Annotated in this window: 49 protein-coding genes, 1 pseudogene, 3 riboswitches and 1 other annotated feature (1 of these 54 running past the window's edge); of the genes and pseudogenes, 24 read left to right on the forward strand and 26 right to left on the reverse strand. The window is 52.6% G+C overall.

The features are described 5' to 3' along the window. The 13 genes from I6E39_RS05140 to I6E39_RS05200 all read left to right on the forward strand — a co-directional run. Positions 1–716: hypothetical protein (locus I6E39_RS05140; protein WP_235380543.1), on the forward strand; the 716-nt coding region annotated here is incomplete at its 5' end. Positions 717–847: 131 nt separating this feature from the next. Continuing rightward, a complete protein-coding gene (locus I6E39_RS05145; protein WP_235380544.1) occupies positions 848–1,273 on the forward strand; it encodes a hypothetical protein in 426 nt (141 codons plus the stop codon). Between the two features lie 35 nt (positions 1,274–1,308). Beyond that, complete coding sequence (locus tag I6E39_RS05150) at positions 1,309–2,337, forward strand: hypothetical protein (protein WP_235380545.1); 1,029 nt, start codon at positions 1,309–1,311, stop codon at positions 2,335–2,337. Positions 2,338–2,351: 14 nt separating this feature from the next. Further along, positions 2,352–2,753 (forward strand): hypothetical protein, encoded by a 402-nt coding sequence (locus tag I6E39_RS05155; RefSeq protein WP_235380546.1) that lies wholly within the window; start codon positions 2,352–2,354, stop codon positions 2,751–2,753. 207 nt (positions 2,754–2,960) lie between these two features. Further along, positions 2,961–3,227 carry a ferredoxin gene (locus tag I6E39_RS05160; protein ID WP_235380547.1) on the forward strand — a complete coding sequence of 89 codons (267 nt, stop codon included), beginning with the start codon at positions 2,961–2,963 and terminating at the stop codon, positions 3,225–3,227. Then, positions 3,220–3,510, forward strand: coding sequence for a molecular chaperone (locus I6E39_RS05165; protein ID WP_235380548.1), 291 nt, complete (start codon positions 3,220–3,222; stop codon positions 3,508–3,510). The genes I6E39_RS05160 and I6E39_RS05165 overlap by 8 nt, the downstream gene beginning before the upstream one ends. Positions 3,511–3,670: 160 nt before the next feature. Then, entirely contained in the window at positions 3,671–4,282 is a 612-nt protein-coding gene (locus I6E39_RS05170; protein ID WP_235380549.1) for a recombinase family protein, read from the forward strand. Positions 4,283–4,821: 539 nt separating this feature from the next. Continuing rightward, positions 4,822–5,415 (forward strand): zinc ribbon domain-containing protein, encoded by a 594-nt coding sequence (locus I6E39_RS05175; protein ID WP_235380550.1) that lies wholly within the window; start codon positions 4,822–4,824, stop codon positions 5,413–5,415. A 14-nt stretch (positions 5,416–5,429) separates the two neighbouring features. Further along, positions 5,430–5,846, forward strand: coding sequence for a hypothetical protein (locus tag I6E39_RS05180; protein WP_235380551.1), 417 nt, complete (start codon positions 5,430–5,432; stop codon positions 5,844–5,846). Between the two features lie 79 nt (positions 5,847–5,925). Next, a complete protein-coding gene (locus I6E39_RS05185; RefSeq protein ID WP_235380552.1) occupies positions 5,926–6,861 on the forward strand; it encodes a zinc ribbon domain-containing protein in 936 nt (311 codons plus the stop codon). Beyond that, the gene (locus I6E39_RS05190; RefSeq protein ID WP_235380553.1) at positions 6,854–9,844 is read left to right on the forward strand and encodes a VWA domain-containing protein; all 2,991 of its coding nucleotides are present in this window, start codon (positions 6,854–6,856) and stop codon (positions 9,842–9,844) included. The genes I6E39_RS05185 and I6E39_RS05190 overlap by 8 nt, the downstream gene beginning before the upstream one ends. Position 9,845: 1 nt before the next feature. Beyond that, on the forward strand, positions 9,846–10,481 hold the full coding sequence (locus I6E39_RS05195; RefSeq protein WP_235380554.1) for a zinc ribbon domain-containing protein: 636 nt from the start codon (positions 9,846–9,848) through the stop codon (positions 10,479–10,481). Positions 10,482–10,500: 19 nt separating this feature from the next. Next, on the forward strand, positions 10,501–11,580 hold the full coding sequence (locus I6E39_RS05200; RefSeq protein WP_235380555.1) for a zinc ribbon domain-containing protein: 1,080 nt from the start codon (positions 10,501–10,503) through the stop codon (positions 11,578–11,580). Positions 11,581–11,617: 37 nt separating this feature from the next. Here the strand turns inward: I6E39_RS05200 and I6E39_RS05205 are convergent, their stop codons facing one another. The 7 genes from I6E39_RS05205 to I6E39_RS05235 form a co-directional block, all read right to left on the reverse strand. Continuing rightward, a complete protein-coding gene (locus tag I6E39_RS05205; RefSeq protein ID WP_235380556.1) occupies positions 11,618–12,925 on the reverse strand; it encodes a dynamin family protein in 1,308 nt (435 codons plus the stop codon). Between the two features lie 4 nt (positions 12,926–12,929). Continuing rightward, positions 12,930–14,264 (reverse strand): dynamin family protein, encoded by a 1,335-nt coding sequence (locus I6E39_RS05210; RefSeq protein WP_235380557.1) that lies wholly within the window; start codon positions 14,262–14,264, stop codon positions 12,930–12,932. 24 nt (positions 14,265–14,288) lie between these two features. After that, complete coding sequence (locus I6E39_RS05215; RefSeq protein ID WP_235380558.1) at positions 14,289–15,299, reverse strand: helix-turn-helix transcriptional regulator; 1,011 nt, start codon at positions 15,297–15,299, stop codon at positions 14,289–14,291. Positions 15,300–15,582: 283 nt separating this feature from the next. Beyond that, positions 15,583–16,959, reverse strand: coding sequence for a hypothetical protein (locus tag I6E39_RS05220; RefSeq protein WP_235380559.1), 1,377 nt, complete (start codon positions 16,957–16,959; stop codon positions 15,583–15,585). A gap of 179 nt (positions 16,960–17,138) precedes the next feature. Beyond that, complete coding sequence (locus I6E39_RS05225) at positions 17,139–17,573, reverse strand: hypothetical protein (RefSeq protein WP_235380560.1); 435 nt, start codon at positions 17,571–17,573, stop codon at positions 17,139–17,141. 343 nt (positions 17,574–17,916) lie between these two features. After that, positions 17,917–18,375 (reverse strand): hypothetical protein, encoded by a 459-nt coding sequence (locus tag I6E39_RS05230; protein ID WP_235380561.1) that lies wholly within the window; start codon positions 18,373–18,375, stop codon positions 17,917–17,919. 137 nt (positions 18,376–18,512) lie between these two features. Next, a complete protein-coding gene (locus tag I6E39_RS05235; RefSeq protein WP_235380562.1) occupies positions 18,513–19,136 on the reverse strand; it encodes a DNA-methyltransferase in 624 nt (207 codons plus the stop codon). Between the two features lie 519 nt (positions 19,137–19,655). Here I6E39_RS05235 and I6E39_RS05240 point away from each other — a divergent pair. The 5 genes and pseudogenes from I6E39_RS05240 to I6E39_RS05260 all read left to right on the forward strand — a co-directional run. Beyond that, a pseudogene (locus I6E39_RS05240) lies at positions 19,656–22,094 on the forward strand (DEAD/DEAH box helicase); the annotation flags it as partial. A gap of 18 nt (positions 22,095–22,112) precedes the next feature. Continuing rightward, positions 22,113–23,297, forward strand: a complete 1,185-nt coding sequence (locus tag I6E39_RS05245) for an ImmA/IrrE family metallo-endopeptidase (RefSeq protein WP_235380563.1) — start codon at positions 22,113–22,115, stop codon at positions 23,295–23,297. Continuing rightward, positions 23,291–23,761 (forward strand): DUF4411 family protein, encoded by a 471-nt coding sequence (locus I6E39_RS05250; protein ID WP_235380564.1) that lies wholly within the window; start codon positions 23,291–23,293, stop codon positions 23,759–23,761. Before I6E39_RS05245 ends, I6E39_RS05250 begins: the two co-directional genes overlap by 7 nt. 202 nt (positions 23,762–23,963) lie before the next feature. Continuing rightward, positions 23,964–25,166 carry a recombinase family protein gene (locus I6E39_RS05255; protein ID WP_235380565.1) on the forward strand — a complete coding sequence of 401 codons (1,203 nt, stop codon included), beginning with the start codon at positions 23,964–23,966 and terminating at the stop codon, positions 25,164–25,166. 13 nt (positions 25,167–25,179) lie between these two features. Beyond that, complete coding sequence (locus tag I6E39_RS05260; RefSeq protein WP_235371084.1) at positions 25,180–25,611, forward strand: hypothetical protein; 432 nt, start codon at positions 25,180–25,182, stop codon at positions 25,609–25,611. Positions 25,612–26,214: 603 nt separating this feature from the next. Here the strand turns inward: I6E39_RS05260 and rlmD are convergent. Both rlmD and I6E39_RS05270 read right to left on the reverse strand, forming a co-directional pair. Next, positions 26,215–27,843 (reverse strand): 23S rRNA (uracil(1939)-C(5))-methyltransferase RlmD, encoded by a 1,629-nt coding sequence (rlmD, locus tag I6E39_RS05265; protein ID WP_235380566.1) that lies wholly within the window; start codon positions 27,841–27,843, stop codon positions 26,215–26,217. Positions 27,844–28,211: 368 nt separating this feature from the next. Beyond that, positions 28,212–29,615 (reverse strand): alanine/glycine:cation symporter family protein, encoded by a 1,404-nt coding sequence (locus tag I6E39_RS05270; protein ID WP_235380567.1) that lies wholly within the window; start codon positions 29,613–29,615, stop codon positions 28,212–28,214. A gap of 111 nt (positions 29,616–29,726) precedes the next feature. After that, positions 29,727–29,820: riboswitch (glycine riboswitch) on the reverse strand. After that, positions 29,821–29,909: riboswitch (glycine riboswitch) on the reverse strand. A 236-nt stretch (positions 29,910–30,145) separates the two neighbouring features. Here I6E39_RS05270 and secA point away from each other — a divergent pair. Next, entirely contained in the window at positions 30,146–32,902 is a 2,757-nt protein-coding gene (gene secA, locus I6E39_RS05275) for a preprotein translocase subunit SecA (RefSeq protein ID WP_235380568.1), read from the forward strand. A 46-nt stretch (positions 32,903–32,948) separates the two neighbouring features. Here the strand turns inward: secA and I6E39_RS05280 are convergent, their stop codons facing one another. The 10 genes from I6E39_RS05280 to I6E39_RS05325 all read right to left on the reverse strand — a co-directional run bounded on the left by I6E39_RS05280 (position 32,949) and on the right by I6E39_RS05325 (position 44,540). After that, complete coding sequence (locus I6E39_RS05280; RefSeq protein ID WP_235380569.1) at positions 32,949–33,995, reverse strand: acyltransferase; 1,047 nt, start codon at positions 33,993–33,995, stop codon at positions 32,949–32,951. Further along, positions 33,995–34,366: a VOC family protein gene (locus I6E39_RS05285; RefSeq protein ID WP_235380570.1), complete on the reverse strand. Its 372-nt coding sequence runs from the start codon at positions 34,364–34,366 to the stop codon at positions 33,995–33,997. Before I6E39_RS05285 ends, I6E39_RS05280 begins: the two co-directional genes overlap by 1 nt. A gap of 233 nt (positions 34,367–34,599) precedes the next feature. Next, positions 34,600–37,227 carry a valine--tRNA ligase gene (locus I6E39_RS05290; protein WP_235380571.1) on the reverse strand — a complete coding sequence of 876 codons (2,628 nt, stop codon included), beginning with the start codon at positions 37,225–37,227 and terminating at the stop codon, positions 34,600–34,602. Positions 37,228–37,482: 255 nt separating this feature from the next. Next, positions 37,483–37,690, reverse strand: a binding site (T-box leader). Between the two features lie 33 nt (positions 37,691–37,723). After that, entirely contained in the window at positions 37,724–38,287 is a 564-nt protein-coding gene (locus I6E39_RS05295; protein WP_235380572.1) for a YcxB family protein, read from the reverse strand. A 64-nt stretch (positions 38,288–38,351) separates the two neighbouring features. Then, on the reverse strand, positions 38,352–39,128 hold the full coding sequence (locus tag I6E39_RS05300; protein ID WP_235380573.1) for a type III pantothenate kinase: 777 nt from the start codon (positions 39,126–39,128) through the stop codon (positions 38,352–38,354). Positions 39,129–39,170: 42 nt separating this feature from the next. Next, entirely contained in the window at positions 39,171–39,821 is a 651-nt protein-coding gene (locus I6E39_RS05305) for an ECF transporter S component (protein ID WP_235380574.1), read from the reverse strand. Positions 39,822–40,055: 234 nt separating this feature from the next. Further along, on the reverse strand, positions 40,056–41,015 hold the full coding sequence (locus tag I6E39_RS05310) for an agmatinase (RefSeq protein WP_235380575.1): 960 nt from the start codon (positions 41,013–41,015) through the stop codon (positions 40,056–40,058). Between the two features lie 262 nt (positions 41,016–41,277). Continuing rightward, the gene (locus tag I6E39_RS05315) at positions 41,278–42,423 is read right to left on the reverse strand and encodes an aminotransferase class V-fold PLP-dependent enzyme (protein ID WP_235380576.1); all 1,146 of its coding nucleotides are present in this window, start codon (positions 42,421–42,423) and stop codon (positions 41,278–41,280) included. A 21-nt stretch (positions 42,424–42,444) separates the two neighbouring features. Further along, positions 42,445–42,969, reverse strand: a complete 525-nt coding sequence (locus I6E39_RS05320; RefSeq protein ID WP_235380577.1) for a folate family ECF transporter S component — start codon at positions 42,967–42,969, stop codon at positions 42,445–42,447. Positions 42,970–43,127: 158 nt separating this feature from the next. Further along, positions 43,128–43,234: riboswitch (THF riboswitch) on the reverse strand. Between the two features lie 100 nt (positions 43,235–43,334). Next, on the reverse strand, positions 43,335–44,540 hold the full coding sequence (locus I6E39_RS05325; protein ID WP_338127117.1) for a chloride channel protein: 1,206 nt from the start codon (positions 44,538–44,540) through the stop codon (positions 43,335–43,337). A 245-nt stretch (positions 44,541–44,785) separates the two neighbouring features. Here I6E39_RS05325 and I6E39_RS05330 point away from each other — a divergent pair, with 245 nt between their 5' ends. Continuing rightward, on the forward strand, positions 44,786–45,694 hold the full coding sequence (locus tag I6E39_RS05330) for a hemolysin family protein (protein WP_235380579.1): 909 nt from the start codon (positions 44,786–44,788) through the stop codon (positions 45,692–45,694). A gap of 179 nt (positions 45,695–45,873) precedes the next feature. Here I6E39_RS05330 and I6E39_RS05335 read toward each other — a convergent pair whose 3' ends face one another. Continuing rightward, positions 45,874–47,721 carry an LTA synthase family protein gene (locus I6E39_RS05335; protein WP_235380580.1) on the reverse strand — a complete coding sequence of 616 codons (1,848 nt, stop codon included), beginning with the start codon at positions 47,719–47,721 and terminating at the stop codon, positions 45,874–45,876. A 462-nt stretch (positions 47,722–48,183) separates the two neighbouring features. Here I6E39_RS05335 and I6E39_RS05340 point away from each other — a divergent pair, with 462 nt between their 5' ends. The 3 genes from I6E39_RS05340 to I6E39_RS05350 all read left to right on the forward strand — a co-directional run bounded on the left by I6E39_RS05340 (position 48,184) and on the right by I6E39_RS05350 (position 50,626). After that, complete coding sequence (locus I6E39_RS05340) at positions 48,184–49,038, forward strand: ABC transporter substrate-binding protein (protein ID WP_235380581.1); 855 nt, start codon at positions 48,184–48,186, stop codon at positions 49,036–49,038. Between the two features lie 99 nt (positions 49,039–49,137). Then, positions 49,138–49,917, forward strand: coding sequence for an amino acid ABC transporter permease (locus I6E39_RS05345; protein WP_235380594.1), 780 nt, complete (start codon positions 49,138–49,140; stop codon positions 49,915–49,917). Continuing rightward, on the forward strand, positions 49,904–50,626 hold the full coding sequence (locus I6E39_RS05350; RefSeq protein ID WP_235380582.1) for an amino acid ABC transporter ATP-binding protein: 723 nt from the start codon (positions 49,904–49,906) through the stop codon (positions 50,624–50,626). Before I6E39_RS05345 ends, I6E39_RS05350 begins: the two co-directional genes overlap by 14 nt. Before the next feature lie 112 nt (positions 50,627–50,738). Here the strand turns inward: I6E39_RS05350 and rbr are convergent, their stop codons facing one another. Further along, positions 50,739–51,275 carry a rubrerythrin gene (rbr, locus tag I6E39_RS05355; protein WP_235380583.1) on the reverse strand — a complete coding sequence of 179 codons (537 nt, stop codon included), beginning with the start codon at positions 51,273–51,275 and terminating at the stop codon, positions 50,739–50,741. 348 nt (positions 51,276–51,623) lie between these two features. Here rbr and I6E39_RS05360 point away from each other — a divergent pair, with 348 nt between their 5' ends. Beyond that, positions 51,624–52,376: a copper homeostasis protein CutC gene (locus I6E39_RS05360; protein WP_235380584.1), complete on the forward strand. Its 753-nt coding sequence runs from the start codon at positions 51,624–51,626 to the stop codon at positions 52,374–52,376. A gap of 55 nt (positions 52,377–52,431) precedes the next feature. Here the strand turns inward: I6E39_RS05360 and cysS are convergent, their stop codons facing one another. The 5 genes from cysS to I6E39_RS05385 all read right to left on the reverse strand — a co-directional run. Then, positions 52,432–53,880, reverse strand: a complete 1,449-nt coding sequence (cysS, locus tag I6E39_RS05365) for a cysteine--tRNA ligase (protein WP_235380585.1) — start codon at positions 53,878–53,880, stop codon at positions 52,432–52,434. Between the two features lie 66 nt (positions 53,881–53,946). Further along, positions 53,947–54,591 (reverse strand): serine O-acetyltransferase, encoded by a 645-nt coding sequence (gene cysE, locus I6E39_RS05370; RefSeq protein WP_235380586.1) that lies wholly within the window; start codon positions 54,589–54,591, stop codon positions 53,947–53,949. 431 nt (positions 54,592–55,022) lie between these two features. Then, the gene (locus tag I6E39_RS05375) at positions 55,023–56,291 is read right to left on the reverse strand and encodes a bifunctional folylpolyglutamate synthase/dihydrofolate synthase (protein ID WP_235380587.1); all 1,269 of its coding nucleotides are present in this window, start codon (positions 56,289–56,291) and stop codon (positions 55,023–55,025) included. Positions 56,292–56,320: 29 nt separating this feature from the next. Further along, positions 56,321–57,190 carry a bifunctional 5,10-methylenetetrahydrofolate dehydrogenase/5,10-methenyltetrahydrofolate cyclohydrolase gene (locus tag I6E39_RS05380; RefSeq protein WP_235380588.1) on the reverse strand — a complete coding sequence of 290 codons (870 nt, stop codon included), beginning with the start codon at positions 57,188–57,190 and terminating at the stop codon, positions 56,321–56,323. 46 nt (positions 57,191–57,236) lie between these two features. Next, positions 57,237–57,671: the 3' portion of a HutD/Ves family protein gene (locus tag I6E39_RS05385; protein WP_235380589.1), read on the reverse strand. It continues 162 nt past the right edge of the window; 435 of the gene's 597 nt are visible here — the last part of the coding sequence; its start codon lies off the right edge, out of view; it ends in the stop codon at positions 57,237–57,239.

A 57,671-nucleotide genomic window follows, 5' to 3' on the forward strand; every position in this document is an offset into this window, starting at 1 on the left:
CTATCTCCAGTTCCAATGTTCTGCCTGAAAGCCTGTGGGTTTCGGCAGAATTTTTGCTTTTGTCAACAGGTCCTTTGAAGTACAAAAATTATTTTAAGGAGGTCTCCGTTATGGATGATAGTAATGATAAGTGTAAATTGGGTATATTGAGTTTTTCAGTTAATGCGCAAAATGCGATGACTGCTGAAAAGGCTAAGAGGGTTGCTGCGTTGGTTAAGGGCATGAATGAGTATAATTGTGAGTATGTGGGTGAAGCTTATATACAAATCATGGAGGGTAAGACCAAAATGTATGATGGTAAGGATGCACTTCGTGACCTGAATATGTATGCTTATTTCCGTAAAAAAGAAGAAGAAATAGAGCTGGCTAAACGTGCAGAAGTTGAGAGTAGGTTAATCAATGAGGTTGAGTTGGAGATGGGTGAAGCTGGTGCAGTTGCTGAAATGATTGAGGACAAAGACCTGAACGTTGAAACAATAGTTGCCGATATAGGAGACAAGAATTACTATGTCGAGCGCTACTTAGAGATACGAGAAGTTCTTTTCTTCAAAAAAGGTGTTGATATCCATAGAAGGCTGACCCTTGCCATGCAGGGGGATAAACAGGCGGTTTGGAAAACAGAATGGCTTTTCCGCGAATGTGAACTCTTAGATTTCTTCCGCGAGTTCTTTTCTGTTCCCGAGTATTGGGCTGAGGTGTGCAGAATATTAGATTGAGCAGTGGCTGAGTATTTTTCCTCAGCCTTTTATTTTTTTAGGGACATATGACGGATTTCGGACAGTGAAGGATGAACTTTGGACATCTTTTTCTAACTTAATTATATGAACAAAAGAAAGGTGATTTTTCAATGAGATTAGATGATTTAGTTTTTATTCAGTTTGCAGTAAAGTGCCTCTCGTTCTCAGAAACAATAGGTTTCAAAAAGGGGGCATCAGAGGCGAAAAGGATAGATGCAGCTTTCAGGTTGTTTTGCATTGAGCAAGGACGCTTGGATGTCATTCAAACAGCTGGCTATATGCGTGGGTTAGAGGGTTCAATTAAGGACTTGGTCCCAGAGTTGTGGGGTGTGATTGCCCCCATAGAGGCAGGGTATGTGCAATTGAGTAGTGTCGGCGAAGCCTACGCAAGGGTAATGGCAAAAGCGAAGGAGCCAGACCTTATTTTGAAAAGAAAAGAAATTCCCGATGCAATTAAGCGTCAACTTCAAGCCGAACGTCAGCAAAAGACTGAAAAGCAGCATGTCGGTATTCGTATAGATGAGACTTTGTTGTAAGGCTCAAATGTAGAAAGAATTAGGAGGATGAAGCTATGGAGAAAAAGCCAATATCAGAATTGTTTTATAGACCATGGGAAAAAGAGCAGGACGACTTTTTTCCTTGTCAGCATTGCCATTGTAGGCATGAAGTTGGCGCGGAATGGGAATGTCCTTTGGAAAAGGAGTTTAGATTTGATGATACTGTGCATCAAGAGGAATCACAGAGCGAATTAGTTTATGTGGACAACAACTTGTTGAACCCTGTATGGCTGCTTACCAAGGGTTTTGGGTTGCCACGTGGAAAAACTTATAGCAAGGGTGAGGTCGAATATAAGGATGGAACCTTGTCCTATAACCCTTTACCTGGTTTTTCATTTCCGCTGCTGTCCTTTGAAATGGCAGAGGGACCAAGATTTGTATCACAGTATTATTTGCGCGTAAGATGCGCTGATATTGTTTCGGCGTTTGACTTTGCAGAAGAGATTGGAGAAATTCCCGTGTTGGAGGATATATTCTTCGATTTTTATGAAGCTGTTCTCAGATGTGCTGGTTTGCGCCATACAAACTTGGTATTCGGCTGGATTATCAGAGACTTTTCAGATGTGGTCATTCCTGTTTTTGGGAAGATTTTTAGGCAGGGTGGGTTGAGCTACATTGACATGAAAAACTTTCCAATCTGTAAAGAAGAAATCGACGATTATTTGGGCGGATACCATTCGGGCGAGGATGGCGACTTCTACCAAACAGAGTCTACATGCTATTTAGATGGAGGATGGGGGTTTGACTTTATTGAAAATGGAGAATGCACAGATTATATTCCTATCTGCGACTTAATTGAGGGTGAAGTGCAGTGTGGTCTACTGATTGATAATTATTGGCTGCAAGATGGTATGGATTATTGCATGCATAAGGTGATTCATCTCTATACCGTCATATTGGATTGGATAACAGATTTGTGGAGCACAGCACATGCTCTTACAGTAGCGAATGCAATTGCGCGTGAAGTTCCTGTGCTGGACGAACTGGTGGTGTATCTAAAAGATGCTCTGGTTCAAGAAATAAGGTGCTGGGATGAGGATTAAAGGGGTGGTTAGGTATGACAAGAAAGCAACGACTGTTGAATACGTTGTTTGAGATAGAGCAACAGCTTGATAAGTTAGTGGAAGAATTGGAAGACCTTACTATTAGGAAGAAAATGCAAGCTAAGTCAGCTGAAACAGTTGCTCTATACAATTGGGTAAACGGCGAGTTTTTTGCGTTGAGTGATGATTTATCCGATTATGCTTACACTTCATATTGCAAGGGTATCAATACTTTGAGGAGAATAATCGAATATGTGGAATTGAAAGAACCTGTAAAAGTGGTGCATCAGCTTAATACAGAGCGAGAAGTTTTTGAAAGTTTTCTGGAAAAAGCTGAGTTTGAGAAAGTCAAAGAGTTCTATGTTCCCTGCCCTGTGTGTGGTACATGGGTAGGCAAAGAGGCTTACAAATGCTGACGGTTGCCTTTGTGGTCTTTATCCTCCCTCATTTTGCTGAATGGGTGATTATCAGAATAGCCGCTATCAATTACGGATTGCGTGAATTTATCAAGTCCTGACCCAACAATTTCATATCGACAACAAAGCGACAGGTATTTCCTTGAGAAGTCTCTGTCGCTTTTATTTTTACCAATATTCAAGGAGGAAAAATCAATGAGAATGTCTATGAACGAAAAGAAAGCTCTTTATGCCTTTGGTTGTCCGAACCGTGAAGCCACCGTGGAACGCTTGCGTTTCGTGGCTGCACTTGCTCCCGATCCTGCGGCAAAGAAGCTGTTCTTCACTCTGGCAGTCAAGCTGAATGACGAGAGCTGCGACAGATGGTATCGCTGTTTCTTCTACAACATGAGACTGGAAGTGGAACACTTCGCCCACCACAAGTATCGCTCGGACAATCTCCGTGTTCAGATTAGGGAGAGCGATTATGAGTAAGCTGACAAAATACGAAAAGGAAACAATCGTCCTGTTCAATGAGGGCGAGGACACAGCACACATCCAGACCTACAACGCCGGATTGAGAACCAGACTGGCGGCATTCTCCAAGAAGTATCCCGACCTCTGCCGACTGGATAAGACCTATGAGCAAGGCGGTGTGTCCTATGCTCTGGACAAGTCCCGACTGTCCATCCGTCTGCAACCACCGTACAGCGAGGAACGCAGACGAAAAGCAAGTGAAAACGCTAAGCAAAACGGTTTTGCCAGTCAGACGGAATAATGTAGCGTTTAGGGTTGATATGCGGTCAAAATATCGGGTCTGTATCCGATATTTTGACCGTAACTTTTTCCCAACGATAAAATATATAGGCACAGTTCAAAAAGAAAATATGTCGGAATTAGGGATGATTTTCCGTTCTGGACAGGAAAGCGAGGTAATTATGGCAAATGTGTATGGATATATTCGTGTCAGTAGCCGTGACCAGAACGAAGATCGCCAGATAATTGCGATTAAAGAAGTTGGTGTTACCGATAGAAATATATATCTGGATAAGCAGTCCGGCAAGGACTTTGAACGTCCACAATACAAGAAGCTGTTACGCAAAGTGAAAAAAGACGATCTGCTCTATATCAAAAGCATAGACCGTCTTGGGCGAAACTATGAGGAAATCTTACAACAATGGCGTGTCATCACAAAGGATAAGGGTGTTGACATTGTAGTGCTTGATATGCCGCTTTTAGACACTCGCAGAGGTAAAGATTTGATGGGAACTTTCCTCTCTGACATTGTTTTACAAGTCTTGTCCTTTGTTGCCGAGAATGAGCGCACCAACATCAGGCAGCGACAAGCCGAGGGTATAGCGGCAGCAAAGGCAAAAGGCGTGAAGTTCGGCAGACCGCCCCTGCCTTTGCCTAAAAACTTCTATGAAGTTCACAAAGCTTGGAGAGGAAAGAAAATCACACTGAAAGAAGCGGCAAATGCTTGTAATATGCCAATCGGAACATTTTACGGGAAAGCCAGAAAGTTTGAGAATGTGGATAAAACAAAATGATGCCATGATTTGCATAAGTGTACCTTTGCAAATCATGGCACATTTCGACGGACACAAATATTATACTTCTGATTCCTTTGATTTTCAAGGTGTTGAAGTGAATTTTTACGATAAAATTCGTAACTCTTTTGTAACTTTTGCCGGTTTGTAAAGGTACACTTTCTAAAACGCAATAAAAAGCAAAACCAAGGCTGTGGAGACGAATATGCCGGAAAGGAGGTCGTGGATAATGAACTGCTTAAAGCGAATCACGTCTATCCTAATCGTTGTTGTGATGCTGGGGGCGTTATCTGCCTGTGGTTCTTCGGAACCCTGTGAATCATGCGGAGATACGCCAACGAAAGGCTACAAGAACGACTATTCCGGTGAAAAGGAATACTATTGTTCAGACTGTTCGTCGGACTGTGCTTTCTGTTCGAACAAGGCGAAGCACCATTATACCTCGGGTTTGGGGATTATCATTTTTGCATGTGACGACTGCTACAAAGAGATTCAAGAACTGAACTCGTAATATTACATCTAAAGAGAGGGTAAAAAACATGGCTTTTTTTGACAAGTTAAGTAAGACAGTCACGGAAGCCAGCCAAAAAACCATAGCCAAAACTAAGGAACTGGCTGATACTTCAAGACTAAATTCAATGATTTCTGAAGAGGAAAAGGTTATCACCAATCAGTATTTTCAGATTGGAAAACTGTATGTCTCCATCCACAAAGACGATTTTGAGGATGATTTTGCCGGAATGATCGGTGCTATTGCTGAAGCAGAAGCAAAAATTAGAGACTACAAGAAGCAAATCCAAGACATTAAGGGCGTACAACGCTGTGAAAAGTGCGGTGCCGAAGTTCCCAATGGAGCGGCGTTTTGCAGTTCTTGTGGAGCTACCATGCCGAAGATTCAGGCCCCGGTTTCCACCGATTACATAAAATGCGAAAACTGTGGTACAGAAGTGAAAAAAGGTATGCGCTTCTGTACTTCCTGTGGAAAACCGATGGAAGCGGTTAAAGCCACTTCTGATATGCCTGTAACTGAGCAGACAGTAATTATTGAACGAGAGAAGGTATGCCCTAACTGCGGTGCAAAGGTCGAAGAAGGTTTGGCTTTCTGTACTGAGTGTGGAGCAAAGCTGCAATAAGGGAGGAAAAAGATATGCAGAAAACAAGACTTGGTATTTCGGTTGGATTGCTCGGAGCAGCAATCTATTTCATGGGGCTGTTTAGCGGCTATTTGGTAGCGGTTGTTCTTGCCGGATATGTTCTGCTGCTTGAGGAAAACAGCTGGCTGCGAAAGAGCGCAGTGAAAGCAGTGTCTGTGATGGCAGTTTTTTCGCTGCTGATTACTGTGTTGAACCTCATTCCCAACGCTATCAGCTTTGTTGATAATGTCGTTTCAATTTTTGGCGGTAGTTTCCATGTGGCATTTTTGTCCAATTTGATTTCTGCTGCTGTTGCGGCACTCAACATTATCGAGAAGCTGTTGATGATCGGGCTGGGTGTCAAGGCGCTGAATCAGGGAACGATTGCTGTTCCTGTCGTTGATAAGCTGATTAACAAATATATGGGATAAGGAAACGGCAAAGGGCGGTGGATGATGGTACTACTTATCCACTGCCCTTTCTTCATTATAGCGAAGGGAGAGAAGAAATATGGCTAAGTTTTGCGGAAAATGCGGTGCGAAGCTGGATGAAGCTACCGGGCTGTGTCCAAACTGCGATGCCGATAAACTGAATAAGCAAACCGAAACGCCGGAAGCAGTTGAGAAACCAAAACCGAAGCAGGACACGGCTTCAGAGCCGAAGAAGCCGTTAAGTAAAAAGGAAGCAAAAAAGCAGCATAAGGCAGATAAAAAAGCGGCGAAGAAAGCTAAGAAAAAAGAAAAATGGGCAAGCATGACTTTAGGTCAGAAGCTACGGAAGATTTTCTTAAAACTTGCTATGTGGGTTTTGCTGATTGCGGTTTTTGCAGGTGTAGCAATTGTAGGACTTTCACATCACAACATCATCGAAATTCCCGGTATTAATGAATTTTTAGATTTCATTGGTTTGCGCTCTGAAACGGTGGGTAGTGCAGAGGAATATAAAGTCAATGCTCCGGATGCAGAATCGTATTATGGGAATAACTCAGATATTATTATGGAAATAGATGTAAATGATTCTAACGATGTTCTTACGGAATCGGAAACTTGTACTGAATTGACAGGACGAGGATTTGAGGAATATCCGATCACAACAGAATATTCAATGGATGGAGCGTATTCTGATGCTACTAACATTTCGGATAATTCATCGAATAAGCATCCAATTTATCAAACATATTATGTGTCTAGTAATGGAGACTTATGGACTGTTTTTGTGATAAATGGCTCTGTACTGGCAAATCCAGTATCTTATAATCTCCAATCCGGTCGAAGCGTTCAGGCGATTGTATCTGAAACAGAAACTGTAATGAGTTATGACAGCGCAACGAACAGATTTTATGAAACGATTCCACATGAATCAGCTTTGGTTTTGATTACCGTTGACAAAATTGATGCGGAAACTCTTGATAAATTAACAGCAGGAGAAATTGAGCGGTATGGTTAAGGAGGACAAGTTCAAAATTATGAAAAGAATAGCAAAAATTCTCCTTCTTGTTACTATTATGCTTTTAGAACTCTCCACAAATGCTTTTGCAGAAGAATTAAGAAGCGAAGATTCTTCAGTAATTGTTTCCATGGGAGATTCTTATTCGTCTGGAGAAGGAATCGAGCCTTTTTATGGTCAAGACTTACCTATTTCTCTGAAAGTAAAAAACTATAGTTGGCTTGCCCACAGGTCTGAGAATGCTTGGTCAGGCATGCTTTCGCTTCCTTCTCTCAGCGGAACAATGTCAGAGAATGCCGACAATTGGTATTTTGTAGCCGCATCAGGTGCTACAACTGCGAATATAAATGGAATATTTGAAAAGACATATTATAAAAAGCAACCTTCTAGGACTCTTCCTGATTTGCAGGGCACGGTGCCTCTTCCTTCCCAAATCAGCATTTTCGAGAAGTTAAGAGAAGAAGGAAAAGCAGCTGACTATGTTACAATTACAATAGGCGGAAATGATGTAGATTTTACTGGAACTGTGATAGCCGCTGTATGTAGTAGTACATATTTAACGCCTGCTTATTTATCAGATAAGATTAATAATACATGGAAAGATTTCTACGAAGGAGGAATACGAGAAAGTATTTGTAGCACTTACGAAAAAATTCATGAAGCTGCGGGAAAAGATGCACGAATTATAGTTGCCGGATATCCCAAACTACTGGATCCCGGCGGAAGTATGTTCTTGTTTTCAGAGGATGCTGCGCAATGCTTAAACAGGGCGGTTAGCCAATTTAATGATGCGATTGAATCAATCGTGTATGACTATAGGCTTATTCATGGATATGATATTTGGTTCGTTTCTGTGGAAGAAGCATTTCAGGGGCACGGAGCCTACTCTGATGACCCTTATCTTAATGAGGTAATCATAGGAACACGCTCCGAGGACATTAATGATTCAGAGGTAATAAGTTCATACTCGATGCACCCTAATTATGAAGGTGCCTGTATATACGCAGAATGTGTACAAAGCAAAATTGACGAATTAGAGGGGGTATTGTCTGAATCATCTAATACTAAATACAATACTGACTTGTTACTGTCGGTTTATGATATAAACAATAGTGCATATAACGACTACACGATAGATATAACTGGCACCTATAATACCGGATGGTTTGGTTGGTCGTGGTTCGGTTGGTTTGAAAAAGATTATAGCGAACACATTGTAATCAACGATTCAAATTCTCAAGCCATCGCCTTGAATGCCAACGGAAATTATGTGATAACTATAACGGATAACAAGGACGATTCAAAAACATACTCTAAAAATATAGAAGTATCGAATGAATATCCAAATAAGCGCATTAACTTCTCTACAAATTTTGGCGTAATGCTGGAGACAAATATATATGGCGATTATGAAGAATCCGATATTCCGACTGATGCCGTCGAATTTGACGGTCATCACTATTATGTATATAACCTGGACACGGTGACCACTTGGGAAGAGGCAAAAGAATATTGTGAATCTCAGGGAGGTTATCTTGCAACGATTACCAGTCAGGAGGAGGACGAATTCGTTTATGCCTATTTGCGGAACAACTTCGAATATGAAAGCGCGTATTTCAGCTTTACTGATCGAGACGAAGAAGGAACTTGGGTGTGGGACAATGGCGAAGTGAGTTCCTATACAAACTGGCATTCCGGAGAACCAAACAGTGAAAATCCCAACGAGGATTTCGCTATGTATTATTACAAATATTCAGATGGATCTTGGAATGACGGCGATTTTGGCAATCGGACGGTGAGCGGTGGAAGAGCGTTCATTTGCGAATGGGGCGAATATGAAACTGCCTCAAACAGTCAGTCGCAGGAACCTATCAGAACCACTTCGGATGAACGGGATATTGTTTTAGTTCTCGATACATCCGGCAGTATGTCTGGAACCCCTATGGAGGAAACAAAGAAGGCAGCAACCAATTTTGTCAATACCATTCTTGAAGAGGATGCCAGCATCGGGATTGTTACTTACGAGGACAGTGCGGAATGGCTTTCCGATTTTTCTGTTGACAAAAACCACTTGACAGGAATCGTGGCGGGTATTTCCTCTGGAGGAGGGACAAACATTGAGTCTGGGTTGGCAGAGGCAAAATCCATGTTGGATAGTAGCAATGCCAAGAAAAAAATCATTGTACTTATGAGCGATGGCGAACCAAACGAAGGCAAGGAAGGTGAAGATCTGATTGCTTATGCTGACGAAATCAAGAGTAGCGATATCCTAATTTATACGTTGGGATTCTTTGAGAATATGGGCGGAAGCAAATCATCAGCGCAGTATTTGATGGAGCATCTGGCCAGCGATGGCTGCCATTATGAAGTTGCCAGTGCGGATGATTTGGTTTTCTTCTTCGAGGATATGGCGGATCAAATCAACGGACAAAAATACATTTATATCCGTATCGCCTGCCCTGTTGATGTTACGGTCACACACAACGGTGAGACATTGTGTTCTGCCGAAGATGATTTGAATGTCCGAACGGATTTCGGAACATTGACATTTGAGGATAACGAAGATGTGACCAATGCCAACGAAGATGACCGGATCAAAGTTCTCAGGCTTAAAGAAGGTGCCGAATATGACGTGAAGATAACTGGCACCGGACACGGCCTCATGGACTACACAATAGGTTTCATGGACGAAAATGGCGATTACAGCGATTTCAGAAGATTTGAGAATATCAAGATTACACGAAGAACGGAAATTGACACCGTTGCGGCAGTATCCAAAGAAAGCGTACTGAACATTGACGAAGATGGCGATGGCAAGTATGACTTGAAGTTGCGAGCTGAAGAAAACGGCTATGGCGAAGAAGTCGAGGAATCCATCTTGATTTATATCGTTGCTGTCAGCGGTGCGGTACTACTCCTTCTGATTGTTATTCTCATTGTACGAAAGAACCGGAAAAATAAAAAATCAAAGGAGAACAACTGATATGGCAAAGTTTTGTGGTAACTGCGGAACTCAGTTAGAGGACAACGCAAAGATATGTGGCAAGTGTGGAACACCTTTGGATGGTGCGTCTGCCAATATCCCGGGGCTGAAAGTTACAGACCCGGAGAAGCAGAAGAAGATGAAAAAAACGGTCAAGAGCGTGGTTGTTCTGGCTGTCCTTGTTGTTGTGGCTGTGATTACATTTAATGTTGTATCGCAGTATACGGGCTATAACGGCCTGCTTCGCAAGGTGATGACAGCGTATGAAAAGTACGACATTGACACTCTCATTTCTGTATCCAGCGATATGTATTTCTACGGCGAGGAAGATTGGGTTGAGTATTATTTCGAGTACAATGTCGGTGATGATTTGGATTCTTTTGAATCCTCTGTCGGGCATAGCTACAAGCTCTCCTACGAAGTCAATGAAATCTATACGCTGTCCGAACGCAAGTTGGACGAGATGTTGAGCGAAATCGAATATACATACGCTGACTTTGATGTAGACACAATCGAGAAAATTGTTGTTGCAGATTTGACCGTAACGGCCAAGCAGGGTAGCAAGTCTGTCAATCAAGACATGAACATTGTTATGTCCAAAGAAGATGGAAAGTGGAAATTGCTCTACATTCAATAATGCCAAGGAGGATTGAATCATGTACTGTGGAAATTGTGGAAAGGAAATAGCTGACAACGCCACTTTCTGCCCGGAATGTGGAGCGAAGATCGAAGCTGCACGGCAGGCAGTTAAGCCCAAATCATTCAGCCCCAAAACGAAAAAGTTGATGAAGCTGGGTGTCCTTGTTGTTGCAATTATCGCTGTGGCTTTTATCGGGTTAAAGGTGTTCTCTTATATCCAAAGCATTCCGTCTGAGGAAGAAATCCAGATGGCAGCAAATAATGTGGCGAACGGCGCACTTGTTGCAAGTGATGGGAAGTGGATATACTATAACGACAGCGGCTTGTGCAAAATGCGTCTGAAAGATGGTTCCAAGCAATCCGTTATTTCCAGTGACATTTATGCTGAGCATATGTTTTATATTGGCAACAATCTATACTACTATTCCTTCCCCGGATACTATGTGCTGGATGGAACAGTTGGTGAAGATTTAGGGTTTAGCGTTTTTACAGAAAACTGCATTCAGTTTGATGGGAAAAAGTTTTATGTAACAGGTTCTTCCAACTATGAGGATGGTGGAGTATATTCTACGAAAGTGGGAAATACAAATAAAGGCACAAAGCTCTCCGACATCCACCCCACCCGACTGCTCTTGCAGGGCGATTACCTGTATGTTGTCAGCGGATTTAGCTCCATTAACGATTTGCCAAATGATAATTACGGAACATGGAGAATGAAGCTGAATGGCAAAGACCTGATTTCGATTTTTGATTATTGTCCAAGCTATCTGGTTTTCTCCGGTGACAAGATGTATTACACAAATGAGGATCGAACAATCTGCTCGGCAAATCTGGACGGGTCAAACGAAACTGTTTTCGAGGGAACTGCTGTCAGCAACGGATTGAATGTGTCTGAGGATTACATTTTCTACATTTCATCCGACACACAGACAATCTATCGTATGGACAAAGATGGTAGCAATAAGACAGAGTTAAATGCCGACCGAAGCGGCAGACTGAATGTTGTTGGTGAATGGATTTTCTATGAAAACCAAGATTACGACTACGAAATCTACAAGATGAGTTTTGATGGCAGCTACAATCAACCAATCTATTGATTTATACTTATCCAAATAATGACTAAGCCAAAGGCGATCAACCGTAAAAAGTTGGTCGCTTTTGAATAGCCATTTCAATAGGCACGATTCCACAATGGATAAGAGCCTCGCCCTTTCTATCCCCATTGCTTCTGGCCTCAGACAACTTCATTTCAAGCAGTCCTCTTACAGAAGGTGTTAGCGGAGCCTTTGTTTCAAAGTGCATTTCGGGATTGTTGTTAAACTTACGCACTTTGCCTTTCGCCTCGTAGACCTCATCGTCATCATCGTCATCGTTTTCTGCGAGGATTGTTCTGATATTCAATGCGGTCAAAGCAGAGGCAGGATAGATATTAGCATTTTCGATTCCATTATCTTTCAAGTAGCTTCTAACCTTTTCCAAAGAAGCATCAACGCTATCTTCCCCTTTTTTAAACTCGTCCAGTTTGTTTACAACAAAGATGAATCGGTCTCTGGACTGCTTACCACCAACATGCATACTGTTAGCAACATAGCTCAATAAGTCATTGTCGTCATTTACAGCCAACTGAGTGGCATTCAAAATATACAGGACTACAGCTTTCGAAGACTCAGAAAGCATACGGCGGGTCGCTCTCTTATGCTCTGGGTCTCTAGAATTGTTAGGACCGGGAGTATCAACAAGGACAAGGGACACATCGTCCGACGATACGAACGGAATATTACCTTCGGCACGAATTTTTGAAACTTCCGGACTGCTATTCAACTTCTCCATAATTTCAAAAGTGAGGTTCGGATATGTCTGGATAAGTTGGCCGTTTGTATCGTAAGCCTTTGCTGTAAAGCAATCGCCATCGTTATCTTTAATCTCGGTAATGGTTGCAGTACAAGCTTCTTGTTTTGCGGGCATTAACTTCTGCCTCAGCAATGCGTTAATCAAGGTAGATTTTCCTGCACTCATCGTTGCAACAACATTGACTTCAAAATCACTACTCTTTGCCAGGTTAAATGCTCTCACAACGTCCGGTTTTTTCAATTCATCAAACGGACCTTCTTGTATTTCTTTAAAAATTTCGCTGATAGCATTCTCCTTGTCAGCAACTTCCTTGGCAGGTATATGTGTCGGTTCTTCAATATGAAACCCGCGTTTATTGGCTTCTTGGCGCATCGATTCCACATCTTCAAAATCAAGAATAGTTCCATGGAAAGTAATATGAAAGTCGCGAGTTCTATATTCTTCAAAAACAATGTCAGGAAGTTCCTCAATCCACTCTTGAAGACGTCTGTCACCAAAATTCAGTTTGCTTTTTTGATGGGGGACATTGCCATCAACCAAAATCGTAGTTTCCAGACGATAAGGGTTGTATTTAATCATCATTTCTTTCATAAGCCTAACCTCTTAATCTATAAAGTATTTTTTCGAGTTGTAAAATCCCAGAATGTAACAACACTTGATAGCTTTCGGAGTCAATATCACCTTTCAGCTCCTCATCCATGGTATCCGGATAATAAGTATCAAACTGGTACTCATCCTTTTTTAGCTTTCTTGCCATTCTGTCAAGTTCATCTTGGTCTTCTTCATCAAGGGTTTCTTCATAAATGCTCATCTTTGACAAGTATGCTGCAGCAGAAGAAATGGGTACAACTAAAGGAGACACAAATCCTATTTCAGTTAATTCGGATACTACAGCAGATAGAGTTTCTGATACAGAATCCTCTTTTTTTCTGAATTTATCCAATTTATTAACTACAAACACAATGTTACCTTTGTAGTTTTCAAAAACAAACCGCAGGTGGTTACAGTCATCATCAGACCCAATGTTTTCTCCATTCAGTAGATAAACGAGCGTATCGGCTTTGGTTTCTTTGATATATCGCTCAGCAATGTCCTTATGCGCTTTATTTTGAGAAGAATTAACTCCTGGAGTATCAATGAGCCATATTCTCTTTGCATTTCTTCCGAGTGTACGGAAATGTGTTCCTACAATGATTTCACTACTGGTGTTCAGCGTATTATCATCCATAAGTGTTTGATGATTAGCATCTAATTCCAACGCATAGTCCTGCTCGTAACAATACCCATCCTCATATGGCTTGTTCTTTATGTAATGAATTTTTGCAGTACAAGCGTCATTTTGAGTTCGGTTAATTTTTTTTCCTACAAGGGCATTTAGCAAAGTAGATTTCCCTGCACTCATGGTTGCGGTAACAATTATTTTAATCGGTTCTTCTGACAAGAAGGCCCTGTTCTTTTTCCAACAATCAGCAAGATATGTGATTTGGTCAAAACCTTCAAGGGAAATATCGGGATTGTACAACGCATCAAATACATGGCGAATATTTTTTTGAAATCGCTTGTGATAGATGCTTGACAATTCTGAATAAATCAACTCGCCTTTTTCTTTGTCGTTGATTGCATTCATAAAGATGCAATCAAGAACTACACAATAGCGGTATGAAAAAAACTTAAATGGCTTGAATTTTGTCGCCACTACAGATTTGGAGTGTTTGAGTAATTCAAAGCCTTCGTATCTATAGTCCTGTGAGTTTTCCAAAAGCGCCTTTTTATATAGTTGTAATGTTTCATTTGCCCACATGTTTTCTGGTGAAAACTTGCGGACAAAATATTCAAGAACATTGACATATTTACACTTATACGAGTTTGTCTCTTTTAAGACAGGATGCCCTTTTAGCATCTGTGCTACTTCAAGGTTTAGCACATCCATACCCATGCTCCTTCCTAACAAAGTTCACTTAAAATAATGACTATAGACACGTCCGACTTCTTCCTTTATTTCTTCAACAAGGCACTTCGGAGAAATGACTTTAATGTGATGTCCCTGGCTTAACAACCACATTAAAATTCCCTTGCCAAAGGTTTCTGCCTTTACGGTATAGACCCCTTCTTTTTCTTCTACTACTTTTGCCATAGGTAGCTTGTCCAACACAGCTTCAATCGAAGGACCATAGTATTTGAACTCCACTTGCTGAAGTTCTCCACCATACATAAACTGGACCCTATTCTTATACTCACCCTCTTTGAACCTATCCTTATAAGGAATCACAAACTTCTCGTTTGTGTCCTTAACACTCTGAATACGGTCGATACGGTAGATGGTAGGGAAGGGGTCATCCTCTTTATCAAAGTCCTTCCTTTTCTCAGGGTCAACTATGAATCCCATCAAATAGAAGTAATACTCTGAAAACAGGATACCCACAGGTTCTATCTTACGAACCACCGTCTCTTTCCCTTTTAATCTGGAGTAAGTTATTTCCAGGATATGTTTCTCCTTGATTGCCTGGGCTACTTCCCATAGGAAATTCGTATTCGCAGAAGGATGGGCAGGGTCAGTATAATGGAAAAGCTCATTTGAGATATAACCCTCTATCTGGTCCTTGTCCTTAGGGGAAACACTCAAATTAAGAATTCTCCCCAAAAGGGAAGTCATCTCATCCTTTGAAAACGCCCTGCTCTCAATCAAAATCTTACAGACAGCAAGCATCTCGCCTTCAGAAAGATGGCTGACCTCCTGTGTTATCAGCTTATAACCCCTCTCCTTGGCATCATACTCAATACTCTGCATGACACCATTTTGGGCTACCTGCTCTGAAAGAAAGCTGCGAATGGAATCAATGTCTCTCTGAATAGAGCGGACATTTACGCCATAGCGCTCTGCTGCATCCTGTTTGTTGACTACCTTACCCATCTGGAACTGTCGATATAGTTCTAAGATACGGGTGCTCTTTGAATCCAAAGGCATGACACCACCACCTCTTTAAGTCTATATTGACATTATAGCATCAACAATAGACACCATTTGTCCATCTCGCCTATTTCTCTTGAAAAATCTACATTTTTCTTGGTTGCATTATACCAGTAATCATGTATTTTCTCAACCACCTTTGTAACTATTACACGCAATTATATATCCACGTAGCATAGGTTTGCGTAAGCATTAAACTCCAACATAGTTCACATTACCAAGCAAACGAGGGGTGCCGGTAATTACCGGCACCCCTCGCTCCAAATTAGAGATGCATGAGTTAAATTTTCACTTGTTCAAGGCAAATACGAGCGACAAGAGAAAGGGTCTTGGCCTCCTCAGTTCTCAACTGATTCAAGTCTAACTCTCTCAAAGAACCATCCAGGCGAATACGCTCTAAACCATCAGCATCCTTGAAGATATCGAACAGCTTTGTTGCACGGCTTCTGCTCTTGCTCAAAACCCTGATATTTCTGATATGCCGGTATGCCACCTCATCAGGCAAACAATGATACTCTACCAACAACTCAACCAGAGGGTCAGGAGAAGAAACATTGTCATGGTAATACTCCTTGGATGCCTTACCATGCTCAGGCTCAATCCAGTCGTGAGTGCGCTGCGTATCATGGTAAATAGCTGCCGTTGCCAGCACCTTACGGTCAGACATAGGCAGGTCAAGCAGGTGAGCGAGAATCAGGCAAAGGAGCAACACACGTGCTTCATGTGCCTTACCGTGGATAGAAGAACGCTGTGCAAAGTCTAAATCTTCCATCATATCCTTGTACTTGTGGTACATAGGTGCAACGATGGGCAGGACTTCTTCCAGCAGGTCTAACCCAGGAATAATGGTTTCTTTGATAACCCTGATATTCTTGGGGTCTACAATGACTTCCTGCTCAGAACGAGCCTCAAACAGAACTTCAATAATGTCCTTCTTATCAACTTCAGCAGTTACAATATACCCTGGCCCCTTGCCCCTACGAACTGCAAAAAAGTTTGCAATATTTATATCTAAAGTCCACGAATAGGCATTGGCGTACGGGGTGGAGTTGGTGTTACCACCTCTGTAAATGGTGAGGGTATCGGGCAAATCCTTGAGTTGATTGGCTGTCTCTTCTTTTTCCTGCGGGGTCTTGCTGTTGAGGATGGCCTGCAGAGTGGTGGGGTCAATGTTGTTGAACCCATAGTCAGAGTTAGTATAGAAGTCAAAGAAGGTTTCATACAGACCAGGAATATCAGAACCCTTCTTTTCAACGAGTTTTTGGAAATACTCCAACCGCATACCATCAGCTAAGGTCAGAACAGAACTTATATACTTATGTTCTGCAACTTCGCCCTCCATCTGCTCGATTGCTCTTTTTGCACCCTCAAGTGTAGAACTACCAATACCAGCAAGGAAGAACTCCACATGAAAGGGTGCTGCTGCAAGAGTATCCTTGTTGAAATACAGGCAGTTTGTAGTAACGGAAGGAGTGTAGTAAATGCAGGCAGGGTCAATACCGTTAAACTTTTCCTCAAACTCACTCTGGGTGAGCTGGATGTTATAACCCCTACTACCATACTCCTCTTTATCTTCTTCAGTTTGAATAGCAGTCTGGCAAACGACGTCTTCAAAAGACACGGCGTTGACGTTAAGTAACAGTTCATCCAAAGTCACGGTATTCACCTCCTCCATTGGAGTGCCCACAGTATAGCATAAACCATATCAGATATCCAATAATTTTAAACCACCACCTACCTTCAACCATCTCAACCAAACCAAAATAATAGAGGGGTGCGCCACCTGCGCCCCCCTCTACCTAAGGAATGATAAATAAAATGGAAGGAAGCTGTTTATTAACACGTGGGAGTAAGCTCTATGAGCGTTGTTCCACGATAGTCATCATATTTAGCATTACACTGTTTAACATTTTCTGTTATAAGGTGCGCACCCAATAATACATACCTATGGGATGGCTCATCAACCTTTGAATCTAATAACTCCTGCATTTCGAGACCTGTATCCGTCTCCATTGCAGACCACAAGTTGGTTTCTGTCGAATAAGAGAACAGGAGAACTGCTGGCATTCTAAAATCTTCTTCTAAAAGTTCTTCTGTCAAATCAACCTTTTTTCCTGTTACTGGCCTAAAAACAAGGTCTTGCCCAACTCGCTCTAAATGGATGTTATCGACCATTTGAGCAATCTTTCCAGGAGCTACATCCTCATGCTTGTCCAAAGGAATACCCAGCGCAACAGCAGATACGATTTCTAACAATTCACATAATCTCATACATAACCTCTTTCCTTGTTCAAAGTCAGAGGAATGATGGATTATGTATCAATAGCAACTGACCTTGAACAACTATAAATATTATTTGGAGAATTCCCTCCTCAATATATATAGCCATTTTTTGTCTGTGCTACTGTAGAAATTTTCCTCACACTGTTCTGTTTTAGAATATAACAGTGTAAAATACGCCGTTATTCTAACGAATAAAAAATTCAAAAATCTTTTGTGGTCTGCAGGAGTTGAACCTGCAAGTCCCCATTCGTTTCAATATAGGGTTCAAGGGAATCGAACCCTTATTATGACCAACAACCCTGCCCAATTTTAGAGATTTGAAACTCAATCATTAAAAAATCATATTGCGTATGGAATAGGCCATTGATGCAACTTCTCTATCACTTGACAAGATGTCTCCTCTATACATGATAAGTTCTCTTGTTAATTGAGGATACTTCTTAATAAGGATGTCTCCCAATTTCAGGTCGTCAGAATATTCCTGATAAATCTTTATTTGATTTCTATTAGGCATATCCTTATATCTTTCACAAAAGGCATATTTGTAATGTGTTTCAAAAGAATTCCAATCAACCTGAGATGGTGTTGCAGACACTCTACCTGTTGCTGAAATCCTAACATTGTCAAATCGATGACTGTTTTCAAGTAAATATTCTTTTGTCAAATGATAAATCTTTTTACCACCATCAGCTAAAACTTCTTCAGCCCAATATGTATAAACTTTTCCCCGCTTGTGAGCAACAGGAACAAATCTCCCATTCCTGTCACACATCATCATTAGTCTGAGCATACAATCAACCTTTCTAAAATTTATTTGGAGCTTTTGGACGCTCCTAAACAGGAACCGCTGGCTCCCATTTAGCAACGCCCAAGGCATCGCTACACATTTTGATTCTATAAAGGAAATCACCCTTTAGATACTGCTAATTACGCTGATATAGCTCCAGACAGCCTGCCCTCAGCAATCTTGAAATAACCCTCGTCCAACTCAACACCGATAAAATCTCGTCCGTTGTCTCGTGCTACGAGTAGGTGAGAACCACTGCCTGCACAAGGGTCAAACACTAAGTCGCCAGGGTTACTATTGTCCAATATGAGTTCCGCTAACAACTTGTGATTTTTCTCGGTAGGGTGGATTTTGCTACGCCCGCAAGGATACTCAAACGCCGTGTTCTTGCACCGTGCGTTGAATGTACCACCGCGCTTCTTGAACCAGACCGCATTCTCGATACCAGAAAGGTAAATGTGTTGTCCGTTCATAGGACTGGGGTTCGTCTTTTTCCAAATTAACTGCCTAACAGTACCTTCTTTTGCAGCCTGCTTTTTTGCAAAGAACTCTCTGATGGTAGAGAACTGATTCATACCGCAAAAGATAATTATCGTGCCTTCGGTTACTCGATACACTTCGTTCAGAAAATCATTCAAGTCAAATGTCTGCTCGTCAGCAGTGGACTTGTCCAATTTCCGAATTCCATTACTCCGCCTGGTTACCTCGCCATAAGGCGGGTCTGTCAGAGTGAGCTTCACGCTGTTGGCTTCCATTTGCTTCATAAACTCCATACAATCGCCGTTATATACTTTGTTTTTAATCATGCTAAAACTAAGAGGAAATCAAGATTTTCGTGGCCACAACCTCTACCTCCTTTTAATTATTTTTTTGAACGTTCATAAGACCCTTTGTGGGTCACAAGGTTTCAGGGAGTCGAACCCTGCCTGCCCGAAGACTTATCGGGAGCTGCCACCAGAAACCTTATTGCATATGGTTATAGACACTCAGCCATTTCTACCTATATCGTAAGGGTTGACACACCCCAAAAATTGAGTAGTCAGTCCACCTTTGACATATCCTATCTTTCTGCTTCTCTTGAAATTGTCTCTCGGGGTATATTTCTCGAAAAAGGTGTGCATCCAGTTGCGGTACTGCCATTCAGAGATGTTCTTCTCTACCGTGGTAAGCCCCACTTCCATAAGTGCTGCCTTCAACTCTTCTTTAGGATAAATGCAACGGATAGCTTCGACTTTTTTAGTAGTGCTGTCAACATACTGCAAAACAATGGCAGCGTTTGATGATTTATCGCCTGTAATTCCATTCGCCCCATTTTTGACGCTCTGCCTGTTACCAAGACAAAGGCGGTGGTATGGCTCGTTCCCTCAGACGCAATTTTGGTGCAGACGGTAAAAGCACTCAAAGATCCCCAACATCCATACCGCCAGAAAATCGACGTGGATTTTGGCGGGCGCGTGGAGGTCTATACCAAGCAGGAGCTTTTGAACGGGCAGAATTTCAATCCGACTGCTGTTACGGAACAGCTTTCTGTTATGGTGCTGTCCTACGATTCTTTCCGTGGGCGCGGCAAGGAGGGCTTGAAAGCCTATCAGGAGAACAGCAATCTTGCGGAGTTCGCCAAGGTGCTTGGCAAGCCCGACAGCCCCATTGAAAAGGCGGACGAAACCGCCCTGTTCCAGATTATCAATCAGCTTAACCCGCTGGTGATTGTGGACGAGAGCCACCACGCCCGGTCTGATCTCAGCCTTGAAATGCTGGAGAACTTCAATCCCTGCTTTGTTCTGGATTTGACCGCTACCCCGAAAAAGGAGAGCAACATTATCTCCTATGTGGACGCGGTTCAGTTAAAGACGGAAAACATGGTCAAGCTGCCCGTGATTGTTTACAACCGGGACAGCCAAACCGATGTGCTGATTGACGCGATCGATCTGCGAAATAAGCTGGAAGAACTCGCCTGTGCGGAATATACAAAAACAGGCAAGTATATTCGCCCCATCGCTCTGTTCCAGGCGCAGCCGAAAGGCAAGGAGGACGCTACCACTTTTGAAAAGCTGCGGGACAAGCTGGTGGACGCTGGCATCCCGGCAGAGCAGATTGCCATTCGCACGGCTGATGTGAACGAACTGAAAAATGTGGATTTGATGTCTTCCGATTGCCCTGTTCGCTATATTATCACGGTCAATGCACTGAAAGAGGGCTGGGATTGCCCCTTTGCCTATATTCTTGCCTCCCTTGCCAACAAGACCAGCCAGGTGGATGTGGAGCAGATTTTGGGGCGCATCCTCCGTCTGCCCCATACACGCCAGCACACACAATCGGCTTTGAATATGTCCTATGTGCTGACTTCCTCCAACGATTTTAACACTACCGTGCAGCACATCATCAAGGGATTGAACAGTGCAGGATTCAGCGACAAGGATTATCGTCTGGCCGAACCTGTGAAGCCCCAGGTCTCGGAGCAGCCCCCGGTGCAGGTCGACATTACCGAACTGCAAGGAGTTTCCGATACGGAAGCCCCTTCGGAAACGGAACAGGACGATTTTGCAGAGCTGGATGGGAAATCCATCGGGGCAGAACTGCAACGCCGCTGGGAACAGGAAAAATCCTCCCAAATCACCCCGAAAGCTGACAGTATGCTGGATGATGCCAATAAAGCCGGTGAAGCCTACAACAACGCCGTAAAACAGGGACAAGATGATCCTCAGATTCAGAATCTTCCTTGGGAGGTGCGGGAACAAGTGGCTACTTTCCGTGTTCGTCCTCAATTCCAGAGTGACCTTGAAACTCTTGTGATCCCTCAATTTTTCCAGGTGATCCCCGATACCCTGTTTACGGAAGGTACGCTGGAACTGCTGGAAAAAGAACAGCTCGCCGAAGGCTTCACGCTGAAAGGTAAGGCATACGACATTGATTTTGCCGCAGCTGATGATGAGATTGCCGAGGTCGATGTGCGGGCAAACGAAGGTGGCTTGCCCAAGGTATTCAAAATGACCAGCGCAGAACAGCGGTATTTCAAGGAATACTTCAATAACCTTCCGCCTGAAAGCCGTGTGCGCCAATGCAAGGACATGATGTTCAATCAACTCAATAAGCTGAACATGGTGGACGCTGCCGAACTGAAATCCTACATAAACCGCATCGTGGACGATATGGACAAGGCACAGATCGCCGCCATGGAGAAGGCTCCGATGGGATATGCCAAGAAAATCAAGGAAAAGATTGAATCCCTGCTGGATGCACATTATCGGGAAACTTTTGCAAAATGGCTGGAAACCGAACGCATCGTATGCCAGCCGTCCTATCGGCTGCCGTCAGTTATTCATCCCATGACCAGCACAGACATATACGGCGGTTCTTTGTATGAAGCCGAGGATGGCGACATCAACAAGCTGGAACAGGATTTGATTATGGAGTTGACCGCCCTTCCGAATGTTCGCTGGTGGCACCGAAATCTCTCCCGGCATGGATTTGCCATCAACGGCTATATCAAGCACTACCCGGACATTATGATCATGACCCAAAGCGGCAAGATCATCTTTGCCGAAACCAAGGGTGAGCATCTGAAAAACGATGACAGCCGGGAGAAGATCGAACTGGGACGCGCGTGGCGGGCTGCCGCCGGGAACCAGTACCGTTATTACATGGTGTTCAGGGATGGAGAAAATCTTCTGCCGGGAGCTGTCAGCATGAGCCAGTTTGTGGAGACGATAAAGGCACTGTAAGAGGAGGTGGTTCCACCTATGTATATATATGCTCGCATAAATAAAGACACTTTGCGCTTTATACGAGAGAAGAAAGCCATATCTTTTGACTATGTAACACGGATTACAAAGTTCAAGGAAGAAAAAATTGTTCTGTGGGAAAATGATGAATCAGGGAAGTTTCCCACAATAAATCAGGCAAAAGCCATCGCAAAATGTTACCGTATTCCGTTTGCAGGACTGTATATGAATGCAAGTGACATTAATGTAAAGCACTTGCCTCAAATGCGAAATCTCCGTACTTTGCCCGACGCAGTTGTTGATAACAGCGCATTGAATCTTGCTATTTCCGATATTCTTTCTGCTCGCGATTTGCTTCTGGAATCCAGGCAAGCTTTGAAAGAGCGCACCGTGAAATTTGGTATGTCCATAAATTGTCCAGATGATAATGTTATCCAATGGGCACGAGAAATCAGAAATAGTCTTGGTATTGATTCAAATGTGCAATATAAATGCCAGAGCACAAGGCAGTTCTATTTATACATTCGCAATGTTGTCGAGAATGCCGGTGTATTTGTGCATTGCTTTACCGGCGTAGATACTGAGGTTGCCCGTGGATTTGCCATATACGACACCACAATGCCAATTATCGGGCTTAATAATGATGATCGATACCCGGCTAAAACATTTTCGATTATTCATGAACTTGTCCACCTGATTAAGCGAAGTTCGGTTATCTGTAATGACATGATTGACTCATTTTCCGCACAGGCGGAGGAAGTCTTTTGCAACGCGGTTGCTGGAGAAGTTCTTGTACCCCGGGTAAATCTGAACAAACAGCTTGGCAGCTATACGCAATCAGAAATAGATTTGGACGTTGTTTCATCACTAGCGGATAAGTTTTCAGTAAGTAAGGAAGTTATTTGTCGCCGTTTACTGGATTCTGGGAAAATTGGACAACCTAAGTATGCGATGCTGATAGCCGCAATAAGATCACAGTTTGAAAACGAGCGAAAGGCTGCACAGGAATATAGAAAGCTAACTGGTAAAGGTATTCCTAGGAATATTCCGCGTGAGGCTATTGACCAGAATAGCCCTGCATTATGCCGGGCATTCTTTCATGGTTATCGAGAGGGTTACTTTGACAAGCAGGATATATCTCGCTATCTCGGCGTAAAACAGAACCATATAGAAAAATTTATGTGGGAGGTATCGAAATGGTGAATCATGATTCTGAACCCAAATATATCATAGACACATCTTCGATCCTTTCACAAAAAGATGATGAACCACATCGGAGAAGCATCAATAAGACACTTTGGCATCACATGGACGAGCTAATTGAGCAAAAGCGCATAGTAACCTGCTCGGAAATAATTGAAGAAGTGAATGATGACGATTTAAAAAAATGGTACATAGGATTACATGGCGTGGTGCTGCCCATTGATGATGATATTCAGGATAACGTCAAAAAGGTCGTTACATCTAATCCACAACTTATCGATTTCAAGCAAGTCAAATCATCGGGAGATGCCTTCTTAATTGCCACAGCCATGAAGTATGGACTAACAGTAATCACCGAAGAGAGTAAAAAAGGTGAAAAGAAAATACCGTATGTCTGCAAAAGCTTGAATGTTCCGTGCATTGACATTTTGGGCTTATGCGAGCGTGAGGGATGGCAATTTTGAAGCAACTGAATATTGATTCCAGGGCGGCAGGGCATTCTGCCGCCCTCTATTTATGTTGGCAGCCCGATAGTTTTCGGTATGTCATAGAAATATTGGAAGATAAGGTGGTGATTCCGTGAAAAGTCAAAATTTACTGAAAAAGGAGGTGGTATGCCCATGCAGCGCAAAAGAATAATTGCGTTCTCGGTGCAGGAGGCAGGATATGGCCAAAACGCTTGATTCCAAAATGATTGAGGCCGAGCGGCAGACCAGCAGCCGAGCTGAGCGCAGAGAACAAAAACGTCGCCAGATGCAGGACGAGATTTCCTATAATCAGCGCGGAAATGGTGTCATTGTCATCCCTCCGCAAAAACGGCGAGAAATTGCAGCGGAACCACCCAAACTCCGCGTTGCGGCATATTGCCGCGTCAGCACGCAGGAGGAACAACAGATCGGCAGTTTCGATATGCAGATTCATCATTTTACCAAGAGAATCGAAGCCAATCCGCAATGGGAACTGGTTGAAATCTATCAAGATGAAGGGATAAGTGCAACTACCGTAGAAAAGCGTCTGGGCTTTCAGAAAATGATTGCCGACGCGGTGGACGGAAAAATTGACTTGATCCTCACGAAAAGCATCAGCCGTTTTGGTAGGAATATCGTGGATATTCTGGACAATCTGCGAACACTTTCTGCTCTGAATCCCCCTGTTTCCGTCGAGTTTGAAACGGAGGGAATTACCTATACCGGTGATGGACGGAATAACCTCCTGATCTCACTATTGGCTGCTCTGGCTGAAATGGAATCCCAACAAAAGAGCGAGGCAATTAAGGCTGGTATCCGCTGGCGCATGGCGGAGGGCATTTACAAGTTCTCTGTGCAGAACACGTTGGGCTTCTACCGTGACCACTTTGGGCGGTTGGTTATCGAACCTACCGAGGCAAGAATTGTTGAGTACATCTATGAAAGCTGCTTGGAGGGCGCAACGCCAGCGGAAATAGCTGCTGCCCTGACAGAGCAGGGGATCAAATCTCCCATGGGTAATGACCTCTGGTCTGCCGGTACTGTCCGCAGCATCCTCCGAAATGAGAAATACTGCGGTGATGCCTTGATGCAGAAAACCTATACCAAAGATTTCCGCACACACAAGTCGGTTAAAAACACGGACTTGAATATGTATTTCAAGGAAAACCATCACACAGCGATTATCAAAAAAGAGGATTGGATAACAGTACAGAAACTGCTGTCAGAGCGGCACAGCACGGCAAAACGAGCTGCATTGCGTCGCCTGAGCAATCACTTCGTCGCATACCGCGTGAAAGATGGTCTTTTCAAGGGCTATCTGATCATGGACTCCCGATGGTCTTTTATGGAACGTCAGGAGTTTATGAAAATCGTGGATGAGGCGCAAAACACAATGAAATGAAAGGATTTTTACTATGAACTTTGATTTTTCCGCTTTGAACTTTGAAACCATTGATTCCAACATCAACGCCTACCCTGATATGTTCCTGAACCAGAATGGCGTGACCTTCACCAAGAAGGTGCTTGAGGACTTGGGTTATCCCGCCTATGTCCTGTGCCTAATGGATGCAAAGGCGAAGGTGTTTGCGATCCGTATGTGCAAGAGCAACGAGCCGAAGGGATTTAAGTTCTCCAAGCCGAAGGGAGAACAGAAGGGTGTCGTAACAATTTCCAACAAGAACCTGCTTGACCCACTGCGGGCTGTTACGGGTGAGGACTATATTCCCGGAAAGCGGTATAGGGTGCGTGGCTTCTGGGTTGCTGACGCAAAAACCATGTGCTTTGACCTTAACGAGGGCGTTCAGGAGGACTTTCGCCCTGTTACGCCGAGCAATGACGCAGAATAACCCCTGATACTCAGGGAGAAAATGGAGAGGCAAAGAGCGGCGGCAAGCCACCTGAGCGAGAAAGCCACCTCTCCCTTTTCTCCCTCGCTGCGGCTATGGAAACCGTGGAAAACCGCAAGTGGTTTACACACCGTTCCAACAGCCTGCACTTACCCTCTTTTTCCTCTCCGGATTTCTCCCTATACAGAGAAAACGTGTTCATTTTTGTTCCGAGAACGTACAGTTACCGTGATAGGTAGAGCGCAGTATGTCAACACGGCATAGAAAAACAAATGGCACGCAGGAGGGATTATCCTCCAAAAAAAGCCCCGAAGCATGACAAAAAGAAGCCCAGCACGCGCCGTTTGACGTGATGCTGGGCTTCTCCTCATTACAGCGATTTTCAGCGGGTAAAACAATGCTCTGTTTGCAAGAAGCACTTTCGCATTTTGCCAAATGGTGTAAAAATGCTCTATGCCGTAAAATTCCACATCCAAAGGCGTACCGTATACGCTCTGCCGTGCTTTGCTTTCTGATGTGCCTTTTTTCATGCAGGGAGAAAGGATTTCACCGTTCTCACTATCTCCGGTTTTAATAAGGCATTTTTACTGCCTCACAGTGACTTTACTCAGCAATTAAGCCGAAATGCCGCAGAGCATCCTTAATTGCCTCGACCTTTTCAGGCGGGCATGGATGATACTCATGCTTCCTCTGCTCCACAGCGTTCGGCGCTTTGTGCATATCCAATCCGACCATGCGCTTGACCTCTGCAATATATGCAGTATGGACTTTGAAGCCGTACTTCTCCTGCACATATTCCTGAATACGCTTATAGGTCGGATGCTCCTTGACCTCGCCGGTTTCCACTTCCATTCTGACTTCAACTGTCAGTGGATTTGTTTCCCGTGACAAGAGGACCACCGTCTCCACATGTGAAGTCCGTGGGAAAAGGTCCACCGCCTGGGCCTTGACGGCCCGGTAACCCAGTTCGCCCAGCCGTTTCACATCCCGGGCCAAGGTGGCCGGGTCGCAGGAAACGTAGACGATGCGCTCCGGGGCCATGGAGGCCAGGATGGCAGGCACTTCGGGCCCCAATCCCTTCCGGGGCGGGTCCACGGTGATGACTTGGGGGCGCACTCCCTCCTCTGCCAGCTTCTGGGCCACAGCCCCGGCGTCGCCGCAGAAGAACTCCGCGTTTTCGATCCCATTGCGTCCGGCATTTCCTTTGGCATCCTCAATGGCCTGGGGGACGATCTCGGCGCCGATGACCTTTTTTGCCCGCCGGGCCAAAGCCAGGGAGATGGTGCCGATGCCGCAGTACAGGTCCAGTACCGTCTCCTCCCCCGTCAGCGCCGCAAAGTCCAGCGCCACGCCATACAGGCGCTCCGTCTGCGCCCGGTTGATCTGAAAGAAGGAGGGAACCGACAGCCGGAAGGTAAGGCCCCTCAGATCCTCCTCCAGCCAGTCCCTTCCCCATAGGGTCCGGTACTCCGGGCCAAGGATCACGTTGGTATCCCGGGTGTTGAAGTTCAGCACCACTCCTGCCAGACCGCCGTGGGCCCGCCGCAGGGCCTCCACCAGTTCCCCGCCGAAGGGCACCCCCTCGCCGTTGACCACCACACAGCACAGGGACTCCCCCCTGCTGTTGGTCCGGACATAGAGATGGCGGATCAGTCCGGAGCCCTCCTCCTCCCGGTAGGCCGGGACCGAGTGCGCCTCCATCCAGCCCTTGAAGGCCCGGCGCAGGTCGGTCACGCACTGGGGCTGGAGCAGGCAGTCCCCGGCATCCAGCACATCATGGCTCCGTGGCCGGTAGTAGCCAATGGCAAGGCCATGTTTCTCCTGGGCGACGGGGAACTGGACCTTGTTGCGGTAGCGCAGAGGCGTCTCCGCGCCCAGCACCGGAGGCAGGTCCAGACGGACGCCGCCCACCCGCTCCAGCGCGTCGGCCACCCGCTGTCCCTTGGCGCACAGTTCCTCGGCATAGGTCATGTGGCGGAACTGGCAGCCGCCGCACCGGCCCATGAGGGGACAGTCCCTTTCCCGGCGTTCTGGAGAGGCGGCCAGCAGTTCCACGCCCCGGCCCCAGGCCACATTTTTGTTCACCTTTTCCAGCCGGACCTGCCACCGCTCCCCCCGAATGGTGTGGGGGACGAAGACTACCCGGCCCTCCAGCCGGGCCACTCCCATCCCCTCGGCGGTGTAGCCGGTGATGTCCAGGGTGTGGACGGTATTTTTCTTCCAATCAGCCATGAGGTACATCCTCTCATTTTATCGTATCTTTATCATAATGCATACTGAACAAAGACGCAAGCCTTGAAAATCAAGGCTACAAGGGCAATCAGCTTTGTTCAAGTGCAAGGATTTTGCGTAAAATTGCGCAAAATCCTTGCTCGTTCCATTGGTGCGGTGTGCCGCGCCAATGGAAATACGCATTGTGACAATGTCCAAATTCTATCAAAAGGGCTGAAAACGGCCCTTTTGATAGAATTGTGCGGCAACTGCCGCACGAACAAACCGCAAAACGGTTTGTTCAGCGGACATTATCATATCACGCCCCGTCCCCGGGGACAAGACAAAAAGAGGCCCGGGTTTTCGCAAACCCGGGCCTGGAGCAGTTTTTACTTTTTCAGCTTGTCGCCCACGCCGTGGGTGGACTTGACCACCACGCCGGTCAGGGCAAACAGGGCGATGGCGTTGGGGATGACCATCAGGTTGTTGAACATGTCGGTCAGCTCCCACACCAGATCGTTGGACATCAGAGTACCCAGGAAGATGAACACCAGGGCGATGACGGAGTAGACCGCCACGGACTTCTTGCCGAACAGGTAGATGGCGTTGATCTTGCCGAACAGGTTCCAGCTCAGCACGGTGGAGAAGGCAAAGAAGAACAGGCAGACGGCCACGAACATGGCGCCCAGGCTCTCGCCAAAGACGGTGCCGAAGGCGGTCTGAGCCAGGTTGGCCTTTCCGATGCCCTCGGGAATGGCGCCGGAAGCCAGGATTCCGTCAGGGGTGTACAGGGTGGAGATGATGACCAGAGCGTTCAGAGTCAGCACCACGAAGGTGTCCATGAACACGCCGATCATGGCTACCACACCCTGGTCGTGGGGATCAGTGACGTTGGCCTGGGCGTGGGCGTGGGGAGTGGAGCCCATGCCGGCCTCGTTGGAGAACAGGCCCCGCTTGGCGCCCTGGCTGATAGCGGTCTTGATGGCGTAGCCGAAGCCGCCGCCGATGATGGCCTGGGGCTGGAAGGCGTACTTAAAGATCATGGCAAAAGTGGAAGGCAGGTACTGGATACGGGCGATCAGCACCACCAGGCCGCCCAACAGGAAGATGGCCGCCATGATGGGGACCACCTTCTCGGTGACGGCGGCCAGACGCTGGACACCGCCCAGGAAGATGAAACCGCAGATGACTACCAGAACCACGCCCACGATCCAGGAGGGGACGCCGAAGGCGGTCTGGAAGGTGGAGCCGATGGAGTTGGACTGGACCATGCAGCCCATGAAGCCCAGGGCCAGGATGATGGCCACGGCGAAGAAGCCGGCTAGGAACTTGCCGAAGGCGCCCTTGAAGGCGGTGGTGATGTAGTAGACAGGGCCGCCGTGGATGGTGCCGTCCTTGTCGATGACCCGGGTCTTCAGAGCCAGGGTGGCCTCGGCGTAGATGGTGGCCATGCCGAAGAAGGCGATGACCCACATCCAGAAGATGGCGCCGGGACCGCCGGTGAGGATGGCGCCGGAAGCGCCGACGATGTTGCCGGTACCTACCTGGGCGGCGATGGCGGTGGCCAGAGCCTGGAAGGAGCTCATGCCCCGCTCCTGCTTACCGCCCCGCAGGGACAGGTTGCCGAAGACCTTCTTCATGCCCTCACCGAAGCAACGGATCTGGACAAAACGGGTCTGAATGGAGTACCACACGCCCACGGCGATGAGCAGGAACACCAGAATGTAGCTGGACAAATAGTTGTTGATATTGGCTACGATAGGGAAAAGTGCGTTTTCCAGGGATGTTAACATAACAAACTTCCTCTCCTGACAAAAATCGGACCGGGGAGCAAGCTCCACGGTCCGGTTCAAGCGGAAGAAACGCCTCCCCACGAGCGCGCCAAACGCCCGGTGGAAGCCGATTTTCTTACCTCTGTCCTTTTGCCTGAGAGATTGGCGGGCCATCTTTGTCCCGCGTTGCACCTTCGGCACTCGTCATTGAGCTTCTCCAGAGTCACATCCGCGCACAGTCCTCGCCCCGGCGGGGGCGCCTGAGAGTGTTACTCCTTCGGCAAGCGGTAACCGCTGTTTTCCTGCACGTTTCGTCTGTCTTATTTTGTTGTGAGACATACAATACCACAATCCCCCTTCCTTGTCAACCCCCGGCGCACATTTATGCGCCATTGGCGGATTCCCGTCCTTTTTCCCTCTGCTCTTTGGTGATTTTTGCCGGGAAAGTTTACAATTAGGTCTTTTTTCCGCTCCTGGAGTATGCTATACTAAATTGATTTAATATGTGGTATTCTGTTCAGATACCCCACAACAAGAGGTGTTTTTCTGATATGAGTCTGTTTACCAAGCTGTTTGGCACTTCCTCCCAGCGGGAGCTGAAGTCCATCTATCCCATCGCGGACAAGGTGGACGCCCTGGAGGAGGAATACAAAGCCCTCACCGACGCCCAGCTTCAGGCCAAGACCCCGGAGTTCAAGGAGCGTCTGGCCAAGGGCGAGACCCTGGACGACATCCTTCCCGAGGCCTTTGCCGCCTGCCGTGAGGCCGCCTGGCGCGTGCTGGGCATGCGCCCCTACCGGGTCCAGGTGGTGGGCGGCATCGTCCTGCACCAAGGCCGCATTGCCGAGATGAAGACCGGCGAGGGCAAGACCTTGGTGGCCACCCTGCCCGCTTATCTGAACGCCCTGGCCGGCAAAGGCGTCCACATCGTCACCGTCAACGACTATCTGGCCAAGCGCGACTCCGAGTGGATGGGCAAGGTGTACCGCTTCATGGGTCTGACCGTGGGTCTGGTCATCCACGGGGTGGTGGGCGAGGCCAAGAAGGCCGCCTACCGGGCCGACATCACCTACGGCACCAACAACGAGTTCGGCTTTGACTATCTGCGGGACAACATGGCCCTCTACTCCCAGGAGCTGGTCCAGCGGGGCCACGCCTTCGCCATCGTGGACGAGGTGGACTCCATCCTCATCGACGAGGCCCGCACCCCCCTGATTATCTCCGGCCAGGGCGAAAAATCCACCCAGCTGTACACCGTGGTGGACCAGTTCGTCTCCCGCCTGAAGTGCCAGCGCATCGCCAAGGTGGACGCCAAGGAGGAGGAGGACGTCAACATCGACGCCGACTACATTGTCGATGAGAAAGCCCGCACCGCCACCCTTACCGCCCCCGGCATCAAGAAGGCTGAGCAGTTCTTCAACATCGAAAATCTGGCCGATCCCGAGAACACCACCCTGTCCCACCACATCAACCAGGCCATCAAGGCCCGGGGCGTGATGAAGCGGGACATCGACTATGTGGTGAAGGACGGCCAGGTCATCATCGTGGACGAGTTCACCGGCCGCCTCATGTTCGGCCGCCGGTACAACGAGGGCCTCCACCAGGCCATTGAGGCCAAGGAGCATGTGGAGGTGGCTAACGAGTCCAAGACCCTGGCCACCATCACCTTCCAGAACTACTTCCGCCTGTACGACAAGCTGTCCGGCATGACGGGTACCGCCATGACCGAGGAGGAGGAGTTCGGCACCATCTACGAGCTGGACATCGTGGAGATCCCCACCAACAAGCCTCTGGCCCGTATCGACGACCCCGACGTGGTGTACAAGAACGTCCCCGGCAAGCTGCGTGCCATCGTCAAGCAGATCGAGGAGTGCCACGCCAAGGGCCAGCCCGTCCTGGTGGGCACCGTGTCCATCGAGAAGTCGGAGGAGCTGTCCGAGATCCTCAAGCGCAAGGGCATCAAGCACAACGTGCTGAACGCCAAGAACCACGAGAAGGAAGCCGAGATCGTGGCCCAGGCCGGCAAGTTCGGCGCCGTCACCGTGGCCACCAACATGGCCGGCCGTGGTACAGACATCATGCTGGGCGGCAATGCGGAGTTTCTGGCCAAAGCCGACCTGCGGAAGGCCGGCCTGTCCGACGAACTCATCGCCGAGGCCACCGGCTTCGCGGAGACCAATAACCAGGAGATCCTGGACGCCCGGAAGATGTACACTGAGGCGGAGGCCAAGTACAAGGAGGCCATCAAGGACGAGGCGGACAAGGTCCGCTCCGTGGGCGGTCTGTTCATCCTGGGCACCGAGCGCCACGAGTCCCGCCGTATCGACAACCAGCTGCGCGGCCGCGCCGGCCGTCAGGGCGACCCCGGCGAGACCCGGTTCTTCCTGTCCCTGGAGGACGACATCATGCGTCTGTTCGGTTCTGAACGGGTGATGAATATGATGGAAAAGCTGGGTGTGGACGAGGACACTCCCATCGACGCCAAAATGCTCTCCGGCGCCATTGAGAACGCCCAGAAGCAGGTAGAATCCCGGAACTTCCAGACCCGAAAGAACGTCCTCCAGTACGACGACGTGATGAACACCCAGCGCGAGGTCATCTACAAGCAGCGCAACCAGGTGCTCAGCGGCGAGGACCTGCAAAGCTCTATCCAGACCATGCTTCACTCCATGATCGAAAACGCCATCCAGGGCCACATGGGCGAGCAGAAGCACATGACCGCCGAAGACTTCCGGGAGGCCACTGCCCACTTCCGCACCATGTTCCTGGCCCCCGGCGAGCTGAACCTGTCCGACGAGGAGCTTCAGCAGTACGACGCCGACGGTCTGGTAAAGCTGGTCAGCGACAAGGCTGCCGCCGTCTACGCCAAAAAGGAGCAGGAGATCGGCGCCCCCCTCATGCGGGAGCTGGAGCGGGTCATCATGCTCCGGGTGGTGGACGAGTACTGGATGGACCAGATCGACGCCATGAACGAGTTGAAGCAGGGTATCGGCCTGCGGGCTTACGCCCAGACAGACCCTGTGGTAGCCTATAAGCAGGAAGGCTACGAGATGTTCGAGAACATGGTGGCCGCCATTCAGGAGGAGACCCTCCGCCGCCTGTTCCTGGTCCGTCTGCGGCAGAACGAGGAGGTCAAGCGGGAGCGGGTGGCTAAGATCACCTCTGAGTCCGCCGGCGGAGACGGCACCGTCCGCAAGCAGCCTGTCAAGAAAGTCATCAAGATCGGCCGCAACGACCCCTGTCCCTGCGGCTCCGGTCTCAAATGGAAGAAGTGTACCTGCAAGGAGTATCACCCCGACCAGCAGTAAACTGAAATCAAAAAAGGCTTCCCGCCGGAGCGGGAAGCCTTTTTTATTACGTCAAATAACTCCCCACTCCAGGGATCAGGGAGAGCAGCCAGGCGAAGGGGACGGACAGCAGGAAAAATACCGCCGCAAAGAACGGCACCGACACCACCGGGGAGAAGGCCAGCAGGGACACCCCCAGCCGCTGGAACACCAACACCCAAAGCTGGTGGAACAGATAGATGCCGAGGGCATACGCCCCCAGCTGGGACACCGAGCGGCGGCGGGAGCGTTCCTCACTGATCCCCAGCACATAGCGGAACAGTGTGCAGAAAGCCGCGGCGGTAAGGACCACATTGGGGGCGGTATACAGGTACCACAGGTCCCGTCCTCCCCCAAAGAAGGACTTGCCCATCAGAGTCAGTACCATGCCCAAAATGCCCAGGATATACAAAAGAAACTCCGGCACCCGTCCGATGGTGTAGTGCCGCAGGTACCAGCCTCCCACATAGCAGCCCGCCCAGCCCAGCACCAGATGGACCCGCAGCCGGTCCAGAAGGGTCACCACCACCCCGTTGGGATGGAAAGCGGACCACATAGGCAGGACGGAGGCAAAGAGGAAGCAGAGGACCAAAAAGTACCGGACCTCTCCCCTGCTGGCCGAAGAGACAAAGCGGTGGAGCACCGGATGGACCAGGTACAGTCCGATGAGGGGGTACAGGACCCACAGGTGGAAGTAGGTATTGCCCTTTGCGGCGGACACCAGAGCCGCCCACACGCCGCCCAAGCTCAAAACGCCGCCTCCCAGCAGCTGGGAGGCCACAGCGTAAAGCGCCCCCCAGAACACCAGTAGCCCAAAAGCGGGCAGGACCAGCCCCGCCATGGCCGAGGAGAAGCTGGGCTTGCCCTCCTCCAGCGCGAACATGCCCCACAGCATGAACAGCGCGGGGATAGACCAGGATGTCAGTCCCTCGTATACTGAGAGCACCTGCCACGCCCCGGAGCCTGGGCTCACGCTCTGCTGTCCGCTCTGAGCCAGCAGGAGCATGATGGCGCACAGGACCGTGAAAGCGCGAAAAAAGCCGGGCCAGCCGATATTGCGATCACCCTTGGCCATTACCTTTTCTCCGGCACGATCTCGATCCAGTAGCCGTCGGGATCGGTGATGAAGTAGATGCCCATGGCAGGGTTCTCAAAGCAAACGCAGCCCATGGCCTTGTGCTTTTCATAGAGCTCCTGGTAGCGGTCGGTGACGAAGGCCAGGTGGAACTCGCACTCCCCCAGATTATAGGGCTCGGTCCGGTCCCGGAGCCAGGTCAGCTCCAGCTGGAAATCGCTGCCCTCCCGGTCCCCCAGGTAGACCAGCTTGAAGGAGCCGTCAGCGGCCTCCTTCTCCCGCACCGGCGTCAGGTCCAGCGCCTCCCGGTAAAAGGCCAGGCTCTTGTCCAGGTCCAAAATATTGAAGTTGAAATGATTGAATTTGATCATACGGGATTTCTCCTTTTCGTGGGTAAAACTTCTCCCCCATTATATCCAAGCTCCTGCCGAATTGCAACCGGAAGCGCCGTCTCTTCCACACCGCCGGCATTGGTCTGTGTTTTCCGCCGCCAGCGAAACTGCCAAAGAAAGCCCAAGCCCCGGCAGCCTGGAGCCAAGTCAAAGCCGGCGGCACACAGGTGCCGCCGGCTCTCGTAGCTTTGTATTGGTTCGGACCCTTCCGGTCACATGCCCTTCAGCTGCTCCTCCAGCTTGGCCACCAGCTCAGTGAGCTTGACGGCACGCTCCCGCTCCGCGGCCACCACATGCTCGGGGGCCTTGTTGACGAAACCGGGGTTGTTCAGCTTGGTATTCAGCTTGTCCAGCTCGGCGGAGTTCTTTTTCAGCTCCTTCTCCACACGGGCCTTCTCCTTCTCCAGATCCACCAGCTCGGCCAGGGGCATGAACACCTGGGCCGCATGGGTGACCACAGAGACCATACCGGCGGCGGCGGGCGCCTGGTCGGCGGAAACGATGGTCACGTCGCTGGCGTAGGCCAGCTTCTTCAGGAAGGGGACGCCCAGCTCAAAGACCTTGGCCTCTCCGGTCGCCACGGTGAGGTGGGCCTTCTTGGAGGGGGGCACATTCATCTCGGAGCGGCGGGTACGGACGGCCCGGATGGCGTCCATGATGAGCTCCATGGCCTGCTCCTCCTCGGCAAAGTTCAGCGCCTCGTCCGCCTTGGGCCAGTCGGACAGCATCAGGAAGTCGCCCTCGTGGGGCAGAGCCTGCCAGATCTCCTCAGTGATGAAGGGCATGAAGGGGTGGAGCAGCTTCAGCATCTGGGTCAGCACGTAGCACAGCACCTGCTGGGCCCGTACCTTGCTGTCCTCGTCGTCGCCCTGGAGGCGGGTCTTGGTCAGCTCGATATACCAGTCACAGTAGTCGTCCCAGATGAAGTCATAGATCTTCTGCGCGGCCACACCCAGCTCATAGTGGTCCATGTTCTCGGTGACCTCGGGGATGACCCGGTTCAGCTTGGACAGAATCCACTTGTCCTCCAGTTCCAGCTTCCGGGGCAGCTCGCACTTGTCGATGGTCAGGTTCATCATCAGGAAGCGGCTGGCGTTCCAGATCTTGTTGGCAAAGTTACGCATGGCCTCGCACCGCTCGGTGTAGAAGCGCATGTCGTTGCCGGGGCTGTTGCCGGTGACCAGATTGAAGCGCAGGGCGTCGGCGCCGTACTTGTCGGCGATCTCCAGGGGGTCGATGCCATTGCCCAGAGACTTGGACATCTTACGGCCCTTGTCGTCCCGGACCAGACCGTGGATAAAGACGGTGTGGAAGGGGGGCTGCTTGGTCTGCTCACAGGCGGAGAAGATCATGCGGGCCACCCAGAAGAAGATGATGTCGTAGCCGGTGACCAGCACGTCGGTGGGATAGAAATACTCCAGATCCTCGGTCTTGTCAGGCCAGCCCAGGGTGGAGAAGGGCCACAGCGCGGAGGAGAACCAGGTGTCCAGCACGTCGGGGTCCCGGTGGATCTTGGTGCTGCCGCACTTCTCGCAGCAGGTGGCGTCGGTGCGGGAGACGGTCATGTGGCCGCAGTCATCGCAGTACCAGACGGGGATCTGGTGGCCCCACCACAGCTGGCGGGAAATACACCAGTCATGGACGTTCTCCATCCAATTGGTGTAGGTCTTGGCGAAGCGGTCGGGAACAAACTTGGTCTCGCCCTCGTAGACCACCCGCAGGGCCTCCTTGGCCAGAGGCTCCATCTTGACGAACCACTGGGCGGAGATAATAGGCTCCACGTCGCTGTGGCAGCGGTAGCAGGTGCCCACGTTGTGGGAGTAGGGCTCGATCTTCTCCATCAGCCCCAGGGCCTCCAGATCGGCCACCACGGCCTTCCGGGCCTCATAGCGGTCCATTCCCTCATACTTGCCGCCGTTGGCGTTGACCACGCCGTTGTCGTCCAGGACCCGGATGGTGTCCAGATTGTGGCGCAGGCCCACCTCGAAGTCGTTGGGGTCGTGGGCGGGGGTCATCTTCACGCAGCCGGTGCCGAAGTCCATCTCCACGTACTCGTCGGCCACGATGGGGATCTCCCGGTTCATCAGGGGCAGGATACAGGTCTTGCCCACCAGGTGCTTATACCGCTCGTCGTTGGGGTTGACGGCCACGCCGGTGTCGCCCATCATGGTCTCGGGCCGGGTGGTGGCCACCACCAGATAGCCGGAGCCGTCGGCCAGGGGGTAGCGCATGTGCCACAGGTGGCCGGGCTTGTCCTGATACTCCACCTCGGCGTCAGACAGGGCGGTGACGCAGTGGGGGCACCAGTTGATGATGCGGCTGCCCTTGTAGATGAGGCCCTTCTCATACAGGTTGCAGAAGGTCTCCCGGACGGCCTTGGAGCAGCCCTCGTCCATGGTGAACCGGGCGCGGTCCCAGTCACAGGAGATGCCCATCTTCTTCTGCTGCTTGACGATGCGGTCGCCGTACTTCTGCTTCCAGTCCCACACCCGGTCCAGGAACTTCTCCCGGCCCAGGTCATAGCGGGTCAGGCCCTCGTTGACCCGCAGCTCTTCCTCCACCTTGATCTGGGTGGCGATGCCGGCGTGGTCGATGCCGGGGACCCACAGGGCGGCGTAGCCCTGCATCCGCTTGAAGCGGATCAGGATATCCTGAAGGGCGCAGTCCATGGCGTGGCCCATGTGGAGCTGGCCGGTGACGTTGGGCGGGGGCATGACGATGGTGAAGGGCTTCTTCTTGGGGTCCCGGTGGCCCTTGAAGCAGCCGGCCTTCTCCCACTTTTCATAGATGCGGGCCTCGGCCTCCTGGGGCTCATAGACCTTTGGCAGTTCAATACCCATTGAAATTCTCCTTTTTTGTTGGTTTTATTTCACTGTAATGACAGGTTTTCCACATATTTCTTGCAAAAAAGCGCCCAGCTATTCACAGCGCAGGACCACGATCAGGGCACACACCGCTCTGTATGGGCGGACGGTCACAGCGCTGAAACGATCGTTAACAGGAGCAGCGGCCAGTCCGCAAGCAATAGCCGCCCGTGATCCGGGACCTCACGTTTTTTCTTCCGCTATGGCGCAAAAAACGCCCTGAGTCTTTCGACTCAGGGCGAACAAAAGTCCGTGGTACCACCTGGATTCCCCTTGCGGGGCGCTCATGCCTCTGTAACGGGAGGACCCGACGGCGCTTACTATTTTTCAGCGCCGGGACTCCGGGACCACTTCCATCCCACCGGGCGGCGCCTTCCACCAAACGGCGTCTCTCTTTGCCCCGGCTCCGGAATGTACTTCTTCCCATCCAAGTCTCTAACGGATGACATTATACCCAAATTCCCGCATGGTGTCAAGGTTTCACCGCTTTTTCCTCCGGACCGGCGCCTTTTCGCCCTACCCAGGTCAGCGGCTTGCCGCATTTTTCCACCAGCCAGCTCCGCATCTCTTCCACGGTGCCGCCCCGGACATTGGCCTTGTCCAGCATCAAGCCCCGGCCATCCTCCATGATGACGTAGATGCTGCGCTCCGCCTCCAGCAGCTGCTGGCATTGGGCATACGGATAGCGGCCGCTCTCTTTGCCCCGAACCACCAGGATATTGTCTTTTTCCAGCGTAAAGTAGCTGCTCTCCGTATTCTCCTCCATCGTCCGGTTGGCGCTCCAGGCCGATATCTGGTAGAAAAAGATGCCACGCACCAGCAAAAGCGCGCCTATAATGCAGCAGATCAGCGGCAGCAGCACACCGCCCTTCCGCAGGACCAACAGCAGCCCCACACCCATGCAAAAGACGCCCCAGGACAGGCAAAAGCTGCGCCGGCGAAGGTTCTGCTTCCGCGCGAAGGTCTTGGCCGCCACCCGCTGAAGTTCTTCCAATTGTTCGAAATCATAGTCCGTATGTGTTTTGATCACCGTCATGGCTGTCCTCCCACCTCTCTCAGCAGAGAAACCGCACTGAGAAAACAGGTCTCAGGGCGGCAGCTCATTTCTTTCCGCTCCGGTTCTTCTGATAGATGATATTCAGTCCCTTGAGGAGCAGGTCCCGTTCTACCTTGATCTCCCGCCGGCACAGAGGGATGATAAACTGGGCCATTCCGCCGGTGGCCACCACGGTGGTGGAATAACCCAACTCCTCCTCGACCCGGTCCAGCATCCCGTCGATCATGGCGGCGGCGCCGTACATGACGCCGCTTCGCATACAGTCCACGGTGTTCTTGCCGATAACCCGCCGGGGCTTGTCCAGACTGATGCCGGGCAGCTGGGCGGTGCGGGAGGTCAGCGCCTCCAGAGAGACCCGGACGCCGGGGATGATGCATCCGCCCAGATAGGTGTTGCCTGTTCCCACCACCTCAATGGTGGTGGCGGTACCCAGGTCCAGGAGAGTCAGAGGGGGCTCATACTCCGCCAGAGCGGCCACCGCGATGACGATCCGGTCGCTGCCCACCTGGGAGGGGGTATCCATCTGGATGTTCAGCCCCGTCTTGACGCCGGGGCCCACCACCATGGGCGGCTTGCCGATGACCTTTATCACGCCGGTCCGCACCGAGTTGAACACCGGGGGCACCACCGAGGAGATGATGCAGCCCTCAATATCCTCGGGCTTGGTATCGAACAGGGAGAGGACGTTTTTGATATCCACAGCGTACTGATCCGAGGTCTTGATGCGGTCGGTGGCGACGCGGGCCTCAAAGACGATCTGATTGTCCCGGATGCCGCCAATCACAATGTTGGTATTGCCAATGTCGATGGCTAAGAGCATAGACGTTCACCTTCAGCGGGAAAGGCCCTTCCCTTTCCCTTTTTATTTCTGACTTCCCGCCGCGGAGGTCCGATTCGTCACATGGAGCAGCGCCTTGCCGATGGCGGTGACCAGCACCAGGGCGGCGATGGCTTCCATCACACCGGAGCCGGTGACTGTTGCCATGACCAAACCGTACACGGCAGAGATGGCCACCTGCTTGGCCTGGGCGTACTGCTCAGCCAGCAGAAAATAGATACTGCCCATGACAAAGGCGGTGTTGGTCATGGACCCCACAAAGCCCACCACAGGCAGAGCCACGAAGTCATGGAGCTTCAGCTTCTTCAGCCCAATCCACAGCCAGCCGGCCACCAGGCCAATCATAACGCGGCAACCCACGGCAATCCACAGGGCCTTGACCGCCCCCACCGCGCCGCCGGTGCCCACCGCCACAAAGGGGGAGAAAGCAAAGGACAGCAACGTGGGCGCCACCGTGTTGCTGATGACGGAGCAGACGCCAAAGACGCCGCCCAGAATGCTGCCGGCCAGGGGACCAAACAGGATCGCGCCCAGGATCACGGGGATATGTACGGTGGTAGCCTTGATAATGGGCAGCTGGATCATACCCAGAGGGGTGTTGGCCAGCAGGACCACAATGGCGGCCATCAGCGCTACCCCCACCATCCAGTGGGTGTCATGCTTGCGGGTTTTCATATTCAATTACCTCCTGCTGCCGCTCTCCGCATGGGAGATGCAGCGCAATATTGAAGAGACAGCGTACCTTTGGTCGTCCCCGGTCTCTTATTCGTAGTATTATACAGGAATCAGTGCCGTTTCGCAAGAAAAAATTTTTTGACGGACGCGAAGTGGGAGGGGAACAGTTCCTGTTCTCCCCTGTCCGGCAGAAAAAAACAGGGGCCGTCACCGGCCCCTGTTTGTCCCTGTGTTTCAGTCCTTCTTGTCGTTCTCGTGGAGCTTCTTGCCCACATGGGCCATGACCTGAATCATGGTCAGAGCCGCCAGACGCTCGGTGCAGTTGGTGGGGTCATAGGGAGGAGCCACCTCCACCAGATCCATGGCCACCACCTTGCCGGTCTGGCAGATAGCCTTGAGCATATCCATGCTCTCGTCATAGGTGATGCCGCCGGGCAGCGGGGAGGCCGCGCCGGGGGCCAGAGTCATATCGTAGCCGTCGATGTCGAAGGTGATGTAGTAGGCCTCGGCGTCGGGGATCTGGTCCAGGACATACTGGACGCCCTTCTCGTGGAGCTCCCGGGCGGAGATCAGGCGGCTGCCGTAGGCCCGGGCGTCGTCATAGTCGCTCTTCTTGCCGCTGCCCATGCCCCGCAGGCCGATCTGCACCATATCCCCGATGTGGTCCATCTCGGACATGCGGCGCAGGGGGCTGCCGTTGCCCTGGACCAGGGGGCCCACATGGCTGGTCCAGTCCAGATGGGCGTCAAACTGGATGACGCAGATCTTCTTGCCGTACTCCTCCAGAGCCCGGGCCACGGGGATGCTGATGGAGTGGTCGCCGCCCATGACGATGGGGATGGAGCCGGCCTTGATGATGCGGCGGACCGCCCGCTCGATGCATGTGAAGGAGTACTCTCGGTCGCCCTGGAGCACATCGGCGTCGCCGCAGTCGGCAATGGTGATGGGGGCGGCCAGCATCTGCTCGTCGGCCTCGTAATCGTAGTAGCCCACCGTGCCCCGGCCATACTGGGTAGAGGCCTCACGGATACGGCGGGGGCCCATGCGGGCGCCGCTCAGAAAGCCCACGCCCATATCAAAGGGAACGCCCAGGACGCCGAAGTCAGCCTTCAGCTCATCCAGATCCAGACAGATGGGGTACCGGCCAAAGGAACAAATGCCCGTAATGGGCTGGCTGATCAATTCAGGACGCATATTATATTTCCCCTTTCTGATATCGCAGAAAATCTATTGATTTGGGCGAAGCGTTTCCCGCTCCCGTGCCCTTCCTTACGCCCCAAATTATAAACGCGGCTCTCTTCTTTTTCAACTGAAATCGTAAATCTTGTCTCCCCTCCCGCAAAATAAAAAAAGCCGTTTTTTCCCTCCGACGTAAGAAAATATACCCCTCTGCCCCGTCTCCTCCGGACACAAAAAACGCCCCCCGCTTTTGAAAAAGCGGGGGGCGCAAACTCTTTTACCGCAGATGGGGGTCGTCCTTCAAAACGGAAAGGACCCGGTCCGCCTCGTCGGTGGTATTGTAGCCGTGGATCCCGGTCCGGACGTAGCCGCACCGGAAGGAACAGGCGATCTGATGGTCCCGGAGGTACTGGTAGGTCTCCCGGGTATCGGCCGTCCGGAAGGAGACAATGGTGGAACGGGTCCGGTCGGAGAGGGCGCAGGGCGCCAGCTCCACGCCCAGCTCCCGGAGGGAGTCGATGAAATACCCGCTGACACGCCAGGCCTCCCGGCGGATCTCCCGGCAGCCCACCGTCTCCATCAGCGCCAGGGAGGCGTTGAGTCCGGCGATGCCGGGGGCGTTGGGAAGCCCCGCCTCAAACCGGGCGGTCCCTTCCTTCAGGTCAAGCCGGTACTCCACGGAGTCCACATCCCCCGTCACGCTGTCCGCGCCCACGAAGGCGGGCAGCAGCTGGTCGGCCAGTTCCTTCCGCACATAGAGGAATCCGGTAGAAAAGGGGCCCAGCAGCCACTTGGAGGCCAGACCGGCCAAAAAGTCGATCTTGTACCGCTTCACGTCCATGGGCATCACGCCCAGGGACTGGGCGCAGTCCACCACCAAATAGGCTCCGTGGGTCCGGCACCAATCTCCGATGGCCTCCAGGTCCGCGGCGTATCCGTCGGCGAACTCTACGCTGCTCACCGAGACCGCCCGGGTGCGGGCGTCGGCGTACCGGCCCAGAAGCTCGACGGTCAGGCCGCCCATCTGGTGTGGGACCATCCGGGCCTCCACCCCTTTAGCCGCCTGGAGCCGCATCCAGGGGTACACATTGGAGGCAAACTCCCGGTCACAGAAGATCACGTTGTCCCCCTCCCTCAGCGGAAGGGAACCGGCGGCGGTGTTGATCCCGTAGGCCACGTTTTCCGTGAAGGCGATCTCCTCCGGCTCCGCGCCGATGAGTCGGGCCAGCCGGGCACGGCACTGGGGAAATACCTGCCCGGCATACTGGTAATACTTCATGGGCATAGCCTGACGCAGCTCCATACACTGCTTCATGGCCTCCGTCACTCCGGGGAACACGGGTCCCATGGAGGCGTTGTCAAAAAAGATCCCCCGGTCCGTGGTCTCCCGGAAGGCGCTCCGGAACGTATCCAACCCGCTCACGTCACAGTCACTCCTTATTTGTTACTTGCCCGCGTCGGCCCGGCTCACCCGGCCGTACTGGATCAGGTCGCAGACCTTATAGGCGATCCAGCGCACGCAGACGATCTGGACCGGTGCGGTCACCAGATTCTGCAGGATCCGGGTGGGCAGCAGCAGCAGGAAGCCCTTCCCTGTCAGAAGGGTCAGCCAGTAGGTCTGGAGCAGAATGCTGAGCAGGATGCTCTGCAGGATGATGCAGGCGCTGACCCGGAGGGTGTTGGCGGGCTTGCGATACAGGAACAGGCCGTACATGATGCCGGTGAGCAGGGCGGTGATGGCCATGGGGGGATAGTAGCCATAGGGGCCCAGAATGGCAATCAGAAAATCGCCCATGACGGCGGCGGCGCCGCCCCACAGGGGGCCGTACAGCATGGCGGTGATGACGATGGGCAGGAAGGTAAAGCTGATCTTCACCGTGGGCAGGGAGATGGCCACAAAACGGCCCAGCACCACCTGGATGGCCAGAAGCATTCCGATCACAGTGATCTTTTTCACAGTATTTGACATATTGATTGTCCTCCTATCATTTGCATGTGGTTCTCGTCGATTCCATTCGCCTTGGCGCAATCTCCTCATACGGGACTGCGCGACATACAAAAAACCTCCTTTTATGTCAAGTGGCTACATAAAAGGAGGCGATGAACGGAGGCCGTCTCAAGTTATGCAGCAATGGGATGCGGACTCTGCATCGTTAGCGCGAATGCTATTCGTCCCGCCGACAACTCCCCATTCGGCGGACACTGGTGTTTGACGCGCAGGGTCCTACTCTGCTTATGTCCAATGGCGCTTGGGATTTTGGACACTCCTATCATAACATAAGTTTTTAAAAAAACAAGAACAGAAAGAAACCATAAAGGAAATTTTGCTTTATTTTATTTTGCTTTCCGATCCACCCACTCGGTCTTGAATTTGGAATAGACGATCTTCTGCTCGCTGTACAGCCCGTAATAGCCGGACAGCATATAGGACACCCCGCAGCACAGGGCATACAGGGCCAGACTCTCCCCGCCGAACAGCTCAAAGGCCAGCAGCACGGAGCTGATGGGGCAGTTGGTGGCCCCGCAGAACACCGCGGCCATACCCAGCGCCCCGGAAAAGCCGTGGGGCAGTCCCAGCATGGGCCCCATCCAGGTGCCGAAGGCGCAGCCGGTAAACAGGACGGGGACGATCTCGCCCCCCCGGAAGCCCGCCCCAAGGGTGATGGCGGTAAACAGGATCTTCAGCAAAAACGCCTCGGGAACGGTCTCCCCCGCCAGCATCCGGCGGATCATCAGATCGCCGGCGCCGTTGTAGTCCTGGCTCCCCACCAGGAAGGTCAGCGCCAGGACCAGCAAGCCTCCCACCGCCACCCGGACCAAGGGATTGGGAAAATATTTTCCATAAAGATGGGGCGCGGCGTGCATGGCCTTGCAGAACAAAATGGACACCAGGGCACACAGCACGCCCAGAGCTGCCACCTGGAGCATGGCGGTGGGCGTCAGCGCTGCCGGCGTTCCCGCCTCATAGCCCACAGTGCCATGGAGTCCGCAGAACTGAGCCACCTGCAGGGCGACCAGAGCCGCCGTCACACAGGGCACGATGGCCGCGTAGTACATCACGCCCACGCTGACCACCTCCATGGCAAAGATGGCAGCGGTAAGGGGCGTGCCGAACAGGGCAGAAAAAGCCGCCGCCATGCCGCACATGACCATCAGGCGGCTGTCCTTGGCGTCCAGACGGATCCGGCGGCCGATCCAGGCCGCCAGAGAGCCGCCCAGCTGGAGGGCCGCTCCCTCCCGTCCGGCGGAGCCGCCCACCAGATGGGTGATGATGGTGGACAGGAAAATCAGGGGCGCAGTACGCAGCTTCATGGGCTCCGCCTCCCGCACCGCCACCAGCACCAGGTTGGTCCCCCGGTCCCGCTCCATGCCGCAGACCCGGTAGAGCAGTACAATGGACAGGCCTCCCACCGGCAGCAGCCAGATGATCCAGGGCTTCTCGGTCCGCAGCTCCGTGGCCCAGTCGATCCCATAGTGGAAGGCCACGGCCACCGCTCCCACCACCAGGCCAATACTGCAGGCATACAGGACCCATTTCAAAAAGGAAGCTCCCTCCTGGATGTGTCCGCGGCTTCTATCTGACAAAACCATCTCGTTCTCTCCCCGGTCCGGCCGGTATCAGGGGCCGGTCCTTCTCTTTTCGGAAAATTATATCATAAGGCTTCTGGTTTTGCACCCGTCTTTTTTCTTGAAAAGTACGCTCCCCTCTTGCGGCCCATCGGTTTTTATGCTATCATGCAAGTTGTATTATTTTATTTTTCTACATATTTAAGGGGGAATTTTCTGTGCCTGGGGACCAAATATGGCCCATATTATTCGGCATCAGCTTGTTCTGCAACGCCGCGCTGCTTCTGTGGCGGCCTGTGCTCCGTCTGCTCCACCGGGAGGAGACGGTGTCCGAGGACAACATCATGGCCATGGTGGAGGAGGGCGAGGAGTCCGGCGCCATTCAGAGCAATGAAAAGGAACTGATCGAAAACGTCTTTGAATTTGACACCATGACGGCCCGGGACGTGATGGTCCACCGCACCGACATGGTGACCCTGTCTCTGGACGACGATGAGGAGACGGTGGTTGACACCATCCGCCAGTCCGGCCTGTCCCGGTTCCCGGTGTACCAGGAGGATGTGGACGACATCGTGGGCGTTCTGTCCACCCGGGAATATCTGCTCAACTTCCGGCAGCCCCAGCCCCTCCCCATGAAGGACCTGCTCCGGCCGGCCTACTTCGTGCCGGAGACGGTGCCCGCCGACGTTCTGTTCCGCGACATGCAGGGCAAAAAGACCCATCTGGCCCTGGTGGTGGATGAGTACGGCGGCACCAGCGGTCTGGTCACGCTGGAGGATCTGCTGGAGGAGCTGGTGGGCAACATCTACGACGAGTTCGACCCCCAGGAGGAGCAGGACATCATCCGCCTGGAGGACAACAAGTGGCGTGTCTCCGGCTCCGCCGATCTGGAAGAGCTGTCCGAGGCCGTCGGCTTCCGGCTCCCCGACGAGGAGGAGCGGGACTATGACACCCTGGGCGGTCTGGTTTTCTCCCAGTTGTCCGTCATCCCCGAGGACGGCAGCCGCCCGGTGGTAGAGGCCCTGGGTCTTCGCATCAAGGTGGAAGAACTTTGCGACCGCCGGGTGGAATGGGCTCTGGTGGAAAAGCTGGACTCCGGCGGGGAAAAGAGCAAAACGGAAGAATAAAATCATAATCCCCTCCAACTTAATTTAGCATGAAAAAGGTAGACCATGGTTGTTTTCCATGCGTCTACCTTTATTTTACAGTTTCACACAGCCGGTGATATTCCTTAATGCAAAATACAAAAAGACCGCCCAGCGGCAAAAGCCGCCGGGCGGTCTTGGAGGGTAAAGCGGACAGCCTGTCACGGCGCTTCCCCAGTCTCCCCACCCGCGCAGAACATGGGACGTGCCTCGTCAAACAGGTCCACCATGCCGCAGTAGTTCAAAATCTCATACCTTCGCAGCCACTCCTGCTGCCCGGCGTCCAGCTCCTTCTCCTCCACAAACCGGCCGTCCCCGGTGACAAAGCCCACAGGGGTGATAGCAGGCAGTTCCTGATACATCTGGGCCAGGAAGTTCATATACCCGGTGAGGGGCAGCCCGGCGGTCTGGGCGGTAAGCACGCCCAGGTAGTTGGGACTGATGACCACATTCTGGCGTTCCTCGATATCATAGTTGGCCCAGATGAAGAAGGGGACGGCGTACTGCCGCAACACCTCCTCCGTGGTCCGCTCAGCCAGGGGCTTGCCGTACAGCTCCTCGTAGAACGCATTTTTCAAAGGCGGCTGGTGGTCCCCGAAGAAGACTACCAGAGTCGGCTCCTCACAGCCGCTGTAATAGTTCAGCAGCTCCTCCAGGGCCTTGTCGCTCTCCACTGACAAAGCGAAATACTGCTCCGCCGTGGAGTCCGCCTTTTTCAGCGCGCCAGGCAGCTGAATGGAACGCTCCAGATTGTTCCAGCCCTGGGCATAGCCGCTGTGGTTCTGCATGGTCACGTTGAAGAAGAACGTGCTGTCCTCCCGCTCCGTGCTCTTGAAGATCGTCTGGTAGTCGGACAGGTCGGAGACGTAGTGGCGGATATAGTAACCGTTTTCCACATCCTCCTCGTACATCTGGTGGTCAAAATCCAGGTATTGGTAAGCCAGTACCCGGTTCCAGCCCGAGGACTTATAGGGATGGAAGGCGGTGGTCTCATAGCCCTGGGTCCCGGCCAGGGCGGCCAGGGAGGGCATGCCCTCCTCCACATACAGCTGGTAGGCCACCGTGTGGGGCGGTTGAAACAGGGTGGAAAAGCCGGTGAGGTACTCAAACTCCACGCTGGCTGTGCCGCCGCCGGTGACGGGGGAGTACATCCAGCCCTTGATGGTATTCTCCTCCAGGGAATGGAGGAAGGGCAGCGGGTCCTCCGAGGCTTCAAAGGTATCAAAAACAGAGAAGTCGGCAAAGGACTCGTTCATAATGGCCACGATGTTGACCGGCCTGGTGACGGAGGCGTCTCCTTCCGTGGCGGGGTACTCCTCCATCAGCTCCAATACCGCTTCCTCAGAATAGTCCTTCGGTTTATCCACTGAGCTGTACCGCAGGGCAACGGTGAAGTTCAGCAGAAATCCGTTGCGCTGGGTGACCCACTGCTGGGTGTAAATGTCCAAAGCGGGCAGCATCCCGGTACAGAAGAAGGCGTAGCTATATCCCCCGATGGCCGCCCACAGGATCAGACTCCAGAGCAGCGGGATCTTCGCCCGTTTTCTCTGGGGAACGCACATCCACACCAGAAACAGGTAGGCCACCAGCAGCACCGCCGCCTGGACGATATACTGGTCAAAGGAGTAGTCAAAGCCGCCGGCCACGTTGGCGGCGGTCCGCCAGCCGGAAATGTCAGCCGGGAACAGGATCCGGCCCCGGAACCGCAGAATATAGTGGTTCAGCAGCCCCACCAGGAAGGAGAGGACCGCGGCCAGGGCGGCGGAACGCCGGTTCCGCCCCAACACCAGGCGACAGACGAGGAACAGGCTGTAATACCACACCATGTTCATCAGCACTTGCCAGTCGTCCAGATCCTCGAAAATGTTATTCTGATTTAAGATCTCCACCATCCACAGACAGACCCAGGGTCCCAGCAGAAACACCACACGGGACAGCCATTTGCCCGGATGCTCCCGCATATCGGCCACCAGTCTGGGAAAGGTGTCCTTGTACAAAAGCGCTTTCATTTGTTTCCTCCATGCGGCCCTCGCCGCAATACAATAGCATACCCCCTCAGGAAAAAATTTCAAGAGGGGTGGAAAAATCTTTAAAGACTTTTTAGAATTCCATGGCGTTTTCAAATGATTAGACGTTAACCCTTCGAAAAGGTTGCGCTCACGGCTCTCCTTTTTTCACGATAAGACCTTTCCCACCAGTTCACGGGGACGGCCGCCGGCGCGGGTTTTAGGATGAATATTTTTTTGTATATTCATTTTCTGTCCTCTCTGTCTGCGCACAGTCCCTATTTCCATCTTTCACGGGGATATCAGCGGAATTTTCAAAAATTTTCCGCCCTTTTACCTAAAAAATGCCTGCTTTTCTTTTGTCTTTTGAATATTTATCTATTGACTGTGCATACATCCTTGGAGTATACTCATAGAAAAGCTTCCGGAATCTTTCCGGCAGCACATTGAAAAGGAGATTTTATCATGAAGAAGTTTCTTGCTATGACTATGGCTCTGGCCATGGTCCTCAGCCTGGCCGCCTGCGGCGGCAACGGCGGTTCCAGCTCCAAGGGTTCCGCCTCCAGCGCCGGCACCTCCGCCAGCGCCGGCACCTCCGCCAGCGCCTCCACCTCCGAGCCCGCCGTCCTCCCCACCATCGAAGCGGGCAAGCTGATCATGTCCACCAACGCTTCCTTCCCTCCCTACGAGATGACTGACGACTCCGGCAAGATCATCGGCATCGACGCCGAGATCGCCGAGGCTATCGCCGGCAAGCTGGGCCTGGAGCTGGTCATTGACGACATGGACTTTGACGCCGCTCTGCTGGCCGCTCAGCAGGGCAAGAGCGACATCGTTATGGCTGGCGTCACTGTCAACGAGGACCGTCTGCTGGTCATGGACTTCTCCGACAGCTACGCCACCGGCGTTCAGGTGGTCATCGTCAAGGAGGGCTCCGACGTGACCATGGACAACCTGGGTGAGAAGATGATCGGCGCCCAGCGCGGCACTACCGGTTACATCTACGCCTCCGACACCCCCGAGAACGGCGGTTACGGCGAGGATCACGTCATTGCTTATGACAACGGCGCCACTGCTGTCCAGGCTCTGAAGAACGGCCAGGTGGACTGCGTCATCATCGACAACGCCCCCGCTCAGGAGTATGTGAAGGCCAATCCCGGCCTGGCGATTCTGGACGGCGAGTGGGTCACCGAGGACTACGCCATCGGCGTGGCCAAGGGCAACACCGCTCTGGTGGAGGCCGTCAACGGCGCTCTGGCTGAGCTGACTGCCGACGGCACTGTCCAGGCCATTCTGGACAAGTACATCACCGCCGACTGATCCCCGCATCCATTCACATTCCCGCAAGGGGCGGCCAAAAGCCGCCCCTTTTTATCACATCATCACATAACTAAGGAGAGGTGATCGTCTATGGAGCAGTTGGCCGCCTATTACGAGCTTTGGAAGCCTATGCTTCGGGCCGGCGAGGATCTGTCTTTCTGGCAGGAGTTCTTTGTTTACTTCTATCAGGCCTTTTTGGAAAACAACCGCTGGCTCCAGTATCTGGAGGGCATGGGCACCACCCTGCTGGTCACTGCCATGGCTCTGGTCATCGGTATTGCCCTGGGTCTGATCGTAGCCATGGTCCGTACCGCTTACGACCAGCAGCGGCCCGGCCAGGGCTCGACCCTGACGCGGTATCTCATGTGGCCTGTCAATTTCGTGTGCAAGCTGTATGTCACCATCATCCGGGGCACCCCCATGATGGTCCAGCTGCTCATCATGGGTCTGGTCATCTTTAAGAGCAGCCGCAATTTCACCATGGTAGGCGCTCTGACCCTGGGTATCAACTCGGGCGCCTATGTGGCCGAGATCATCCGTGGCGGCCTTATGTCTCTGGACCCCGGCCAGTCGGAGGCCGGCCGTTCCCTGGGGTTGGGCTACGTGGACACCATGCGCTTTATCGTCATCCCCCAGGCCTTCAAGGCCATTCTCCCCGCCCTGGGCAACGAGTTTATCATCCTGCTGAAGGACACCTCCCTCATCACCGTGATCGGCGGCAAGGAGCTGCTGTACGCAGCCCAGGGCATCTACGGGCGCACCTATGAGCAGATGTTCCCCCTCATCGGCATCGCCTGCATGTATCTGGTGCTGGTCATGATCTTCAGCGCTCTCCAGAGCAAGCTGGAAAGGAGGCTGCGTCAAAGTGATCGACGTTAAAAACCTGTCCAAGTCCTTTGGGGACCATCTGGTCCTGGACGACATCTCCGAGCACATCTACCCCGGCGAGAAGGTGGTAGTAATCGGCCCCTCCGGCTCCGGAAAGTCCACCTTTCTGCGGTGCCTGAATCTGCTGGAACAGCCCACCGCCGGCATTATCACCTTTGAAAACACCGTCATCACCGATCCCAAGGCCAAGATCAACGCCATCCGCCAGCAGATGGGCATGGTGTTTCAGCACTTCAACCTGTTCCCCAACATGACCATCCGGAAGAACATCACCCTGGCTCCGGTACGCACGGGCCTCATGAAGCAGGAAGAGGCGGACGATACCGCCACCGCCCTGCTCCAGCGGGTAGGGCTGGAGGACAAGGCAGACGCCTACCCCAACCAGCTGTCCGGCGGCCAGAAGCAGCGCATTGCCATCGTCCGTGCTCTGGCCATGAAGCCCAAGGTCATGCTCTTTGACGAGCCTACCTCCGCCCTGGACCCTGAAATGGTAGGCGAAGTGCTGGAGGTCATGAAGCAGCTGGCTGACGAGGGCATGACCATGGTGGTAGTCACCCATGAGATGGGCTTCGCCCGGGAGGTGGGCAGCCGGGTGCTGTTCATGGACGGCGGCAAAATCGTGGAGCAGAACACCCCCAAGGAATTCTTCGACCACCCTCAAAACCCCCGCACCCAGCTGTTTCTGTCCAAAGTTCTGTAACTGTTTCCTGCAAGCTCCCCCGTACACTGTGCGGGGGAGCTTTTGTTCAGCAAAGAGCCGGGCACCCGAGGGTGTCCGGCTCTGATCATATATGATACGCTCTATGTACCGCTTAGTAATTTTCGGCCTTCAGGTGGAAGTAGGCCTGGGGATGGGCGCAGACGGGACAGACTTCGGGGGCCTGCTTGCCCACATGGATATGGCCGCAGTTGGCGCACTGCCAGATCATGTCGCCGTCCCGGGAGAAGACGATGCCGCCCTCCACATTGGCCAGCAGCTTCAGATAGCGCTCCTCGTGCTCCTTCTCGATCTTGCCCACTTCCTCAAACAGGTAGGCGATGTGGTCGAAGCCCTCCTCCTTGGCCTCCTTGGCCATGGTGGCGTACATGTCGGTCCACTCGTAATTCTCGCCCTCGGCGGCGGCCTTCAGATTCTCGGGGGTGGTGCCGATGCCCTCCAGCAGCTTGAACCAGATCTTGGCGTGCTCCTTCTCGTTGGCCGCGGTCTCCTCAAAGATATTGGCGATCTGGACATAGCCGTCCTTCTTGGCCTTGGAGGCAAAGTAGGTGTACTTGTTCCGGGCCTGGGACTCACCGGCAAAAGCGGTCCACAGATTCTGTTCGGTCTTGCTTCCCTTCAGTTCAGGCATAATAATTTCCTCACTTTCTTACTTAAATTATTAGGAATTATTCTTGTTAGTGTATTTATAGTATAGCACACCGCTCCCTCTCCTGTCAATGGGTCGGCAAAAAAATCTCCCCTCGGGCGGTCAAGGTGTGCATATGGAACAGACGGCACCGAGGCATGTACCGTCTCCCTTGACAATTGGATGAGCGCCGGTATAATGTGCTTATCCGCAATGATAAAAGCGCAAATTTTGATCAAAAATCGGGCTTGTTTGAAAATAGCAAAAGGCGGCCGCAGTCGGTGCTTTGCTGTTTTTCAAAGACACCTGGTATGACACCATATAGGATGTCGGTCTATAGGGAGGCAACTTATGAAAAACATCACATTTGAATGCTGCTGCGGCTCCGCCGCAGATGCGATCGCTGCCTATCAGGGCGGCGCAAGCCGTGTTGAACTGAACTCCGACCTGTTCCACGGCGGTCTGACGCCCACTCTGGGCGAGCTGCTCACCGTGAAAAAGCATTGTCCAGACCTGAAGGTCCTGTGCATGGTTCGCCCCAGAGAGGGCGGTTTCTGCTACACAGATGTGGAATATGAGACCATCCTGGCCGACGCGAAGCTCTTCCTTGACAACGGGGCTGACGGCATCGTCTTCGGCTTTCTGCATGAGGATGCCACCGTCGACGTGGAACGTACGAAAGAAATTCTGACGGTCATCGGGGACAAGGAATCCGTGTTCCACCGGGCCATTGATGTGGTTCCCGACTGGAAAACGGCGCTGGACATTCTGATGGACCTGGGCGTCACCCGGGTACTGTCCAGCGGCCAGAAGCCCACCGTTCCCGAGGGTATTTTCACCCTCAAGGAGATGATCGAGTATGCCGCCGGACGCATTCAGATCCTGCCCGGCGCCGGTATCACCCCAGAAAACGCCCCCTGGGTCCGGGAGATGACCGGCGCCACCCAGATGCACGCCGCCATGCACCGCACCGTCTATGACCGCAGCACCACCGGCAACCCCGCCATCTATTTTGGCGGCGCTGTCTATCCCCCTGAGGATCGCTATTCTGTCACCCACCCTGACGATATCGCCGCATTCGTAGCCAGTGTAAATCGCGAATAACGATTCGCCCCTCTGCCGTTTTGCGGCAGAGGGGCGAAGTTTTTTATGTGTTGGATCAGACGCGCTTCCAGGTTGCGCCTCCGGGCACGTCGGTGATCTCAATGCCCTGAGCCTTCAGCTCGTCACGGATGCGGTCGGCCTCAGCAAAATTCTTGGCCTTCTTGGCCTCGTACCGCGCCAGGACAAGGGCGTCCACAGCGGGATCTCCCTCCCCGGTGATGGTGTAGCCGCCGGCGGCCTGGGCGGTCTGGGCCTTGGCCTGCTCCTCACGGACCTTGGCGGCCTTCTCCAGCAGAGACAGGGACAGCACCTGGTCAAAGCTGTTCAGGATGGCCAGCTTGGTGGCATCGTTGGTCTTAGCCTTCAACACGTCGTACAGAGCGGTAACGCCCATAGAGGTATTCAGGTCGTTGCCCACCTGCTGCTCAAATTTTTCCTTGAACTCCGCGGCCACGGTCTCGTCCACCGGGCCGTCGCTCTCCTTCAGAGCGGCGATACGCTTGATGAGCTTGTTATAGGCTCCCTGGGCGTTGTCCAGGTTCTCCCAGGAAAAGACCAGACCCTTGCGGTAGTGGGACTGGAGGCAGAAGAAGCGGTAGGCCAGGGGATCGTAGCCCTTCTCCTCCAGCAGGGAGACAGTCAAAAACTCTCCCTTGGACTTGGACATCTTGCCGGAGTTGGTGTTCAGGTGGTGGACATGGAACCACTGCTTGCACCAGGGATGGCCCAGGTATGACTCGGACTGGGCGATCTCGTTGGTGTGGTGGGGGAAGGCGTTGTCGATGCCGCCGCAGTGGAGGTCCAGGTACTCGCCGTTGTATTTCAGGGAGATGCCGGAGCACTCGATGTGCCAGCCGGGATAGCCCACGCCCCAGGGGGAGTCCCACTTCAGAGCCTGGTCCTCAAACTTGGACTTGGTGAACCAGAGGACGAAGTCGTTTTTGTTGCGCTTGTTGGTGTCCTCCTCCACGCCTTCCCGGACACCCACGGCCAGATCCTCCTCGTCGTGGTCGTTGAAGACGTAGTAGCGGCCCAGCTTGGAGGTGTCGAAGTAGACGTTGCCCCCGGCCACATAGGCATAGCCCTTGTCCAGCAGTCCGGAGACGATCTTGATATAGTCGTCGATGCGGTTGGTGGCGGGTTCAACCACGTCGGGGCGCTTGATATTCAGCTTCTCGCAGTCGGCGAAGAAGGCGTCGGTATAGTACTGGGCGATCTCCATGACGGTCTTGTGCTCCCGGCGGGCGCCCTTGAGCATCTTGTCCTCGCCGGTGTCGGCGTCGGAGCTGAGGTGGCCCACGTCGGTAATGTTCATGACACGGTTCACGTCATAGCCGGACCAGCGGAGGAATTTCTCCAGCACGTCCTCCATGATGTAGGAACGCAGGTTGCCGATGTGGGCAAAGTGGTACACCGTGGGGCCGCAGGTGTACATCTCCACATGGCCGGGGGTATGGGTCGTGAACTCTTCCTTTTTATGGGTGGCGGAATTGTATAACAGCATGGTCGTTTCTCCTTCTGCAAATATTTTCTGTTTGTTCTGAGACAGCCGGACTTTGGCAAGGCCCCCTCACGTTTCGCTCTGCTCTTCCAGCCGTCTTTCCAGTTCTTCTACCCGCGCGGCCAGAGTGGCCAGCTTTTCCAGGGTAGGATTGTTCACGCTGGTCTGGTCCACATCGTCGGCGTAGTGGGTGACCCGGCCGGCAATCCGGACGATCTGGGCGGGAATGCCCACGGCGGTGGCGTTCTCCGGCACCTCGCTGAGCACCACGGAGTTGGCGGCGATACGGGCGCCGTCCCCCACCTTGAAGGGGCCCAGAATCTTGGCGCCGCAGCCGATGAGCACATTATTGCCGATGGTGGGATGTCGCTTGCCCTGGTCCTTGCCGGTGCCTCCCAGGGTCACACCATGGTAGAGCAGCACGTCATCCCCCACCTCGGCAGTCTCACCGATGACGATGCCCATACCGTGGTCAATGACGAAGCGGCGGCCGATCTTGGCGCCGGGGTGGATCTCGATCCCGGTCCAGAACCGGCTCCACTGGGAGACGAACCGGGCCAGAAACCGCCAGTTATGACAGTATAGCCAGTGGGCCAGGCGGTGATACAGGGTGGCGTGGACCCCTTGGTACAGCAAAAAGATCTCCAGCTTGGACCGGGCCGCCGGGTCCCGGCGCTGGTATGCCTCCAGCGTCTCATTCAGAGCTTTGAACATGGGCTTTCTCCTCCACACTTCATGGTCGCAGACAAACAAAAAAGCCTCTCACGCCCGTCTCGGGCATAAGAGGCGACAAAATCGCGGTTCCACTCTCATTTCTCACTGTTCCGGCCGCTATCGGGGCCGAACCGGGGGCCATTACGCCCCGCGCTCCCGGACGCACTTCACGCTCCGCCGCGGCAGGCCCCCTTTCAGCCGGTGAAGGGCCCTCTCTGTTCGTTGGCTCAACGCTACTCTTTCCGTTCCTCGCGCTGGTTACAGCTCATTATATTATCATCTCCCCCCGCCGGTGTCAAGTCCAGCGGCGCTTTTCCTCACCATTTTTCTCGGCTTTCTCCCTATATTCCCTCGTCTCCCGGTCCTTTCGGACCGCAAAAGGCCCCGGCGCTCCTTTCAGCGCCGGGGCCCTATGACATCTTCTTCCGTCCTCAGCACAGGCCCAGGATATGACGGACCTCGCCGATCATATAGAGGGAGCCGCAGATGCACACGACATCCTCCGGTGAGGCCAGCTCAAGAACGGTCTCCACGCCCTGCCGGGTGGAGTCGCAGGGGACGGCCCGCTGTCCCTTCTCTTCCATATAAGCGGCCAGATCCTGGGCAGTCATGGCCCGGGGGCTGTCCGGTGTGATGGTGACAAAGCCCTTGGCCAGAGGGATGATCTGCTCAAACATGGCGCCATAGTCCTTGTCCGCCAGCACGCCGGTCAAAAACCAGATCTTCCGGTCCGGATACAGCTGTCTCAGACTCTGGCTCAAGGCCTCCATACACTGGGGGTTGTGGCCGCCGTCCAGAATCACGTCGGGGTCCCGGCGCACCAGTTCCATCCGGGCGGGCCAAACAGCCCGATCCAGGCCCCGCTTCAAGGCCTCATCCGGGATGGTCCAGCCCCGTGCTCTCAAGGCCTTGACGATGTCGATGGCCACGGTGGCGTTGAAGGTCTGATAATCGCCCAGCAGACTGATGCGGAAGGGGCCCTCGCCCCGGTAGCGAAACACCTGGCCCTCCCGGCCGGAGGACAGGATCTCCAGGGTATCCGGTGCGGTGACGGTGAGGGTGACGCCAGCCTCCCGGCAGGCACGCTCCACCACTTCCTCTACCTCCCGGCTTTGGTGGTAGAGGACCGCGGAACAGCCCGGCTTGATGATCCCGGACTTTTCGGCGGCGATCAGCGCCCGGGTGTTGCCCAGCTCCTGGGTGTGTTCCAAGCCGATGTTGGTAATGACGGCCACTTCAGGGGAGGGGATCACATTGGTGGCGTCCAGGCGGCCGCCCAGGCCCACCTCCAGCACCACAAGGTCGCAGCCCGCCTCCTGGAAATAGAGCATCCCCAAGGCGGTCATCAAATCAAACTCGGTGGCCGTATCCTCCATCTCCCGGCCGGCCTTGATGACCCGCTCTCCGATACGGCCCAGGTCCTGGTCGGGGATGGGCTGTCCGTTGACCTGGAACCGCTCGTGGAAGCGCCACAGGTGGGGCGAGGTGTACAGTCCCGTCTTGAGCCCCGCCCGGGTCAGGACGGAGGCCACCATCGCCGCAGTGGAGCCCTTTCCGTTGGTTCCGGTAATATGGACGAATTTCAGGCTTTTATGGGGGTCTCCCAGCCGCCGCAGCAGCTCCGTGATCCGGGTCAGCCCCGGCGTCCGTCCGGTCCACGCCTCCTGGTGGATGAGTTCAACAGCTTCCTGGCCGGTCATAAGCCGCGCCTCCTTACCATACGTTTTCCTTACTCCAGGGCCAATCCCTGGGTGCGCAAAGCCGCCTCCACCGTGTGGGCGGCCAGCACCGTGGAGGTCACCGCACCCACGCCCCCGGGCACCGGGGTCAGGGCGGCCACCACGGGTTCTACCTCGTCAAAGGCCACGTCTCCGTGGAGCTTTCCGTCCGCCCCCGGGCTGACCCCCACATCGACCACCACCTGGCCGGGACGGACATGCTCCCGGCCAATGAGTCCGGCCTTCCCGGCGGCGGAGATGATGACATCCGCCCCCTGGCACAGTTCCGTCATCCGGGCCGGGTCGGTGAAGATGTTGCACACCGACACCGTGGCTCCCTGGTTCATCAGCAGGATGGCCGTGGGCATTCCCACCGTCATGCCGCTGCCTATCATGGCCACGTTCCGTCCGGTCAGCTCCACCTGGTAGTAGCGCAGCAGCTCCATGCAGGCCGCGGCGGTACAGGGCGGGAATCCAGCCGCCCCCCGGACCATCAGTCCCCCCATAGAGGTACTGGTCATGGAGTCGATATCCTTTTCCGGACACAGGGCTCCCATCACCCCGGAGGTATTCAGCCGGTCAGGCAGGGGGCGGAACAGCAGACAGCCGTGGATACGGCAGTTCCCGCTGATATCCTCCAGGACGCGGATCAGTTCTCCCTCGCTCACGTCCTCCGGCAGCAGGGTACGGATCACCGCGATGCCCAGGGACTGGGCCCGCTTGGTAAAGCCCCGCTCATAGGACAGGTCGGCGGGGCGCTCCCCCACCCGGACAATGGCCACGGTGGGCGTCACCTCCCGGCTGCGCAGCAGAGTCACCCCCGCCCGGATTCGGGCACACAGCGCCTCGGCCACAGGGGCGCCGGCGAGCAGTTGGGCCATGGGAATTCAGCTCCTTTCCAATGGGTCGTCCCGTTTCCGCCGGGACTCAGCGGGTGAAAATCACCGCAGCCATGAGGGCGGCGCCCTCCTCCGTCACCAGCTTCACGGTCTGGCTGGGATCGGCCTGGCGGCACAGCAGGAACTGGCCCTCCTGAGCCTCCACCCCGTCCACCTTGACCGCGCCGGACACACAGTACAGAGCTACGGTGCAGTTGGGGTAGTCCAGAGGCGCGGGGACACTGGCGGTCCAAGTGCAGGCGGAGCCGGGCTCCAGCACCAGGGATTGTGCGCTGCCCTGGGCCTGTCCCTTGCGGAGCATCAGATTGTAGTCAGTACACTTGCCCCAGGACTCCACCGGGGTACCGCCGTCAAAGGAGCACAGGGTCAGCGGGGCCAGAGAGAACCGCTCTCCCTCCCCCACCTTCATGTCCAGTTCGCCGTGCAGCACGGAGATCAGCCGGACATAGTCGGGCAGCGGCGT

The organism is Pseudoflavonifractor phocaeensis (assembly GCF_021531375.1).
Classification (GTDB): Bacteria; Bacillota; Clostridia; order Oscillospirales; family Oscillospiraceae; genus Lawsonibacter; species Lawsonibacter phocaeensis_B.

Coding starts and splice junctions, on each gene's coding strand:
- I6E39_RS05145 (WP_235380544.1), top strand. CDS start 848: ATGAGATTAGATGATTTAGTTTTTATTCAGTTTGCAGTAAAGTGCCTC.
- I6E39_RS05150 (WP_235380545.1), top strand. CDS start 1,309: ATGGAGAAAAAGCCAATATCAGAATTGTTTTATAGACCATGGGAAAAA.
- I6E39_RS05155 (WP_235380546.1), top strand. CDS start 2,352: ATGACAAGAAAGCAACGACTGTTGAATACGTTGTTTGAGATAGAGCAA.
- I6E39_RS05160 (WP_235380547.1), top strand. CDS start 2,961: ATGAACGAAAAGAAAGCTCTTTATGCCTTTGGTTGTCCGAACCGTGAA.
- I6E39_RS05165 (WP_235380548.1), top strand. CDS start 3,220: ATGAGTAAGCTGACAAAATACGAAAAGGAAACAATCGTCCTGTTCAAT.
- I6E39_RS05170 (WP_235380549.1), top strand. CDS start 3,671: ATGGCAAATGTGTATGGATATATTCGTGTCAGTAGCCGTGACCAGAAC.
- I6E39_RS05175 (WP_235380550.1), top strand. CDS start 4,822: ATGGCTTTTTTTGACAAGTTAAGTAAGACAGTCACGGAAGCCAGCCAA.
- I6E39_RS05180 (WP_235380551.1), top strand. CDS start 5,430: ATGCAGAAAACAAGACTTGGTATTTCGGTTGGATTGCTCGGAGCAGCA.
- I6E39_RS05185 (WP_235380552.1), top strand. CDS start 5,926: ATGGCTAAGTTTTGCGGAAAATGCGGTGCGAAGCTGGATGAAGCTACC.
- I6E39_RS05190 (WP_235380553.1), top strand. CDS start 6,854: ATGGTTAAGGAGGACAAGTTCAAAATTATGAAAAGAATAGCAAAAATT.
- I6E39_RS05195 (WP_235380554.1), top strand. CDS start 9,846: ATGGCAAAGTTTTGTGGTAACTGCGGAACTCAGTTAGAGGACAACGCA.
- I6E39_RS05200 (WP_235380555.1), top strand. CDS start 10,501: ATGTACTGTGGAAATTGTGGAAAGGAAATAGCTGACAACGCCACTTTC.
- I6E39_RS05205 (WP_235380556.1), bottom strand. CDS start 12,925: ATGAAAGAAATGATGATTAAATACAACCCTTATCGTCTGGAAACTACG.
- I6E39_RS05210 (WP_235380557.1), bottom strand. CDS start 14,264: ATGGATGTGCTAAACCTTGAAGTAGCACAGATGCTAAAAGGGCATCCT.
- I6E39_RS05215 (WP_235380558.1), bottom strand. CDS start 15,299: ATGCCTTTGGATTCAAAGAGCACCCGTATCTTAGAACTATATCGACAG.
- I6E39_RS05225 (WP_235380560.1), bottom strand. CDS start 17,573: ATGAGATTATGTGAATTGTTAGAAATCGTATCTGCTGTTGCGCTGGGT.
- I6E39_RS05230 (WP_235380561.1), bottom strand. CDS start 18,375: ATGCTCAGACTAATGATGATGTGTGACAGGAATGGGAGATTTGTTCCT.
- I6E39_RS05235 (WP_235380562.1), bottom strand. CDS start 19,136: ATGAAGCAAATGGAAGCCAACAGCGTGAAGCTCACTCTGACAGACCCG.
- I6E39_RS05245 (WP_235380563.1), top strand. CDS start 22,113: ATGTATATATATGCTCGCATAAATAAAGACACTTTGCGCTTTATACGA.
- I6E39_RS05250 (WP_235380564.1), top strand. CDS start 23,291: ATGGTGAATCATGATTCTGAACCCAAATATATCATAGACACATCTTCG.
- I6E39_RS05255 (WP_235380565.1), top strand. CDS start 23,964: ATGGCCAAAACGCTTGATTCCAAAATGATTGAGGCCGAGCGGCAGACC.
- I6E39_RS05260 (WP_235371084.1), top strand. CDS start 25,180: ATGAACTTTGATTTTTCCGCTTTGAACTTTGAAACCATTGATTCCAAC.
- rlmD (WP_235380566.1), bottom strand. CDS start 27,843: ATGGCTGATTGGAAGAAAAATACCGTCCACACCCTGGACATCACCGGC.
- I6E39_RS05270 (WP_235380567.1), bottom strand. CDS start 29,615: ATGTTAACATCCCTGGAAAACGCACTTTTCCCTATCGTAGCCAATATC.
- secA (WP_235380568.1), top strand. CDS start 30,146: ATGAGTCTGTTTACCAAGCTGTTTGGCACTTCCTCCCAGCGGGAGCTG.
- I6E39_RS05280 (WP_235380569.1), bottom strand. CDS start 33,995: ATGGCCAAGGGTGATCGCAATATCGGCTGGCCCGGCTTTTTTCGCGCT.
- I6E39_RS05285 (WP_235380570.1), bottom strand. CDS start 34,366: ATGATCAAATTCAATCATTTCAACTTCAATATTTTGGACCTGGACAAG.
- I6E39_RS05290 (WP_235380571.1), bottom strand. CDS start 37,227: ATGGGTATTGAACTGCCAAAGGTCTATGAGCCCCAGGAGGCCGAGGCC.
- I6E39_RS05295 (WP_235380572.1), bottom strand. CDS start 38,287: ATGACGGTGATCAAAACACATACGGACTATGATTTCGAACAATTGGAA.
- I6E39_RS05300 (WP_235380573.1), bottom strand. CDS start 39,128: ATGCTCTTAGCCATCGACATTGGCAATACCAACATTGTGATTGGCGGC.
- I6E39_RS05305 (WP_235380574.1), bottom strand. CDS start 39,821: ATGAAAACCCGCAAGCATGACACCCACTGGATGGTGGGGGTAGCGCTG.
- I6E39_RS05310 (WP_235380575.1), bottom strand. CDS start 41,015: ATGCGTCCTGAATTGATCAGCCAGCCCATTACGGGCATTTGTTCCTTT.
- I6E39_RS05320 (WP_235380577.1), bottom strand. CDS start 42,969: ATGTCAAATACTGTGAAAAAGATCACTGTGATCGGAATGCTTCTGGCC.
- I6E39_RS05335 (WP_235380580.1), bottom strand. CDS start 47,721: ATGAAAGCGCTTTTGTACAAGGACACCTTTCCCAGACTGGTGGCCGAT.
- I6E39_RS05340 (WP_235380581.1), top strand. CDS start 48,184: ATGAAGAAGTTTCTTGCTATGACTATGGCTCTGGCCATGGTCCTCAGC.
- rbr (WP_235380583.1), bottom strand. CDS start 51,275: ATGCCTGAACTGAAGGGAAGCAAGACCGAACAGAATCTGTGGACCGCT.
- I6E39_RS05360 (WP_235380584.1), top strand. CDS start 51,624: ATGAAAAACATCACATTTGAATGCTGCTGCGGCTCCGCCGCAGATGCG.
- cysS (WP_235380585.1), bottom strand. CDS start 53,880: ATGCTGTTATACAATTCCGCCACCCATAAAAAGGAAGAGTTCACGACC.
- cysE (WP_235380586.1), bottom strand. CDS start 54,591: ATGTTCAAAGCTCTGAATGAGACGCTGGAGGCATACCAGCGCCGGGAC.
- I6E39_RS05375 (WP_235380587.1), bottom strand. CDS start 56,291: ATGACCGGCCAGGAAGCTGTTGAACTCATCCACCAGGAGGCGTGGACC.
- I6E39_RS05380 (WP_235380588.1), bottom strand. CDS start 57,190: ATGGCCCAACTGCTCGCCGGCGCCCCTGTGGCCGAGGCGCTGTGTGCC.